Source organism: Ramlibacter sp. AN1015, assembly GCF_037726105.1.
Classification (GTDB): domain Bacteria; phylum Pseudomonadota; class Gammaproteobacteria; order Burkholderiales; family Burkholderiaceae_C; genus Ramlibacter.
This window is the reverse complement of record NZ_JBBJUM010000001.1, coordinates 498721-556391: the sequence shown is the minus strand read 5'-3', so window position 1 is coordinate 556391 and position 57671 is coordinate 498721. Positions and strand designations below refer to the sequence as shown.

Sequence of the window (57671 nt, the reverse complement as noted above, 5' to 3'; positions counted from 1 at the left end):
GAGATCAAGAACCCGCTCACCCCGATCCAGCTGTCTGCCGAGCGGCTCGAGATGAAGCTCTCGGCCAAGCTCGGCGAGCCCGAGCGCGCGATGCTCGCGAAGTCGGTGCGCACCATCGTTGATCAGGTCGATGCCATGAAAAGGCTGGTCGATGAATTCCGCGACTACGCCCGCCTGCCGAGTGCCGAACTCAAGCCGGTGGATCTCAACGGTCTCATCGGCGATGTGCTCCACCTCTACGGGCGCGAGGCCGGCGAGGCCGCCGCCGTCTCGGCGCAGGGGCGGGTGCGCATGGAGCTCGATGCGTCGTGCCCGCCCGTGCTCGGCGACGCCATGCAACTGCGCCAGGTGATCCATAACCTGCTGCAGAACGCCCAGGATGCGGTCGAAGGCCGCCCGCAGCCCGAGGTGACGCTGCGCACGCAGTGGAACGAAGTCTCTCGCCGGGTACGCCTCATCGTGCAGGACACCGGGCCGGGATTCCCGGAGCACATCCTCAAGCGTGCGTTCGAGCCCTACGTGACTACCAAGGCGAAGGGCACAGGCCTCGGGCTGGCGGTGGTCAAGAAGATTGCCGACGAACACGGCGCACGTGTCGATCTGAAGAACCGGTTGCAAGACGGCACGATTACTGGAGCGCAAGTGTCGCTATCATTCGCAGTTGCGGCATAGCCACAACGCCCCTGCAAGCCGCGTGGGGCCTGGGTCCAGAAACACATGGCAAACATCCTGGTGGTCGATGACGAGCTCGGCATACGTGACCTGCTGTCGGAAATTCTCAACGACGAAGGTCACAACGTCGAGTTGGCCGAAAACGCGGCCCAGGCGCGCGCCGCGCGACAGCGACTGCGCCCCGATCTGGTCCTGCTGGACATCTGGATGCCCGACACCGACGGCGTCACGCTGCTCAAGGAGTGGTCCACCACCGGGCTGCTGACCATGCCGGTCATCATGATGAGCGGCCACGCCACCATCGAGACGGCCGTCGAGGCGACCAAGATTGGCGCCCAGTCGTTCCTCGAAAAACCGATCACCCTGCAGAAGCTGCTCAAGGCCGTCGAGGCGGGCCTCACGCGGACCACGCCCGCCGCGGCCGCCGTGGCGCCCGCAGCCGCCGCGTCCGGCCCGCGAACGATGTTCGCCCCACCCGCAGGTGCGGCCCCGATGATGGTCTCTGCACTGGCGGCTGGGGACCTCACGGTCGAAGCCGCCATGACAGGCGGCCAGAGCCTGCCTCCCGCCATGGACATCGGCCCGCAAGCCCGGCAGACATTCGAGCTCGACAAGCCGCTGCGAGACGCGCGCGACGAGTTCGAAAAATGCTATTTCGAGTACCACCTCGCCCGCGAAGGCGGCTCCATGACCCGCGTGGCCGAGAAAACCGGCCTCGAGCGCACACACCTCTATCGCAAGCTCAAGCAACTTGGCGTCGATCTCTCCCGCGGAAAACGCGGGGGGTCATGAGGTATACTCGCAGGCTCTGGCCCGGTAGCTCAGTTGGTAGAGCAGCGGATTGAAAATCCGCGTGTCGGTGGTTCGATTCCGCCCCAGGCCACCAGTCTTCATGCGCCTCAGCGCCCGTTTTGGGTTCTGGGGCGTTTCTACAACCGGCGTGGTGTTTCTACAAAATTGGCAGTGGGCCGCCGAGCTCTTCGAGTGTGTCGATGAGGCGGTGCAGTGGGGTGCTTGGGTTTTTCTCGCCATCCGCTTCCGCATCTCGGAGGGACTGTTCTGCACGCGTGCGCGCTTCGGGAAGTCGATCCAGAAGTAATCGAAAGAGGTCCTTCGTACCTCCCTTCGAGTATTCCGTCATCCCGACCTTCCTACGAAGCTCCTGTATGACGCAATCGGCGGCAGAATTGTTACCCGCCCGCTGAAAGGGGGCACGCGTATAGCCGAAGTGCAAGAGCAGCCAGTACTCAAAACAGGGATAGGAGGCAAGCACGCTTACCTTTGCATGTCCTGCAGCCGCGGCGATTGCCTCATCGAAGTTCGCGTGAGAGTCTCTGTCAATAACGCAGTACACCCGCTCGTAACCGGAACTGCGCCGAACTGCTGACTCGACAATGCCGAGAGGGTCGGTGCGCCCGCAGTGCGCAAACTCAACCGCAGCAGATGAGCGGCTCAACATCGCAGCATCCTCGAGGTAAACCTTTGCCGACTTCGTGTCTTCGCACAGTACTAAGACTCGTGGTTGCGGGCGGAAACGTGCACCGCGCCGCTCGAAAGACGCCGTACTCCGAGCCACGTCACGTGCTCCGCAAAATCGGGAGACCCCTGTAGCGCCCTTCGTAATAGCGTTTCTCGACATCTTCGCTGTCGCGCCCTTGGAACTCGTGAATAGACCTAAGTTGGGTAGATCCATCAGCTGCCCGCTCAGTAATCCAGATCTGATCGCGGCGGAGCAGTTTCGTATCCATCAGGTGGGTGTCGTGGGTCGTGAAAATCAGCTGTGCCCTGGTGTCGCTAACGATGTGACGCCGTACGAGAGCTTCGACGGCTTTCGGATGAAGACTGCTGTCCATCTCATCGACGATCAGGCCACTTCTGCGGACCTTTCCGTCCCCATTAAGTGTTAGCCAAGGCAGTGCGAATCCGATTAGGTTTTTGGTTCCTCCCGACTCTTCGTCGAGCTCAAACGATGCGTCACCGAGAGCCGTACGGTGAACTAGAGTTGTCTTTGCTCTGTTGGCGGAAAACGCCGCTCGTACCTTCTTTTGGTCCATCCCTTCGTCCGAGAAGATCTCCTTAAGGGCAGGGGCATCCGGAGGCAGTTCGACCGAGATCTCTGCAATGGGAATGTCGATGTCCGAGAGCAGAGTGGCCACGTCAGTTCTGAAGCTCGGGAACTCGGCCATTAGGCGCTCAGATACTTCCACCGCGCCTCTGAAGCTCCCCTCAACAATCGACAACTCACTGAGCCATGTGAACGGGATGCGGAGCTGCTTCAGGTCCTCGCTGCTGTTGGCGACTGCCTGGGCAATGAACAACATACGTCCGCCGGTGAGCTTGCTCCATGCATCTCGCAGTTCCGGACTCGCCTCGAAGGTGGCGCCGAACTCATACTTATCGCGGTCTCCCTGGAGCGTGCGCTCATAGAGTAGATCCGGTCTCCCTTTCGTATATTTGATAAGTCGCTCCAAGTGAATTCGCTCTGCCGTGGAGGAGAGTTCAAACGAGTAGCGTGTCTTCTGCGCGATGAAGTGCCATTCGAACTTCGAGGGCTCTTGGTGCAAGTCCGGGTCGAACCTGAAAGGAGCGACCGGAAGCTTCGCGGCGTCAGGAGCGGCCACTCGATGGGTCAGCCGAGTAGCCACCGAGAGCGCTCGTACAAGGGAGCTCTTTCCCGAGGCGTTCGGCCCGTAGATCGCGGCGACCGTCAGTAGACGCGGGAAGTTTTCCCCATCAACTTCTGCGGGCACGGTGTTCGCCCGCCTGTGAAGGCGCGGCGCTGCAACCATCGAGAAAGTCTGTCGCGTCCGAAAAGATCGAAAGTTCTCGACTGAAAATTCAATGAGCATCGGTTTTTCTGCGTCTCGGACCTGGCCAAAGGCCCGACTTTACTCCATCGGTGTTCGAGCTGCAGAAATTTGGCAGTTCACCGGAGTGGCCTGACTCTCTCCCCGACGCGTGTCCGGACGTAGTGCTCCGTCATGTCCCGGTTTTTGTGGGCAAGGAGCTTCTGTGAGTGGGCTAGGTCGCCTGTGTCGGTTGCGGCCTTGGCGCGGAGATCGCGGAACTGGAAGCTGACGCCTGCCGCTCTGCGCGCCTTGTCGAAACCCTTGACGTCGAACCGAGTTGCACACCGCGCCGGTCGGTTCGTCGCAAGCGCCGACCGCCGCCGTGGACAACTCTCTGCTCACTCACCTTCGAAGTAGTCGGCGTCGATTCGCTTCAGTTCGTATGACCCAGCCATAGATACTCCTACGTTGTGATCGACCATCAAAGATGCCAGCTCTCGTCCTCCGAGGAGCACGATCTTTGTGGAGATCACGGCCGCGTATTCCGTTGCTTCCCTGGTGTAAGAGGAAGTCGTGATGAACACGCCTTTGCTCGCGCGGTGACCTTGGAGAGCACCAGCAAACTTCTGGATCTCAGGCCGCCCGACAGGGTTTTCCCAGCGCTTGGCTTGGATGTAGATTACGTCGAGCCCGAGGCGGTCCTCCTTGATTATTCCGTCGATGCCGCCGTCTCCGCTCGCTCCAACGGCGCGCCCGGCATCCTGTCTGCTGCCGCCGTATCCCATCTTTACGAGAAGGTCGACTACCAACCGCTCGAAAAACGCGGGAGTGGAGGCACGCACCTGATCTAAGACTTCGGTCTCGAGCTCCTCTCGCAAGCGCCTGTAGGCAGAAGCCAGCACATCTTCTGGCGTCTGCGTGGGGGTACGGTCAACAGGTGAAGCTGTGTCAGAAGGCTTGGAAACAGTGCCAATGTCCGAACCTAAGGTCTCCCGCCGACGGTTCTTGAACTCCCGGAACTCCTCGAATCGGTCGAGCACTTCCCCATCAATTTTGGACGGGTTCGAAGCGAGCAGCTGCTTTCCCCTGTCGGTGATCGTGAAGACGCCGCGCTTGGGGGATGCGAGAAGCCCCGCCTGCTTAAGGTAAGTTCTGGCCCAGCCAACGCGGTTGTCGAACAAGGGTGCGGTTCCACTGGGGAGGAGCTCATTGCGCTCTTCTGGAGAAATGCCGAAGTGAGCAGCCAGCGCCTCCACAGCATCCCTGAATCTATGCTCTTCGCCGTCGCCAGCAAGCCTCAAGAGCGGCAGCATCGCAGTCTGGTAGTCAGGGATCGGCATCTTCTACAAAAGGTGAAAGAGGGGCGGTTGTCCACAGCTACGAGCCGGCACCTAAAGAGGAAGGCTTTGAAGATGCTGCCGTGGCTAAGTATCTGATTGTCTTCGGCTTTTCCGAAGATTAAAAATCCGCGTGTCGGTGGTTCGATTCCGCCCCAGGCCACCAGATTCCAAGGCCAACGGTTCTCGGTTGGCCTTTTTGATTTTTGGCTTTCCCCGCGCCTCGCGGGATCGCGGCGAATTCTTCGTGTGCCGCCGGCGCGCACGGCAAGCGCGGAACTGCCGCCATGAGCGCTCCCCTTCGATTCCTTGCTGCCCTCTGTTCTCAAAAACCGTGGAGAACTGCGTTGATGTGGCACGCGCAGCACCTATTGCTCTTCAACGTGAGCCTGCGGCTGCCGGTGCTGGAAGAGACCCGGAATCATCCAGCCCGGCGCGTTCGTCGAACATCGGGAGGGAAGCGTGAAGCGCTGCGGGCTTGTGCGCTCGACACAGGTCGATGCCGGGATGCCGGAGGTCTGGCAGACGCGGAGTGCAAGGCCATGCATACCCTTTACCAGCAGTCCCGCCAGTTGACTCCGAATCCGCTGCTGCATCGATCGGGCGTTCAATGGGTCGATGCGCTGTCGATCAGCGTCCGGCCAGTGATTACGTGCTGGTTCATGACGTTGCCCTGCGCGGCCAAGATGGCGCCATTTGCTGCTTGCGCCTGGCTTTGAAACTTCCCGGCGCTGTACAGGCCGGACCGCACGCGCTTCCCGGGTGCAGCTCGCCTAGCCAGGTGCATATGCGCGTGCCCTCAAGATTGGCCGCACGACCGCGTATAGTGCGCCGCGTGAATAGCACCCCCCTCCGTCCTGCTGACAACGCAGCAGCATCGACGCTACCGGCTCAGCTTGAGCTGTCGCAAGGGCGTGGCGACTGGGTGCAGGCGGTCATGGTTACATTGCTGGCGTGGCTAGCCTTGTTGTGCGCCGGGCTCAGCGGCACCCCTGGTGTCGCTTCGCACCAGCTGGCAGGCAAGATCGCCGGCAATGGGCAGCATTTTCAGCGTCAAGCGGGGACCTCTCACGCCGCCCGCGCCGCACGGCGCGATTCCCCGGCGCTGGCGGCGACCCAGCAGTTCGCGCACGCGTGGCACGCTGCGGGCATTGACGATGTTGACGGGCCACTCCCCGGTGGCCACTTCACATTTTCCAATGATGAGTGCCATGCTGATGAGGCGCCGCCTTCGAAGCCTGCGCCGCGCCTGAAGCCACGCTACCGCGCGCACCCGAGCCGCGCACCGCCGCTGTTGGCCTGACGCCCCGCGCGCATCCGCTGCGCGCGACCTTCACCCTCCCGAAGCCAGCGTGCGCACGCCACGGTGCTGTGCGCGCCCGTCAGAGCCGTTCATGAAGAATTCACCCTCCCTGGTGGCCATGTACCTGGCCATCATCCTTGCGGGCCTGCTCTTTGCATTGCCCAACGTCCTGCCAGCCTCCGTCCTGGAGCGCTGGCCCACCTACCTCCCCAACCAGCCTGTCGCGCTCGGCCTGGACCTGCGCGGCGGCTCGCACCTCGTGCTGGAGGTGGACGGCACCGAACTTCGCCAGGAGCGCGTGCGCAACCTGGCTGAAGACTCCCGGCGCATGCTGCGCGACGCGGACATCCATTGGCGCAGCATCTCCGCGAGGGAAGGCAGCGTGTCCATCGTACTGCGCTCGCCAGAGCAGCAGGATCGCGCCCGGGAACTCCTCGCCGCGCTGGCGAACCCGGTCGGCGCGGTCCGGCACGATGTCGAGGTGGGGCAGAACGCCGAGGGCATCACCCTCACCCTGACCCCGGAAGGCCTGCACCAGTCCGTCGGGCGCGCGGTGGAGCAGAGCCTCGAGGTCATCCGCCAACGGGTGGACCAGGTTGGAGTGTCCGAGCCCACCATCCAGCGCATCGGGGCCGACCGCATCCTCGTGCAGCTGCCCGGCCTGCAAGACCCCACGCAATTGCGTGCGCTGCTCGGATCGACTGCGAAGATGAGCTTCCACCTGCTCGGCGATGCGTCCAGCCCGGACGGCATCCGGACGCTGCGCGACGACGGGGGGAATGCGTACCCCGTGCGGAACACGGTCGTGCTGAGCGGGGATCGGCTGTCGGACGCCAGCGCCGGGTTCGACCAGCAGACGGGCGAGCCCACGGTCAACTTCCGGTTTGATCGCGCGGGCGCTCGGGAGTTTGCCGACATCACGCAAATGAACGTCGGGCGCCCCTTTGCGATCGTGCTGGACGACAAGGTGCTCAGTGCGCCCGTGATTCGCGAACCCATCATTGGCGGATCGGGCCAGATCTCGGGCAGCTTCAGCGTCCAGGAGGCGAGCACGCTCTCGGCGCTGCTGCGCGCCGGGGCCCTGCCGGCCAAGCTCACCGTGATCGAAGAGCGCAGCGTCGGCGCCGATCTCGGCAGCGACGTCATCCAGAAGGGCATCTACGCGGGGATCGCCGCGTTCGCGCTGGTGTTCCTCTTCATGTTTGTGCTCTATGGCGGATGGGGGCTGATCGCAAACATCGCCCTGGCGCTGAACGTCGTGCTGACCATCGCGGGCATGAGCGTGCTGGGTGCGACGTTGACCCTGCCCGGCATCGCCGGCATCGTGCTGGGCATCGGGCTGGCCGTGGATGCGAACGTGCTCATCAACGAGCGCATCCGCGAGGAAACGCTGAAGGGCAAAGGCGCCCTGTCGGCGATCGATGCCGGCTTCAAGCGCGCGTACGCAACCATCATGGACAGCAACGTGACCGCCCTGATCGCCACCTTGCTGCTGTTCTGGTTCGGCTCGGGTCCCGTGCGGGGCTTTGCCATCACGATGGCGCTGGGCATCGTGATCTCGATGTTCACCGCGGTGTCGGTGGTCAAGGTGATGATGCTTTCCGTCGCGCGGCGCGGGCGCCTGAAGACCATCCACATCCGGCCGTTGTTCGGGTTCCGGCTCGTGCCCGACGGTACCGGGTTCGACTTCATGAAGCGGCGCTTCGCCGGTCTGGGCCTATCGGCGCTGCTCGTGTTCGCCAGCGTGGTGCTGCTGTTCAAGCCGGGGCTGAACTTCGGCATCGACTTCCGCGGAGGCATCCAGATGGAGGTGGCCGCCAGTGCGACCGAAGACCTGTCGCGCTACCGCGCGCAGCTGGAAGGCCTGGGTCTCGGCGAGGTGTCGCTGCAGACCGTGGGCGACGAACGTCGCCTGCTGGCGCGCGTCGAGCGGCAGCCCGGCGGCGAAGTCCAGCAGACCATCGCCGTCGAGCGGCTGAAGGCGGCCATCCACGCGGTCGATCCGCAGGCCAGCTTCGAACGCACCGAAGTGGTCGGGCCCAAGGTGAGCGGCGAGCTTGCCACCGCCGGCGTGCTGGCCGTCTTCCTCGCGAGCCTGGCCATGCTGGTCTACATCTGGGCGCGCTTCGAGTGGCCCTTTGCGGTCGGCGCCATCGTGACGCTCGTGCTCGACGTCGTGCTGTCCTTGGGGGTGTTCGCAGTGACGGGCCTCGACTTCAGCCTCACGGCGATTGCGGCCTTGTTGACGCTGGTGGGGTACTCGGTCAACGACAAGGTGGTCGTCTACGACCGCATGCGCGAGAACCTGCGCAGCCAGCGCAAGGCGTCGCTGCGGGATGTGATCAACCTGTCCATCAACCAGACCTTGACGCGCAGCCTCTATACGTCGGTCACGGCGTTCCTCGCCGTGCTGCCGCTGGCGGTCTGGGGCGGTCCCGCCGTGGCGAGCTTCGCGATTCCCATGGCGGTCGGCATCGTCATCGCCGCGTGCTCGTCCATCTTCATCGCGGCCCCCATCCTGCTGTTCCTCGGCGACTGGCGCGGGCGGCGTGGTGGGGGCGCGATGTGCGCGGCGGACCCCGGCGACCGCACATCGGTGGCACCGTCGCGGCCGCGCAGCGTTGCGATGCCGGCGGAAGGTGGTGTGCGGGCTTGATGCCGCCTCAGCGGTTCGAACTGGGCGGAGTTCATCGAACCGCTCCTACAGGAGCGCGAACTCGTGCGCGGAAGACTCGGCACCAAAGGAGATCGATATGAAAGTGCTTCTCTGGATCATCGGCATCATCTTCCTCATAGGCCTGCTCGTGGTGTTTGGAATCGGGGGCCTGATCTTCTAGCGCAGGAGACTGTGAAGCGTGCCAATGCTGAGCTTTCTGCCGCGTGTCGCGATCTTCGTCTCGGCCGATGCTCCGTGCCGGACGCAACGCCCCTGTCGCGGCTGCTGGAGACCCTGCTAGATCAGCGCCAGCACATCGCTCTCGTCGTCGGCGAATACGGCGAAACCAAATCAGCGGCGCACGGGAGCGCTTGCCTTCCCGTTGACGGGCCGCTGCCATCATTTACAAGCCGGATTGTTCTGATCCCTGCCGCTTGCTGGAGCCGCGCCGTCATAGCTTCTGTGCTGCCTCGACCGTCGCAGCGGCCTCTTCCAAATCGCCCGGCTGCAACCCTGGTGCCGCCTGCAAGCCCGGTGCCTGAGCAAGGCAAAGCTGCGCAAATATGGGATAGTGGTCTGAACCGAAGTTGGGCAGGCGCTCAAACTCGAGCAGCCCCAGATCCTTTTGGAACAGCACCTGGTCGAGCGGCCACGACTTGATGATGCTGCCTGCTTCGTAGGTCGGGATGAACCCCCGCCCGACGCGAGGGTCGAGCAAGCCTCCGATCCGCATCGCCCGGCGTACCGACCGTTCCCACGGCACCGCATTGAAGTCGCCGGCCAGGATAGTGGGCACGTGGGCCTCCCGGGCCTCCAGTGCAATCTGCATGAGGTGCGCGTCGCGGCTGGTGGTCGGCTGTGACCATGCCTGGGGCGGCCTCGGGTGCATCGCGAACAGCTGGACACGCTTGCCGCTTGGCAGGCGAACGCCAGACGAAAGCGTCGGGGTAGGCTCTCCAAAAAGGAAGCGAAATTCCGGCTCGACGAGCTCGAAGCGCGAGAACACGTGCATGCCATAGTAGGCGTGGTCGTCCGGGATCGACTGCACGACGTCGGAAAAGCGGCCGCGCAACGTTGAGAGGCGGCGGTCCCACCAAGCGTCAGTTTCAAGTACCACAAGCACGTCTGGGCGGTACCGGGCAACGAGCTCCAGAAATGGCTCGGCCAGCTCGTTGTCCCGCTTCACGTTGGCAACGAAAAGCCGCAGGCGCGAGTCTTCCGTGCAGGTGTCGAGCACGACGGCGGACGGTTCAGCGAACGGCAGGTACGGGTGCAGCCGGTACGAGTGGTAGCCCAGCGCCAGTGCGGAAACGACGAGCACCCCAAGCCAAATCGGCCTTGGCGTGCGCCGGGGCCGCGCCACCAAGAGCCACAGTGCCAGCAGCGCCACGATAGCAATGAAGAGCTGTACGCGGATGAAGTCCATGTACCGGACCCACCACGTGTCGGTTTCGACCCAGGGCAGCAGCGAGGCGACGCATGTCGCAGCGAGCAGCAGCAGGATCACGAAGCCGGATGTTCGTCGCAGGTCGGATAAAGCCATCGATCCCTCGAGCTGGTGTGTCCCACTCTACGAGGACCGGTTGGCTGCGTGTGTAGACGGACTCCGCGGCAGGCCGTGCGGAACGGCCGACGCAGCCGCGGACCGGTCTTCCAAGATCAACCGTTCGACTGCCTCCTGCTCCGCCAGCATTCCACCGATGCTCCGCTTTGAGCCGAAGTTCTCGTATCCGATGAAGACGATGAGGAGCGCCAGCGCCGCGATTCGCGCCGTCTCGACGAGTCAGGATGGAGGTGATCGCGTCGCGATCACGCAAGGCCAGCGACCAGCTCTTTGCCGGAGCTGTCATCGGGTGGCGGACTGGGTCAAGGCGGGTTCAGCGGGCGGACGAATAGGGCTTGTTACGCATGAGGCTCACGACCAGGGTCACGATGGTCAGCGGGGCAACGAAACTCAGCATGGCCGAGGAAAAGGCGGGCAGCGCGTCGTGGTGCTGCGAGGCCATGATCAGGTAGGCCACATACGCCACGTAGTAGGCCAGCAAGACGCCGCCTTCCCAGCGCGCGATCTCGCGCCCGCTCAGGAAGACCGGCAGACATGCGAGTAGCGCGGCCAGCATGACCCAGATGTCGAACGCAAGGATGGAGGGCGCCAGGGTCAGGCCGGCGCCCCCGGAGATGAGCCCGCTCAGACCGAGGCAGCCCAGGATGTTGAAGGTATTGCTGCCCACCACGTTGCCCACCGCGATGTCGCGCTCGCCTTTGAAGGCGGCAGCGAGCGAAGTGGCCGCCTCCGGCATCGAGGTGCCGGCCGCCACGATGGTCAGGCCGATGACGACGTCGCTGACACCCAGCGCCTTTGCGAACACCACAGAGGCGGACACTAGCCAATCGGAGCCGACGACGAGCAGAGCCAGCCCGGCCGCGATCAGCGCCACCTGGGCCGGCCACCGGGCGTCCCAGGCGCCGGGAGCGGCAGGCTTCAGTTCGGCGTCGAACTCCGTGGTGTTGCTGGCCGACTCGCGGCGCGACTGCAAGATCAGGAAGACGGTGTAGCCCACCATCAGGGCCATCAGCAAGGCGCCGTCGAACACACTGATGCTGCCGTCGATCCCGAGCACCAGCAGCAGCAGCGCCGCGCCAATCATGATGGGGACCTCCTGCCGGATCAGCTGCAGGTTGACGAGCAAGGGTGCCACCAGGGCGCTGACGCCGAGGATGAACAGCACGTTGAAAATGTTGCTGCCTACCACGTTGCCCACGGCGATATCGGTCTGGCCGTCGAGTACGGCGCCCGCCGAGACGGCCATCTCGGGAGCGCTGGTGCCGAAAGCCACGATGGTGAGCCCCACTACCAGCGGCGAGATGCCGAAGGACAGCGCCAGCTTCGAGGCGCCGCGCACCAAGGCGCTGGCACCGAGGACCAGGGCAACGAGGCCGGCGGCGAAAACGAGAGCTTGGATCAGCATGACTACACCTTGCCTAATGGGACGTGCAGGGGAGCGGCCACTGCAGCGCACGCAGGCTGCGCCAGTTCGAATGCCGTGATCATGCCCGACCTCGCCATACCAGTCCCTGCCCGGCGAGGACGCCGGAGCCTTTCATAGCAGTGCATGGCGCTTGCCGCAGGCTTGCCAAGCCGACAGCACATTGCCTCGAGGGGGGCGGTGGCCATTCTTACCCTGTCGCCGCACACCGCCGTACAAGCAGGCGCACCAACGTTTGCGAGCGATGGATGTCTATACGCTCATCACCGCTCAAGACAAGAGTAGTCATTTCAGAGCCGTTTCGGGTAACAACCAATTCGTACCGCTCTTCTGCGCGTGCGCGTAGCACGACCTGTGCCCCTGTCAGCTCAATTGAGCGGCGTTCCCAGCGCCATAGGCCTGACTTCTCCTCGAGTTGCAGGGTGCATGGCGACAGCAAAGCAAAGCGCCTCTCCGGCTCAGAATCACGGCCAAGCAAGTTGAGTGCCTCGACTTGCTCGGAGGTCGAAAGCGATGGGACATCGAGGTAAGGCTCGTCCTCGGTCGGGTATCCATCCGTGCAGGCGGTCGTCGCTATACCGATCGCGAGTAGCAGGGCGAGGCATGCTGGCCCGCTCGATCGAATTCGCTGAAACGACATGGTCGCCCTGGGATCAATCGGCTTCGATCTCCGCAGGATCAGAAGGTGACGCCTGTCGCGTCGCCAGAACTTTGTCGATCGTCCTGCCGTCCATGTCCACAATCTCGAAGCGCCAGCCCTCCCATTCCGCGTAGTCGGCCAGCTTGGGCAGCCGCCCGGACAGCAGCATGAGCATTCCGCTTAGCGTCTGGTACCGGCCGCGATCCTCCTCGGGTACTTCGGCCAAGCCCAATCGGTCCTTGAGCTCCGGAACCGGGATGTGCCCGTCCAGCAACCACGATCCGTCCTCGCGCTGTACTGCCCAGGAGGTGTCCGGATTTCGCGGCTGGAACTCTCCGGTGATCGCTTCGATGAGATCCTGCAAGGTGACGATGCCCTGCACTTCGCCATACTCATCGATCACGAATGCCATGTGAACGTCTGATTGCTTGAAGTTGTCGAGAAGCTCCATGCCCGTGACCGTCTCGGGAACGTACAGGGGCTGCTGCAGTGGCTGGTCCGTGAGCATGCCTTTGTCACCGCGGACCATGCTGGAGAGCCACTTCCGCGCGTTGACCACGCCCAAGATACTGTCCAAGCCGTGCTTGACCACTGGGAATCGCGCGTGATCGGATTTGTCGATGCGAGCCAGGTGATCTTCAACCGGCTTTTCGATGTCCAGGAAGATGACGTCAGCACGCGGCACCATCAATGATCCGATCTGCCGGTCATCCAGCCGGAACACGTTGCGCACCATTGCATGTTCGTGCGATTCGATGACGCCCGCACTGGTGCCTTCAGCAAGCATGGCGTGGATTTCCTCCTCGGTCACTGGCGTACCACTGGTGTCCCTGGCGCCAAGCATGCGCAGCAGCAGTTTGGTCGACACCGATAGCAGCCGCACGAAGGGCTTGGTTGCGATGGCCAGCCAGTTGATCGGGCGAGCGACGAGGCGCGCGACCGTCTCGGGACTGCCCTGGGCCAGGCGCTTGGGGACAAGTTCGCCGACGACGATCGAGAAGTACGTGATCGTCACGACAACGATGCCCGTGGCGCTGTAGCCGCTGTAAGGCGCGGGAATCCCAAGCAGTTCCATCCACTGCGCCAAGGGTGCGGCCAGGGCGGATTCGCCCACGATGCCGTTCAGTACGCCGATGGAGGTGATGCCGATCTGGATCGTCGAGAGAAACCGCGTCGGGTCCTCTCCAAGTTCCACGGCGGCAGCCGCTGCGCTGTCGCCCTCTTCGACGAGCCGCTGCAGCCTTGCCTTGCGCGCAGTCACCAGGGCGATCTCGGACATGGCAAACGCGCCATTCAGCAGGATGAGACCCGCGAGTATGAATATTTCCATAATGGGTTAGTAGGGCGACAGGCGATCTGCTTGGAGAAGGCCAATGACCAGGCCGCCTAGCAAGACGCGGTAGATCACAAACGGCAGGTAAGTCCGGGTAGTCACCAGGCGCAGGAACGCGATGATCACCACGTAGCCTGTGACAAACGCCACCAGCGTGGCGGCGATGGTCGGACCCGGCGGCACTGCTGCGGCATCGCTCCCGTGGCGTACCAGTTGATAAAGGCCGGAGGCAAGCACCGCGGGCACCGCAAGCAGGAACGAATACCGGGCGGCTGCTTCGCGCGTGTAGCCCATCATCAGGCCTGCCGTGATGGTCCCGCCGGAGCGAGAGACGCCTGGAATCAAGGCCAACGCTTGAGCAAGACCGAAGAGCAGCCCGTGCGCCCACTTCATTTCGCTCAAGGCGAGCGTCTTGCGACCGAACCGGTCGGCGATGCCGAGGAGCAGGCCGAAGGCGATCAGCATGATCGCCGTCAACTGCAGGTGCCGTAGCGTGGTCTCGACGCTGTCCTTGAATAGCAGGCCAAGGCAGGCGATCGGCAAGGTGCCGGCAAGAATGAGCCAGCCCAGGCGTGCATCGGGGTCGCCGCCAGGACTGCGTCGCAGGGCGGAGGACGCCCATGCCGACCCTATGCGAGCCAAGTCCCGACGGAAGTACACCAGCACGGCCAGCTCCGTTCCGATCTGCGTGATGGCCGTGAAGGCCGCCCCCGGATCAACCCCTGATGGAAGCAGTGGACCTATGACGCGCAGGTGCGCGCTGGAGGAAACGGGAAGGAACTCAGTAAGTCCTTGGATCAGGCCAAGGATGATGGCGTCAGACCAGCCCATCGGAATACCCGGCATGAAGAGGCATGCGAAACAAGGAAGATCTCCAGACGATCGCTTTTGAACGGAGGAGCGCGCGGACAAGCGCGAAGCTCACGGAGAGGCGGAAGGCAGGCGACAACCTGGCCGGCAACGCCGGGCGGCCGGCGCCAAAAGCAGGGGCGCTCAGGCCCGTGATCGAAGGGAAATTGGCGGCCGCAACGGGCCTTCAAGGAACACTGTTGCGCAGAACAAGGCGCCGCACGGAGGTGTGGGCGCCAGCATGACCAGTGATTTCGCCCCATTGCGGGCAATCGGCTGGTGATCCGGCAGGTCCAGGCCGCTGTCTACGGTCTGCAGGGGCAGATCGTCCAGGTGATGATCGACGACCGAACCCGGATCAGGCGCCGGCGGGACAAAGGTCGCTGCGATGTCGGAGTGCGCCTCGACGTCCTGCTGCCCATACTCGAGCGAGAACAGACCGACCCAGGCGATGGCAAGTGCGAGAAGACCCGCCAGGAACCGAGTGGACATTTGGCGGCGATTGTACCTGTGGCCCCCGCTCCGAGAGCGCGTGGGCAGGCCGTAGTCCCTCAACAGCCGAAGGCACAGCCAGCTCGTCGTCGTCTGGGTGCCATGAGGCGGCGAAGCTCGGGGCCCCAGTTCTTTTCTGATAGCCGCAATCCGGCGCCCACGCGCAGTCAAACGGGCAACTCAGCAAGGGAGACCGCGACGGCGGTCGGCGCGGGCGGCTCCACCACCTCCGCAGACAGGCAGGAGGGCTTACGGGCGAGCGGATGCCCTCGCTTGCTCAAACGCAGGGCTGCAGGTCAACCGCGCCACGGCTGAAGAACCAAAGGCCCACAGCCGCGAAGGTGGTTACGCCTCCTGAGCGGCGCCGGCCCTGTGCCGACTCCACACTTATACAGTGGACCTGAACGACAAGCTCGCCATCCTCGCCGACGCAGCCAAGTACGACGCGTCCTGCGCCTCCAGCGGCGGCACTCGCCGCGATTCGAGCCAGGGCACGGGGTTGGGATCGAACGAAGGCATGGGCATCTGCCACAGCTACGCGCCCGACGGCCGCTGCATCTCGCTGCTCAAGATCCTGCTGACCAACTACTGCCGCTTCGACTGCCTCTACTGCGTCAACCGCGCCAGCAGCGATGTGCCCCGGGCGCGCTTCAGCATCGATGAGGTGGTGCAGCTCACTCTGGACTTCTACCGCCGCAACTGCATCGAGGGACTGTTCCTGTCGAGCGGCATCATCCGCTCGCCCGACTACACGATGGAGCAGGTGGTCGAGGTGGCGCGGCGCCTGCGCGAAGAGCACGATTTTCGCGGCTACATCCATCTCAAGACCATCCCCGACGCCACCCCCGAACTGCTCCAGCGCGCGGGGCGCTATGCCGATCGCCTCTCCATCAACATCGAGTTGCCGACGGAAGCGGGGCTGAACTCCCTGGCGCCGGAAAAAAGCGTGATGTCGATCAAGCGCTCCATGGCCCGCGTGCGAACGCACATCGAGGACGCGCAGGCACAGCAGCACGAGGCGAGCCGGCAGGCGATGACCTTCTTGCCCCGCGCGCGTCCGGTGCGCGCGCTGCCCGAGCCGTTCGCCGCCGCGGGGCAGAGCACGCAGATGATCGTGGGGGCCGACGGTGCCGACGACGCCACCATCCTGGCGACCAGCGCGCAGTTGTATGGTGCGTATCGGCTCAAGCGGGTGTACTACTCGGCTTTCAGCCCCATCCCCGACGCCGCCTCGGCTCTCCCGCTGCAGGCGCCGCCGCTTCAGCGTGAGCACCGCCTCTACCAGGCCGACTGGCTGATGCGTTTCTACGGTTTTGGCGCCGAAGAGATCGCGTCGCCGCGCGGCGGCGGAATGCTGCGGCTGGACGTGGATCCGAAGCTCGCGTGGGCACTGGCCCACCCCGAGCGCTTCCCGGTGGATGTCAATCGCGCGCCGCGCGACCTGCTGCTGCGCGTGCCGGGCCTGGGCGTGAAGGCGGTCGACCGGCTGCTGCTGGCGCGGCGCGTGAGACGCCTGCGCGCAGAGGACCTGCAGCGCCTGCATGTGCCCCTTCGCAAGGTACTTCCCTTCACCGTTGCAGACGGCCACCGGCCCGCGCGCGTGGTCCCGGAGGCAGTACGAAGCGCGCTGTCGCGGCCTGCGCAGGCGGAGCAAGCGACGCTTTTCTGATCATGCTTGTGCGGCTGGCCAGCGACACCGACATCGACGGCTTCCGGCGCGAGGCGCGGCGGCTCCTGGCCGCAGGTGTGACCCCAGAAGAGGTGCACTGGTCTGCGCGGGACGACGATGGAGATCTGCTCTCTAGCCACGCGGACGGTGATCGCCACGACTTCGCGCGCTTGCAGCACGCGGATCCGACCGGCCCACCGGGAGGAGCCGGCGTTCTCGAGGCAGACGGCGCACCCGCGGCAGGCGAGCAGCCTGTGCGGGCGAACCGTCCGGATTGCCAGTCGCCTGCACCATCCGCACCACGCGGCATCTTCGAGCCCGCGCAAAACACTATTGACGCCGACGCTGCTGCCGTGCGCGTTCCTTCGGCGTTCGTCGCGCTGTGCGAGGCCGTCGTCCTGCATCGCGACCCGCAGCGCTTCGCGCTCCTGTACCGCCTCCTATGGCGGCTTGCGCACGAGCCCGGCCTGCGGCACGACCCCCTCGATCCACAGATGCTGCAGGCCCAGCACATGATGCGGGCGGTGCAGCGGGACATGCACAAGATGCGCGCGTTCGTGCGCTTTCGCCCCGTGGCGCGCGAAGCCGGCCTGCCGCCCTTGCACGTGGCCTGGTTCGAGCCGCAGCACCGCATCGTCGAAGCGAACGGCGCGTGGTTCCGCCGCCGTTTCGCCAGCATGCACTGGGCGCTGCTCACCCCCGACGCCTGCGTCGAGTGGGACGGGCAGCGGCTGCACGTGCGACCCGGCGCGCGGCGCGAGGATGCCCCGCCGGCGGACGCGGGCGAGGCGCTCTGGCTCACCTACTACCGGAGCATCTTCAACCCGGCGCGCCTGAATCTGCCGGTGATGCGCCAGGAGATGCCGCGCCGCTACTGGCGCAATCTGCCCGAGGCCGAGGCCATCGGCGAGCTCGCGTCGGCGGCGCTGCAGCGCACCGGTCGGATGATTGCGCAGGCCGCCTCCGAGGGAAACCGCCGCATACCGCTGTGGCAGGCCCCGGCTTCCGCCCCGGTCGAGGTGGGCAGCCTCGACGAGTTGTCCGCCCGCGTGCAGCAGTGCCGCGACTGCCCCATCGGCGCGCTCGCGACGCAGGCCGTGTCGGGCGAGGGCCCGTCGCGGCCGGCGGTGATGGTGGTGGGCGAGCAACCGGGGGACCAGGAGGACCTGCAGGGGCGGCCGTTCGTCGGCCCGGCCGGGCAGCTGTTCGATCGCGCCCTGCAGCGCCTGGGGGTGCCGCGTGCAACGGTCTTCGTGAGCAACGCCGTGCGGCATTTCAAGTTCGAGCTGCGCGGCAAGCGGCGGCTGCACAAGACCCCTACGCAACAGGAGGCGCTGGCCTGTCGCCACTGGCTCGAGGAGGAAATCGCGCGCGTGCGCCCGGGCGCGCTGGTGGCGCTTGGGGCCACGGCTGCGCGGTCGCTGCTGCAGCGTCCCGTGGCGGTCCTCAGCGAGCGCGGGAAATGGTTCGAACGCGCCGACGGCGTGCGCGTGCTGGTCACCGTGCACCCGTCCTCGCTGCTGCGGCTGCCTCCGGCGCAGCAAGCGGGGGCTTTCGAGCGTTTCGTGAAGGACCTGGGGCGCGCCTGGAGCCGCGCGTCGGATGCGTGAAGCACGGGACGTCTCACTTGGTGCGGCGCAGCTACCCGTTCGAGCGCGTCCGAAGGCGTTCCGATGCAAGCCCCATGGCATGGCATGGCTTGGCGTGGCCTCGCTCGTTCTCCGGCGTCCTCGCCTATCCTGCGCCCATGGACGACGACAACATCGAAGAGCTCCGTCGCGAGGTGCGCCACCTGATCGCGATGAACGCTGCCGCGTACGTGGCCATCACCTCGCTGGTCGCCACCCACCCCCGCCCCGAGCAGTTCCAGCTGCACCTCGACTCGGCGCTGGAGGGCGTGCTGGGCTCCGACCGCGTGGCGAAATGGCCCGAAGACCAGAAGGCCATCGTGCGCCGCGTGATCGAAACCTTCCAGTCCGTGCGGCCCGCGGGACCCATCGATCCGCTGGCGGCCGGCCTTGGCGAGCGCGACCCCCGCAGGACCGGCGGCGCCTGAACCGAGCGCTCGTGGCGCCCACGAAGAAAGGCCCCCGCGACCTTCCCGTCGCGGGGGCGGCAAAGGCCGGGCGGCGCACCTTGGAGTAAACGCCCGGTCGTGGAGTGATCTGCGCCTTCCTGGTTGTGATGCTCGCAATTCGGTGCGGGCTCGGGCGTAGGAGCGCACCCCGGGTGACTGGCTCCTTCGGGCCAGCAAGAAAGCGTGCGCTGCCGCGGTCGGAACCGTTCACCAGCACGTGCCCGAACGTGCGCATCCGTGCGTGCTCGCATCCTCGGAGACACGCGCAGAAGCTGGGCGGCGGCCGCGCTCGGAAGTGCGCGCTGGACCCCGGCTGCAGTGCCTCGTCAAGGCGGGAAGCGTCGATAAGCTCGCCTACGACGCGACCAGGCCCTCCTGCGCGACGGCGTCGGCAGTGGCCTCGAGAGCTGCTTGCAACTCGTGCAGCCGCGCAGGCGGGGCCGGTTCGCCCGCACGAGCGGCCGCTTCGAGGGACTCGGCCAGCTGCGCCACGCGGGCAAAGGCGAGGGTCGCAGCTGTGCCGCGCAGGCGGTGCAGGTGGCGCTCCTGTTCGAGCGGAACGTCGGCGGCTGCGAGCGCGGCCGCAGTGTCCTGCAGGGAGCACACCCCGGCGCGCAGGATCTCGCCCAGTCGCTGCGGCGCCGTGAACTCGCGCAGCTCGTGCAGCCGCCGCGCGTCGATCAGTGGCGGCAGGCCCTGCGCAGCCGCTGCCACCTCGGCACCCTGCGGCTGAGCCGCGGCTGCTTGCGCCGCTTCCGTGGCCGGGCGCTCCGGCGCAGTTGCGTCAGGCGCCGTCGCCGCAGCAAGTGCATCGTGCTCAGGTGGTGGAGCCGCCGGCGACGGCGCGGTGGCTTCGCGGCGCGCCCGCGCATAGCGGGCGATGGCGGCGTTGAGTGCGTGCCAATCGACCGGCTTCATCTGGCACTCGTTCATTCCTGCCGCGAGGTACTGCCGCTGTTCCTGCGCCATCACGTTCGCGGTCAGGCCGATGACGGGCGTGTGCGCGCGCGCCCCGGGCAGCTGCCGTATGCGGCGGGTGGCCTCGACACCGTCCATCACGGGCATCTGCACGTCCATCAGCACCAGGTCGAACAGCTCGGCTTCCACTCGCTGCACCGCCTCTTGACCATCGACCGCGAAGACCACCGTGTGGCCTTGCTTTTCCAGCACGGTACGCAGGATCTCGCGATTGACCTCCACGTCCTCGGCAATGAGGATGCGGCTCGGGGGCGGGGGCTCGTAGGCTTCAGGCAGCGGGGTCTCCAGCGCGGCGCCCTCTGCCACCTCCAGCGGCAGATCGACGCGGAAGGTGCTGCCGCGCCCCGGGACACTCTCCACGGTGATGCTGCCGCCCATTGCATCGATCAGCCGCTTGCAGATCGCCAGCCCAAGGCCCGTACCGCCGAAGCGGCGGGCGGTGCTCTGCTCCACCTGCGAGAAAGGCTGGAACAGCTCGCCCAGTTTGTCCGTCTCGATCCCGATGCCGGTGTCGCGAACGGCAAGGTGCAGGCGGATACCCTTGGACGGCGCCGGTTCGGCGGATGCGCTCAGCACCACCTCGCCTTGCGGCGTGAACTTGACGGCGTTGCCGGCCAAGTTGATCAGCACCTGGCGCAGACGCGTCGGATCGCCCAGCACCGCCGGCGGCAGGTGTGGATCGAGCTCCAGCCGCAGGCTCAGCCCGCGTTCGACGGCCAGCGGGTGCATGAGCGAGCGCACCTGCTCCAGCACCTCCAGGATCGAAAAAGGCAGCACCTCCAGCGGCAGCTTGCCGCTCTCGATGCGCGAGAAATCGAGGATGTCGTTGATGACGCTGAGCAGGTGCTGGCCCGAGGCGCGGATGGCAGACACATACTGCTGCTGCCTCGGCTGCAGCGGCTCGCTGGCCAGCAAGTCGGCCAGCCCGAGCACCCCCGTCATCGGCGTGCGGATCTCGTGGCTCATCGCCGAGAAGAACTGCGAGCGCGCCGCACTGCTGCGCCGCAGTGCATTGAGCAGTTGCCGCTGGTGCGACAGCAGCGCCGCGAACGGCAGGCTGGTCATCACCATGGCCGCCAGATACAGCTGCAGGGCCTGCATCCGCGTCAGGAGATCCATGCCCTGGGAGACCATCTCGACGGTCGCGCCGCGCCCTTCGAGCGTAGACCAGACGCCGGCTGCCGCCATCGTCACCAGCATGGCCGTGGCGCCCATCAGCCCCGAGCGCCAGGTGACCAGCAGGATGACGGGAAAGGTCAACAGCAGCAGCGGTGCATAGAATTCCTGGACCATCAGCGCCGCGGCTGCCAGGCACCAGGGCAGCGTGCCCAGCAGATTGCGCGCCGTGCGTGCGCGCTGCGCGCGGTACTGCTTCACGCTCGGATCGAACCAGCTCAGAAGCACTGGCGCCACCACCAACATGCCCAGTGCCGACGCGCTGTACCACGACCACCATTGCGCCACGAACTCCCGCGCGGAGACCACGGAGCCGACCGCCAGCGCGCCGGCTGCTGCGCTGAGCACCGGCGCACCGAGCCAGGCGGCCAGCAAGCGCGCCGCATGCGCGCGCTGATACCAGGGCGCGGGCAGTCCGCCTCGAAGGTGGATCACGCCTGCGGCGAGCAGCACCTCCATCACGTTGGCCATGCCGGTGAGCAGCGGTGCGGTGGTGCCGGTGACCACGCGGCCAGCCGCACCACCCAGCAGCAGCAGCAGCGCGAGGTGAGGCCATTCGCGCGTCGAGGCGCTCAGGAACACCACCAGCGCCACGGCGTTCGCAAAGCGCAGCGCAGGGTTGTTGCCGAACAAGGCGGTGGCCCAGGCCGTGAGCACGAAGGTGGACGCCAGCAGCAAGGCGGCGCGGACGGTCCAGGAAGGCAGGGACAGGCGAAGGGCAGCAGGCACGGAGGCGTGAAGTAGCTCGTATGGTCGGCGCCGGGGCGGCGCGCCGGCTCGGGAGGAGAACGATCTTAGTTGCGCCGCCGCCGTGAAACGACCGCCTACGCTCAAGGCCGCCCGATGACCAGCGAGCCCATCGCGTTGGCGGGCGCGTGGTAGTGCAGCTGGGCGCCCACGATGGCGCCGACCGTGAAGGTCGTGCTGCTCTTTCCCTTGCTGATCACACCGCTGTGCAGCGCGCAGGAGCCCGTCGCGTCGGTGGTGCACGGCGACACCGCACCGCCGGTGCTGAAGGTGCCCGACACCTGCGCGCCCGCCACCGCGGCACCGGTCGCATCCCGGACGTGCACGTGCACGGTCGCCCGCCAGCCCCGACCCTGCGGCGCGGCCGATCCGGACAGGGCAGCGACCGACACGATGCGCTCGGCTTCGGCTCCCAGCGGCGTGACCGAGACGCGGTCGAACCAGGCGCTGGCCGTGTTGGCCGCCTGGTGGTTCGTGCTCCAGGGCTCGGCGCCGGTGGCGCCCCAGAGGCTCAGCATGATCTTGCCGGGCACCTCGGGAAGCGGGCCGCGGGCGCCGCGCTCCTCGTGCACCAGCCGGCCATCGACGAACCACTGCAGCGACTGCGGCGTCCAGCGGAAGGCGTAGTCGTGAAAGCCTGCGGAAGCGTCGAAGCCCAGGTCCACCACGGTGGGATGCTCGCGGCCGTCGCTCCAGTAGTTCAGGTGCACGCGCGTCGGATCGTCGCCCTTGATTTCGACATCGATCTCGTCGTGGCGCGTGCCCTCGGCCGGGCCGGTGTAGAGAAAGAAGCTGGTGATGGACCCCGGCACGCCCGATGCCTTGAGGCGGCTCGTGAAGGTCCCCCAGCCGTAGGAGTCGCGCGTTCGGTACTCACCCGAGACGCAGCTCAGGCCGGTGAGACCCCGCGTATCGGGCGCAAGCGTGATCTTCAGCTGGCCGCCCTCGAACGCCAGCTGGTCCGGATGCCAGCCATTGAGGAAGTAGCCTCCGTTGTTCCAGTCGGCGGCGATCCAGCGTGCCGTGTCGTTGGTGAGCATGGTGTCTTCGAAAGCCGGCGTCGAGGCCAGCGCGCGTGGCTCGATGAGCTCGGCCTGCCGGGGCTCGCCGCCGCCGCCGCCGCAGCTGGCGAGAAGAACGGCTGCCAGCCCGAGCGCCACGCCCTGCATCCTGATCGCATCCATGAAGCTCCTCCGTTGTTTTCTGCTCCACAATAGCCCGCGGTTTCCGTTCGACACACCTTCGCGAGGGCCTGCATGCCTGCGCTGGTGCGTCCTTGCAACACTCCGCCCACGATGCACGCAGAAGTACCGCCCATCCGAGCCTTGCTGGTCGATGACGATCCGGCGCTTCTCATGTTGCTGAGTGCATTCCTCGAAGCGCGGGGCTATCACGTCGATCAGGCCGAGAACGGCCGCCTGGCCCTGGAAAAGCTCACCAGCCTGCGCCATCGGCTGGTCATCACCGACCGCTCGATGCCCGACATGGACGGCATCGCGCTGTGCCGGACCATCCGCGCGCAGCCGCTGGGCGGCTACACCTACTGCATCATGCTGACCAGTTCGGGCGACGAGCAGACGCTGGTCGAAGCCATGGAGGCGGGGGCCGATGATTTCCTCGCCAAGCCGGTGCGGGTGCCGCAGCTCGGTGCGCGCCTGCGCGCCGCCGAGCGCGTGCTGGCACTCGAAAGCAGCCTGGCCGAACGCAACCGCGAGCTGCACGCCGCCTACGAGCAACTCAGCCGCGAGCTGGAGCTCGCGCGCGCACTGCAGCTGAGCCTGCTGCCGGCGCCCGCGCAGTTCGCCGGCCTGCAGTTCGACTGGCTGTTCCAGGCGTCCAGCTTCGTGGGCGGCGACACCTTCGACTACTTTCCCCTCGGGGAGCAGGTCTGCGGCTTCTACCTGGTCGATGTCGCGGGTCACGGCGTGGCCGCCGCAATGATGGCCTTCAACGCCCACCACCACCTGCGCACGCTGTCGCAGCAGATCGCCGCGCCGATGCTGCGCGAGGGCGGCGACGTCCGCCAGGTCGCCGCAGCCGTGGTGGCCGAGTACAACCGGGCCTTCATCGAGGGCGCCACCGACCCGGGCCACTACCTCACCATGCTGTTCGGTATCGCCGACCGGCGGGCGGGGGTATGCGCGATGGTGCAGGCAGGCCATCCGCCGCCCCTGCTGTCGCGCGCTGGCGAGCACGCGTTCCGCCCCTCGGGCGCCGGCGGTTTGCCGGTGGGCATCCTGCCCGACGCCTCTTTCGATGCCGACCTTTTCGCGCTGGGCCCGGGCGACCGGATCGTGCTGTATTCGGACGGCATCACCGATTGCCGCAACGCTCGCGGCGAGGCCTTCGGCGAAGACCGGCTGGGCCTGCTGCTCGCCCAGCAGCGCGCAGCGCCCCTGGCGCACACCGGCGGTGCGCTGCGCCAGGCGCTGCAATCGTGGCACGGCCCGGCGCCGGACGACGACGTCACCTTGCTGATCTTCGACGTGGCATGAGGCGGGAATGCATCGCTGTGGGCGTCACCGGCCTGCTCGGCCTCGGGGCACCGGCCGGCGCGTACGCGCAAGCGCAGCAGGCGCCCGAGGCGGTGCAGCAGCCCCGCCCGGGCTTTGTCGAGCCGCCCGCCTGGGTCGATCCGGTGTACCTGCCCAAGGGCCCCGACACCTATGCCCGCGCGGACCGCCCGCCGCCGGACGACGCGGCAGCCCGGCTCGGCCTGTCGCTGCGGCTCGCGCTCGACTGGCCGCTGCGCGCCTCCGAGCCTGCACCCGCCACCGGCCTGGGTGCCCAGGGCGCACCGCCGGTCTCCCCCACGCTGCAGGCGAGCGTGCGCTGGGTGCCGCAGCCGAGCAGTGGCTGGTTCGCCCAGGCCACGCTCTACCGCTATCTGCGACCCGAGCGCCAGCAGCCCTGGAACCCCGACTTCAGCTACGCCTTCGGCTGGGACGACTGGCGCCCGGGGACCTTCGGTTTCATCTACGGCAACTACGCCGGCAACCGCCTCAATCCCGACCGCAGCCGCGGCGAACGCCGCTGGAATTTCCTCAACGGCCAGTGGTCGGCGTTCTACAAGTTCAGCCTGCCCGAACCGTTGCGCCCGCTGTTCGTGATCGATGCGGACGACCAGGTCACCTGCACCACGGCGCTGAATCTCACGCCACGCTACACCGATCTCGACAGCGCCGCGACGCGGCGCAACAAGGTGTCCGTCGGGCTGGGCTGCCGCTACGTGATGCCCTCCAACTGGTACGCCAACTTCACGCTGTTCGGATATCCGCGGTCGCACCAGCAGCAGCCGTGGGACCCCGACTTCACCTACGGTTTCGGCTATTTCGACTGGCGCGCCGGCACGGTATCGCTGCAGTACAACAATTATTCAGGCAACCGCTTCCCGTGGCGCGACCGCGGCCCCAACCAGGGCAGCGTGCGCAACGGCAGCATCACGCTGTCGTGGTCCACCCAATGGTGATGCAGAAAGGCAGCACGAGCGCATGGAAAACCTTCAACTCGACCGCCACGACGGGGTCGCCGTCATCGCACCGCGCCGTGCGCGGCTGGATGCGGCCGCCGCGCCGAGCTTTCGCAAGGAAGCCCTGGAACTCATCGAGCAGGGTGAGCGACGGCTGATCGTGGATCTCTCGGCCGTGGAATTCGTCGATTCGAGCGGACTCGGCGCACTGGTCTCGATCCTCAAGGCGCTCGGCGCGCGCGGTGAGATGGCGGTGTACGGCGCGCGCGGCAGCGTCGTCGCCCTGTTCAAACTCACGCGCATGGACCGGGTGTTCGACATCCTGCCCGACCGCCAGGCAGCGCTAGCGCGGCTGAACGGCCCGAGCTGAGCAGCATGGCTGCGCCGCCCTCCGCCCCGTCCCGCGCCACGCCGCCGGCATCGGCTGACAGCGCCGCGCCAGGCATCGCCGGCGGGAACGCCGACACCGATACCACCGCCGACTGGCAGCACAGCGAATTCGCCGCCACGCTCGAGAGCATCTCCGGGGCAACCGCGCGTCTGCGCCGCATCCTGCCTTCGGCGCTGCCCGCGCAAGCGCGGGATGCCGTCGAGCTAGGCGTGGCCGAAGCCCTGAGCAACGTCGTGCGCCATGGCTACGACCCCGATGCCGCGGGACGCATCGCGCTGTCGTGGCGGCTGCGCCGGGACGGCGCGTTCGAGGTGCTGGTGCAGGACTGGGGGCGGCCGGTGCCGCCCGGGTGCCTCGAAGAAGGATGCGGTCCGCCCTTCGCGTTCGATCCTCATCGCATCGCCGCGCTGCCCGAAGGCGGCATGGGCGTGGCCCTCATCCGCCTGAGCTTCGACGAGGTGGAGTACCGCCGCGTCGGCGACCGCAACGACCTGCGCCTGCTGCGCCGCAGCGAACGGTGAACTTGCCTTCTGTTGCGCCTGGCAGCCGCAGCAGCACCAGAGAATATTTTCGAGCCCCGTCTTCCTTGGATTCATGAGCTTCTACTTCGAACGCTTCGAGCATCGACGCCCACCTCCTCCGGTCCCGCATTCGCCCGCCATCGAGCTCACCTGGCAGTTCCTCGTCATCGTGGCGCTCATCCTGGGGGCCAACTACATCTGGTGGCGCTGGACTGCGTCCCTCAACTGGGACGCGCTGTGGTTCGCGATCCCGCTGGTGGTGGCGGAGACACTTGCCTACATCGGCCTGCTGCTGTTCGCCTTCAACCTCTGGCAGACGCGCGACGTGCCGCGCAGGCCGCCTCCTGCCGAGGCCAGCGAGGTGCTCGATGCGGAAGCGGGGCGGCCGGTCTCGGTGGACGTGTTCATCACGACCTACAACGAAGACGAGGAGCTGGTGCGCCTGTCGATCCAGGACGCCCGGAAGCTGCGCTATCCGCACGCGATCGAGCTGCGCGTGCACGTGCTGGACGACGGCCGCAGGCCGAGCATGCGCGCGGTGGCCGAGCAGGAGGGCGTCAACTACATCACGCGCAGCAACAACATCGGCTTCAAGGCCGGCAACCTGCGCAACGCGATGGAGCACACCGGCGGCGACTTCATCGTCATCTGCGACGCCGACACCCGCCTGTTCCCCACGTTCCTGGAGCACACGCTGGGCTACTTCCGCGACCGCGACGTGGCCTGGGTGCAGACGCCGCAGTGGTTCTACGACATCCCCGAAGGAGCGCCGCTGCCCGAATGGCTGCAGGGGCGCTACGGCCGCGCAGGGCGCGGGCTCGGCCGCGTGGTCGAGCGGCTGTTCGGTCGCGTGCGCATCGGCGAGGACCCCTTCATCAACGATCCCAAGCTGTTCTACGACGTGATCCTGCGGCGGCGCAACTGGTGCAATGCTTCCTTCTGCTGCGGCGCCGCCTCGGTGCACCGGCGCGAAGCGATCATGCAGGTGGCCCTGCGCAACTGGTCGCGGGCCATCGATGCCGAGGTGCGCCGCCACACGCGCAGCGTCGCCGACCCGCAGATCCGCGCCGACCTCGACGACGCCGTGCGCCGGCAGGTCGCGATGGACGCCGAGCTCACGCCCTACCGCTTCCATGTCTCGGAGGACATCTACACCTCCATCGTGCTGCACAACGACACGCAGCGGCGCTGGCGCTCGGTGCTGCACCCCGGGGTCGAGTCGAAGATGCTGTCGCCCCAGGACCTGCTCACCTGGATGATCCAGCGCTTCAAGTACGCGGGCGGCACGCTCGACATCGCGCTGCGCGACAACCCGCTCTGGCGCGGCGGCATGTCGCCGGCCCAGCGGCTGATGTATCTCACCACCTTCTGGTCGTACCTCGGCTGCCTGTGGAACGTCGTGTTCCTGGCCGCGCCGATCATCTATCTCTTCACCGGCATCGCGCCGCTGTCGTCCTATTCGCTCGCGTTCTACCTGCACGCGCTGCCCTTCATCATCGTGACCGAGCTGGCTTTCATGTTCGGCACCTGGGGCATCCGCAGCTGGGAGGGCAAGGCGTCGTACCTGTCCTTTTTCTCGCTGAACTTCCGCGCGCTCTGGACGGTATTGCGCGGCGAGAAGATCAAGTTCCATGTCACCCCCAAGGAGCGGCAGGAAGGCAACTTCATCCATCTGGTCGTGCCGCAGCTCACCGTCATCGTGCTCACGCTCGCCGGCCTGCTGTATGCATCGTGGCGGGTGTTCGTCGATGGCCAGCGCGACGAACTGCCCAACCTGGTGGTGAACGTCGCCTGGGGGTTGAACAACGTGTTCGCGATGCTGCCGCTGGTGCGTGCCGCACTCTGGCGTCCGCCGGAGGACGAGGCGCAGGTGCGCAGTTCCGGTGCCGCATCGGCCGAAGCAAGCGCAGGTTAGAAGAGACAAGAAGGGCAGAGCCGATGGACCATCACGAACCCAGCAATTTCGTCAAGGCGCGCAGCTCCGTCGTCTGGATCCTGGCGATCCTGGTGGCCTTCTCGCTCGTGTGGTGGATCGAGTCCACCAGCCGGGCCAACCTGATCGATGCGGGCTCCGGCAGCGGCGGCGCGCGCGCAGGGCGAGCCGAGATCGCCACCAGCGCCGACCTGCCGCCGCTGCCGTCGCCGCGCGCCCTCACGCCGCAGGAGCTGGAATGGGCACGCACCGCGTGGGCGTACTTCGAGGCCGAGGCCGATCCCGCCACGGGGCTGGTGGGGTCGGTGCAGGGGCACGGCGGGGCCACGCTCTGGGACATCGGCTCGCAGGTGCTGGCCACCGTCGCCGCGCGCGAGCTGGGCCTGGTGCCGCAGCGCGAATTCGACGCGCGCGTGCAGCGCATGCTGTATGCCCTGCAGCGCCTGCCGCTGCACGCCGGTGCGCTGCCGAACAAGTCGTACGACGTGCGCAGCCTTGCCATGACCGACTACGCCAACCGGCCGGTGCCCGAGGGGGTCGGCTGGTCGGCGCTGGACGTCGGACGCGGGGTGATCGCGCTCGTCACGCTGGCCTGGCGCGCGCCGGAGCACGCCGGCGCGGTACGCGAGGTGCTGGCACGCTGGGACCTGTCGCAGCTGGTGCGCGAGGGCGACCTGATCGGTCGAGCCGCGGGCGATAACGGCCATGCGGCCCAGCTCGTGCAGGAGGGGCGGCTCGGCTACGAGCAGTACGCCGCCCGCGGCGCCGCCCTGGTGGCACTCACCCCGGACCGCGCGCTCGACTGGCAGCGCAACCTGCGCCTGGTCGAGGTGCAGGGGGTGCAGTTGCCCGTCGATGTGCGGGACCCGGCGCAGTTCGGCGCGCAGAACTTCATCGTGAGCGACCCCTTCGTCATGGCGGGCCTGGAGCTGGGCTGGGACCGGCTGGGCCGTGAATTCGCCTGGCGCGTGCTGCGCGCCCAGGAGGCGCGCTTCCGGCAGACCAGCGTGCCCACCGCGGTGACCGAGGACCACATCGACCGGGCTCCCTGGTTTCTCTACAACAGCGTCTTCAGCGGCGGGCAGCCCTGGGCCACGGTGACCGAGGACGGCACCGCGCATCCCGAGCTGCGCACGCTGTCCGTCAAGGCCGCCTTCGGCTGGCATGCGCTCTTTCGCACGGCGTACACGCAGCGCCTGGTGGAGGAGGTCGCCGCACTGCACGAACCCGGCAAGGGCTGGTACGCGGGCCGCTACGAGCAGGACCAGGTGCCCAACCGCGCCATCACCACCAACACCAACGCCGTCGTGCTGGAGTCGCTGGCCTACATCGCAGCCGGGCCGCTGCTGCGCTTCGACACGCCGGCGCGCATGAAAGGATCCCGATGAACGCACCGGATCGCCGCGACTTCTGCCGAGCGCTTGCCGCCCTGCCGGCGCTCGCCCTCGTACCTGCCGCGCGCGGCCAGTCGCGAGCCGATCCACTGATGGGCTCGCTGATGGGATGCCCGCCGGGCCCGCTGCCGGCGAGCAGCATGGAGCGCAGGCGCGGTCCGCTGGACGCGCGCGAGCAGGCCATGGCCCGGGTGTGCTGGAAGTATTTCGAGAACAACACCCAGCCCAGCGGCCTCGCCAACGCGGTCGACAACTACCCCTCGACGACGCTGTGGGACACGGCCTCGTACATGGCCGCGTTGCTGTCGGTGCGCGAGTTCGCCATCGTCACGCCGCAGGAGGTCGATCGCCGGATGGCGGCCGTGCTCGCGGCGCTGGAGCGGCTGGAGCTGTTTCGGGGCGAACTGCCGAACAAGGTCTACCACGCGCAGACGCTGGCCAAGGTGGACTACACGAACAAGCCCGGGGAAGTCGGCTTCTCGGCCATCGACATCGGGCGCATGCTGATCTGGCTGCGCATCGTCAAGGAGCGGCTGCCGCAGTTTGCGGACGCCGTCGATCGTGTCGTGCTGCGCTGGAACTTCGATCGCGTGATCGACCGCAGCGGAATGATGTTCGGCGCCCTGATCGACAAGGACGGCAAGACGCAGTATGTGCAGGAGGGCCGCCTGGGCTACGAGGAGTACGCAGCGCGCGGCTTCGAGCTCTGGGGCTTCGTCACCGAGCTGGCGGCGCGCGCAGAGCCCTACGCCACCGCGCCGATCTATTGCGTGCAGGTGCCCTACGACGCGCGCGATCCGCGCAAGTACCAGCAGCACAACTATGTCGTCACCGAGAGCTATGCACTCGACGGCATCGAGTTCGGCTGGGACCGCACCTTCGAGCGCGGGCCGCAGCGCGGGCGCGCGACGCATCCCTGGATGAAGGAATTCGCCGACCGCGTCTACCAGGCGCAGGAGAACCGCTTCGCGGCCACCGGCATCCTCACCGCGCGCTCGGAGCACCAGCTCGACGTCGAGCCCTACTTCGTCTATGACACGGTGTTCAGCGACGGCTACGCCTGGAACACCATCACCGACACCGGGCGGCACGTGCCGCAGTTCGCGGCCATCGCACTCAAGGCTGCGTTGGGCATGTGGGCGCTCTGGAAGAGCCCTTACACCGAGCTGCTATTCGACACCATCGCACAGCGCTTCGAGCCCGATCGCGGCTACTACGAGGGCATCCTCGAGAACGGCAAGGGGCCGATCAAGGCGTTCACTGCCAACAACAACGGGATCATGCTGGAGACGCTGCTGTTCAAGCAGCAGGGCCCCCTGCTGCAGTGGGGTCCCGAGCGGCAGGGGCTGTGGGAGCGGCGCACCCAACCCTATGGACCCGACGCACGCACCCGGCCCAACGCGTCGCCGGGCCAGCCGCGATGAGCCCCGCGCACACCCCGGCGGGCATCGCACGACGGCTGCTGTGGCTGCTGCTGGTGCTGTCGCTGGCCTGGGCCCTGGCCGCATGCGGTGTCGCCGCACGCCAGTTCGAGCGCGCTGCCGATGCGGCCACGCACGTCGGCGACTTCGGGCGCAGCGGGCGGCTCACGCCAGAGGAGCGCCTCTGGGCACGCACCGCCTGGCGCTACGTCGAGAACAACACCGATGCGACGACCGGTCTGGCGAACGGCAGCGACCGGCGTCCGGTGGCCACCATGTGGAACGTCGCGGACCAGCTGGCCGCGCTCGTCGCCGCGCGTGAGCTGGGCATCCTGGAGGCACGCGAGTTCGACCTGCGCATGTCGCGCCTGCTCGGCACGCTGGCGTCCATGGACCTGTCCGGCGGCGCGCTGCCGAACAAGGCGTACAACACCGCGACCGGCAAGATGGTGAACTTCGAGAACCGGCCCGCCGACATCGGCTGGTCGGCGCTGGACGTCGGACGGCTCATGACCTGGCTGCGCATCGTCGGTCAGCGCCACCCGGTGTTCCAGGAGTACGTGGACAAGATCGTGCTGCGCTGGAATTTCTGCCGCGCGATCAGCGACTGCGGCGCGCTGCAGGGCGCGTCGCGCGAGAAGGACGGCGCGCTGCGCACCTATCCCGAAGGGCGTTTCGGCTACGAGCAGCTCGCTGCAGCGGGCTACGCCGCCTGGGGTTTCGACAGCAGCGCCTCGGCGCAGCTGCCGCCGCTGGAGTGGTTCAACGTGCAGGGGCTGCCGGTGCCCTTCGATGCGCGCGACCCGCGGACCACCGGGGTGCCGGCGCCGGTGCTCACCATGCCGCACGTCTACCTGGGCATGGAGTTCGGTTGGGACCCGCCGGGGCCCGTGCCGTCGCAGCAGCGGCTGCGCGCCATCGCGCAGCGCATCTTCGAGGTGCAGAAGCTGCGCTGGGAACGCGAGCAGGCCTTCACCGCGCGCACCGACTACCAGACCAGCGAGGCGCCCTACGTGGTGCTCGACGCCGTCTATGCCGCGGGCTACCCCTGGAACACGGTCGGCATCGACAACAAGGAGGTCCCCAAGCAGGCGCTGGTTGCCACCCGCGCCGCCTTCGGGCTGTGGGCGCTCTGGCCCGGCAACTACACCGACCAGCTGCTGGCAGCGGTCAAGCACCTGCACGATCCGAACCGCGGCTGGTACGAGGGCCGCTTCGAGGCCACGGGCGCGCCGCACGCCCACGTGACGCTGGCGACCAACGCCGACGTGCTGCGCAGCCTGCTGTTCAAGGTCAAGGGCCGGCTGTTCGAGCCGGACCAGCCCCGCGGGTATTTCCAGCGGCAGACCGCCAGCCCATTCCAGCGCACCGATCGGTGCCTGCCTCGTGAACGCCCGGCGTGCCGGGCCCGCGACTGACACGCCAGGCATGGACGCGCCGTTCGTACCCCGTGCGAACGCTTCGGTCTGGACCTATCCCGACACCGGCTCCGCCCGCGACCTGCGCATCGACTTCATGCGCGGTTTCGTGTTCGTGCTGCTGTTCACGGCGCACTTCGATTTCTATTCGTGGATGTCGCTGTTGGCCTGGGAGCGCGTAGGCGTCGTGTCGTCCGCGGAGACCTTCATCATCCTGGCCGGGGTGGTCACCGGCTCGGTCTACGGCAAACGGCTGCATGCGCAGGGCCTGTCGGCAACGACCACCAAGCTGTTCGAGCGCGCCTGGACCCTCTACAAGCTGGCGTTCTTCGTGGCCGCGTCGGTGTCCTTGCTGCGTCTCGTGCCGGGCCTGGATCTCGCGGCGCTCACCAGCTTTCGCGACCCGGTGACCAACACCGTGTACCCCCTCTACCCGCCGGTGGGCGACGGGTTCATGAGCAACCTGCTGCATGTTCTGCTGCTGCAGTCCGCGCCCCACCAGTTCCAAGTGGTGGGCCTGTATGTGGTGCTGTTCCTGCTCACGCCGGCGATCTTCTGGGCGCTGGCTCAGGGCCGCACGCCGCAGTTGCTGCTGGTGAGCTGGGCCGCGTGGGCGCTCAATTATTTTGCAGTGGAGGCAGTCCCGGGGACGGCCGAGCTTCGTGTGACCGGCGCTCAGTTCGAGTACGCCTTTCCGCTGCTCGCGTGGCAGCTGCTCTTCGTGCACGGCGTCGTGGCCGGCTTCCATCGGCGCCGCATCCTGCGTTTCTTCGGCACGCAGTTCGGCAACTTCATCGCCACTGCCTGTGTGTTCGCCGCGGTGGGCTTGGCACTGTTCTCCTGGAACCACCCGCTGGACGAACTGCCCGCCTGGGCCCGGCTGGAATGGATTGCACCGGACACCTTCCGCGCCTGGTACGCGCGCTGGTTCCTCAAGTACAAGCTCGGTCCCGGGCGGCTGTTGAACAACGCGGTGCTGCTGGTGGCGGTCTACGTGGTCCTCACGCTGGCCTGGCGGCCGATCCACCGGGCATTCGGATGGCTGTTCCTGCCGCTCGGGCAGGAGTCGATGTACGTCTTCTTCGTGCACATCTATCTCATCCTTGTGCTGAGCCAGTGCACGTTTCCCGTGGGGGAGCATGTATGGCTCGCGACCGCCGTGCACATCGGTGCGCTCCTGGCAGCATGGTGGCTGGTGAAAAAGCGCATTCTGTTCCGGTGGATTCCGCACTAGCGCGCGACGCGCGTCACGCTGCTGCCCGCGCTTGGGCGGGCGGTGCCTGCGGCGGCGCCACGTCGCGCGACGACGCACCGGACAGTGACGCCGCGTCGTCCTGCACCAGGTGGATCGTGCGCGTCGGGAAGGCGAATTCGATGCCGCGCGCGGCAAGCTCGCGCATCAGTCCGAGGTTCAGGCGCTGCTGCGCGTCCATGTACAGGTTGTAGGCCGGGCTCAACACGAAATAGACGACCTCGAAATCGAGCGAGCTGTCGCCGAACTTGAGGAAATGCGCGCGGTCGAAGCGCAGGCCCGCGTCGGCTTCGACCAGACGCTTGACGATGTCCGGAATGGCCGCGGCGTCGTCCGGCGAGGTGCCGTAGGTCACGCCGAAGTTGAACACGATGCGCCGCTCCTGCATGCGCCGGAAGTTCTTGACCGGCTGCTTGAGCAGATCGGTGTTGCTCACCACGATCTGCTCGCCGCTCAGGGCACGGATGCGCGTGGTCTTGAGGCCGACGTATTCGACCGTGCCCACGCCGGCGTTGCTGCTGATGAAGTCGCCGACCTCGAAGGGCTTATCGACCACGATGGCGAGCGAGGCGAAGAGGTCGCCCAGGATGTTCTGCACCGCCAGCGCCACCGCGATGCCACCGACGCCCAGGCTGGCGACGAAGGCCGTGATGTTCACGCCGAGGTTCGACAGCACGGCCAGCAGCACGACGGCCCACAGCACCGTGCGCAGGAACCAGGTGAGCAGGGTGCCGGAGGCGCTCAGCTGGGTGGTGTTGCCGTGGTGGCGCAGCTCGTAGTTGCGCACGCCGACCTTGATGCCGCGCGTGATCCACAGCCCGAGCTGCAGGGCGATCGCGACGAACCAGAACTGGCCCAGGCGCGAGGTCCAGAGGGGCCCCAGCTCGGCCACTTCGATACCGATCAGGATCGCGGTGACCAGCAGCAACCAGCGGTTGGTGCTGTCCAGGACGTTGACCAGCACGTCGTCCATCGGGGTGGTGGTGCGGCTCGCAATGTGGCGCAGCCGCCCCGTGACGAAGCGCAGGCCGACCACCATGGCCGTGTAGGTGGCGGTGGCCACGACCAGCGCGAGACCGATATGGAACAGGGTGATGCCGACGAGGTGTCTGGCGGAGAGCCAAGCGAAGAGTTCTTGCATGGGCCGTACCGTACCAGAGCGCGGCCGCAGGCCCGGACCTCGCCGGCCTCCGGCGGGCGGTGGCGCAGCAGGTCAGGTCGTGCCAGATTCCAGAGCGTTTTGGTTGCAATAGCTCCATCGGGCCCTTCCTCGGCTGGGCTGTGCGGCCCACGGAAAGCTCGGCGGCACTCACAATAGGAAACATGGTCCGCGTGCAGTGCGCCGCGGCAGATCCAGCCAGCAACCGATCGCAGAGCACCGCATGAGCGCCCCGCACTCTTCGTCCAGACGCCCGCCGATTCCGATCCTGTCCTATCACCAGACGGACATGGTGCCCCCGCGCGGCACGCCACACCGTGAACTGGTGCTGCCGCCGGCACGCTTTGCGCGGCAGATGCGCGCGCTCGCGCGTATCGGCTGGCGCGGGCTGTCGATGCGCGACCTCGAGCCCTACCTGCGCGGCGAGAAGGTCGGCAAGGTAGTGGGCATCACCCTGGACGACGGCTTCCTCAACAACTACCACCATGCCCTGCCGGTGCTGCGTGAGCTGGGCTTCACGGCGACCTCCTTCGTGGTCAGCCAGCAGATCGGCGGCCACAACGAGTGGGACCGCCCCGCGGGCGTCGAGGTCAAGCCGCTGATGGATCTGCAGCACCTGCGCGAGTGGATGGATGCGGGGATGGAGATCGGCGCCCACACGCGCAACCATGCCGACCTGCTCACCTGCAGCGAGGCGCAGGCGGTCGATGAGATCGCCGGCAGCCGGCACGAACTCGAGGCGCTGCTGCAGGTGCAGGTGCGCAGCTTCTGTTTTCCCTACGGCCGGCTGCGCGACGAGCACGTCGAGATCGCCCGCGCGGCCGGCTATGCCACCGCGGCCACGTCCGACAACTGGCGTGTCGGGGCCGACGCCGACCTGCTGCGGCTGCCGCGCATCTCGGTGTGGCTCTCGACGCCGCTGCCGCTGCTGCTGGCGAAGGTTGCGACCGGCTATGAGGAGTGGCGGCACAACCCCATCCTGCGGGCCATGCTGGGCCGCAAGCCGGTCAAGACCGCAGCGCTCGCACACCCGCCCGTGCGCGAGCCGATCAGCTGAGGCCGGTGGCCCCGCGGGCTGCAACGGACCCACGGGCTCCGGCGCGGGCGGCAGGTTTCAGGCCACGCGCACGCGCGGCGCCGCCGCAGCCACCTTTTCAAGCACCGCGCGCGAACGCCCACGCGGACCCGCTCAGCCGGTCGCCCGCATTCCGCCACGCCGCAGGCTACGCACCACCGGCCGCAGCGCTTGCAGCAGGGGTGAGCTGCGCAGCCATTGCCTGGCCGAGGCATGCGCGCCGACCAGCGCGGTAGTCAGTGCCGGCCGCGTGACCCAGCCTTCGACCAGCGGCATCGCGCAGTCGGCGAAGCTGGGTTTGTAGGCATCGTCCCCCTTGCCCAGGTCGAGCAGGGTGCAGCCCTCGTCCGCCGCCGCCTGGGCCACGCGCAGCAGCAGCTGCGCGCCCGGCGAGTGCCGCGCCTGCGCAGGTTCGTAGACCGGAAACCACCAGTGCCAGCACTGCCGTGAGCGCATGCCCAGGTGGGCAGCCACCAGCGTGTCGCCGGCCCAGAGCGCCGAGAGGCGCCCGGCGAAATGCGGAAGTTCCGTCTGCCAGATGCGCTCGACCAAAGCCCTCGTCCAGGGTTGCGAGAAGAAGTCGCTGACGCCGGTGCGCCGGCACTGTTCGGATTTCAGGCGCAGTACGGCGTCGAACACCGCGCGGTCGCGCACCTGTGCCTCGAAGCGCAGCGGCCCGACCTCGCGCGCCATCTTGCGGGCCTTGCGGTCGAGCTCGGCGATGCGCCGTCCGCCGCCATCCAGGCGCCGTTGCCGCCAGGCCGAAAAGCCCGCGGACAAATCGAGGCCGGGAGAGCAGGCGTGAGCAAGCTTGTGCCCGGCGGGAGCCTGGCCCTTCGGCAAGTGGTCGAAGCGCCAGAAGGCGAGCTCGCAGCTGTGCAGCAGCTGCGACCAGTCGATGGACGTGCCGGGCGCGCAGACCACGCCATGGTGGTCGGACAGGCGGCCGCCGACCGGGCTGCCCATGCTGCGCCGGCGCTGGTGCGGAAAGAACCCGCGCACACCGCGACCGTCTTCGAGCACGGCAATGCGCACGTCGTCGCGAACGGCGGAGACGGCCTGGGTGAACTCCGGCGTGAAGTAAGGACTGCTGAGCTGGGGGCTGGACTGCTGCAGTTGGAGCCAGGCGTGGTGGGTGCCGGCATCGATCTCCTCGGCGGAGATCACGGAGATCCTCATCGATAAGCCTCCCTGTCGTTCGAAGCACGACCATAAGCGCTCTCGACGAGCTTGTGTGCTCTGCCGCAAAAGTTTTCGTCGGCGAGCAAATCAAGGGCCGGCGCGCGGCAGGCGCTCGCGCCACCACTTGCGCCGCTCGTTCAGGCGCTCGAACGGGAACAGGCTGCCGAGCGCACCGCCGATGGAGGAGAAGTTGTTCATCGAGCGCAGGGCCTCCAGCGCGAACTGCTGGATCACCAGGCGCTCGCTGACCTCCGGTCCCTCGTTGATACGCGACAGCGCGTGCATCACGTACAGGCCCAGCAGCGCGGAAAGCGCGAACAGGAACTCCCAGTGCGCGAAGGTGACGATCGCCACTTCGCCCGCACCGCCCGGGGTGGCCCAGCGCACCACCGTCGAGAACGCGCTCGCCTTGAGGGTCTGGGCCAGCGCGCCGGCGGCAATGGGCGCCAGGCCGCCGGCAACTGCCGTGACCAGGCCGATCGCAGCGAGATAGGCCGTCCCCTGTCCCTGCGGCGCCAGCTTCAGCCCCAGGTTGCCCGTGGCGAGGCCGATGCCTCCGGTGGCAACGCCCATGACGAGGTGGATGGCGGTGAGCAGGGCGAGCTGCCAGGCAGCGCTGCCCACCGCGTCGGCGAAGACCAGGGCGATCAGGCTGGCGAAATACACCGGCAGCACGACGGCCAGCACGCTCTTGTTCGACAGCCGGTCCGACAGGCGGCCCCAGAGGTACAGCGTGAGGGCATTGGCGAGCTGGCTCACCACCCACAGCTGCGTCACCGTGACGACCGGATAGCCGCGCTGGCGGATCAGGTAGACGGTGAGGAACGGCGCCGCCACGTTGGCCGCTACGGCCCATGCCCCCATGAAGATCAGCAAGCGCCGGAAATTGCGGTCGCGAAATGGCGCGGCGAGCCGGCTCATCAACTCATTGGCGGGACCGGCGGGGTGCATCACCGGCTCGGGCGCGCGCGCGAGCCACCACGAGCTGACGAAGCCGGCCAGGCCGGCCAGCCCGAACGCGAGGCCGTACGCGTGCAGCGGTTGCGAGAAGGGTGCGCGGTCCACCAGCATGCCGGCCGCCAGGGTGCCGATGCAGGCTACCAGCGTGCCGAAGAACAGCCTGCGGGCGAAGAAACTGCCCAGCTCGCGCGGCGGAATGAGCTGGTGCAGCCACGAGTTCACGGCGCAACCGCCGACGGCTTGCAGCGCGGCGATCAGCACCTGTGCACCGATCAGCAGGCCCAGCGCCAGCGGCATGGACGCGAGGAAGGGCAGGACGGCGGTGAGCGTGATCACCACCCGCGCGCACGAGATCGCAAGCACGCCGATGAGCCGTCGCCGGCGCACCCGCTCGATCAGCAGGGTGGCGGGCAGCTGCGCAGCCTGCGCCAGGAAGGGGATGGCCGAAAGCAACCCGATCTGAAGCGGCGTCGCACCGAGCGCGAGTGCGAACGCCATCAGGATCACGCCGCCGGCGAAGGCGCCGGTCAGGCTGGCCCAGGCGAGGTCCTGTACCAGCGCCCGCTGGCCGGCGCGCAGATCGGCGGCGGAGATGTCGGGTACGGGCCCGAGCCAGTCGCGCATCGGGTGCCCGTGCTCAGAGGCCGCGCGGCTGCAGATGCTCCCAGGCGCCTGTTGCGCGCACGCTGCGCGCAGCGCCTACGAACCCGTGGAAAACGAACCAGCTTCCGGACATGCGCAAGGAATCTCCCCTCCCCCGGGCCGCGCGACGGTGGCAACCCCTTCGGGGAAACCTACCAGAAGGCCCCGCGCGCAGGTGTAAGGCGGCGCCGCTCCCGCGCCGCTGCAGATTGCCGCGGGCCGCGCCAGCCGCACGCGACAAAGGCCCTGGACGCCCTAGACGCCCTGCACGCGCAAGGCGGCCGCCGCCAGCGCCGTCATGTTCACGATGCGCCGCACCGTCGCCGACGGCGTGAGCACGTGCACCGGCGCCTTCGCGCCCAGCAGCATCGGGCCGACCGTGATGCCGTGGCCGCCCGTCATCTTCAGGACGTTGAACAGGATGTTCGCCGCGTCCAGCGTGGGGCAGATCAGCAGGTTGGCCTCGCCGGAGAGGGTGCTTTCCATGAGGCTGGACGCGCGCACCTCCTCGGACAGTGCGGCGTCGCCCTGCAGTTCGCCGTCGCACTCGATGTCGGGTGCGCGCTGCACGAAGAGGTCGCGCGCACGCCGCATCTTGGCGGCCGAGCCGCGCGTGGACGAGCCATAGTTGCTGTGCGAGAGGAAGGCGACCTTCGGCGGGATGCCGAAGCGCTGGACCTGCGCGGCCGCCATCAGGGCGATGCGCGCGAGCAGATCGGCGTCGGGGTCCTCGTTGACGTAGGTGTCGGCGATGAAAAGCGTGCGGTCGGGCAGCATCAGGCCGTTGAGCGTGGCGAAGGCCGGCTGCTCGTCGGCGGCGCCGATGACCTGGCGCACGTGCTCCAGGTGGTGGTCGAAGCGTCCCACCATGCCGCACAGCATCGCGTCGGCATCCCCGAGGTGCACGCCGAGGGCGCCGATCAGGGTGTTCGAGCGTCGCACCGCCGACTTCGCCGCTTCAGGCGTGATGCCGTTGCGGCCCATCAGCCGGTGGTAGGCCTCCCAGTACTGGCGAAAACGCGCATCGCTCTCCGGGTTCACGCATTCGACGTCCTCGCCGAGGCGCAGCCGCAGGCCGGCCTTGAGGATGCGCGCTTCGATCACCGCCGGGCGGCCGATCAGGATGGGATGGGCCAGCCGCTCGTCGATGGCGAGCTGGGCCGCGCGCAGCACGCGCTCGTCCTCGCCCTCGGCGAAGGCGACGCGCTTGCGCTCGGACATGCGGGCGGCCATGAAGACCGGCCGCATGATCATGCCGGTCTGGTAGACGAAGCGGGTGAGGCCCTGGGTGTAGGCCTCGTAGTCGGTGATCGGCCGCGTGGCGACGCCGGACGCCTCGGCCGCGCGTGCCACGGCCGGTGCGATGCGCAGGATCAGCCGCGAATCGAAGGGCGTGGGGATGATGTAGTCGGGCCCGAAGGACAGTTCCTTGCCGGCATAGGCGTTGGCCACTTCCTCGCTGATGTCGGCCTTGGCGAGCGCCGCGATCTCGCGCACGCAGGCGAGCTTCATCTCCTCGGTGATCTTGGTCGCGCCGCAGTCCAGCGCGCCACGGAAGATGTACGGAAAGCACAGGACGTTGTTGACCTGGTTCGGATAGTCCGATCGGCCGGTGGCGATGATGCAGTCGGGCCGCGCGGCGCGCGCCAGCTCGGGCCGGATTTCCGGCTCGGGGTTGGCCAGCGCCAGGATGATCGGCCGGTCCGCCATGGTGACCACCATCTCGGGCGTGAGCACCCCGGCGGTGGAGCAGCCCAGGAACACGTCGGCGTCGCGCACCACGTCGGCCAGCGTGCGTGCGGAGGTGTCCTGGGCGTAGGCAGCCTTGGATTCGTCGTAGCCGCCGGGGCGGCCCTGATAGATCACGCCCTTGGAATCGACCACGAAGATGTTCTTGTGGGCCACGCCGAGTCCGACCATCAGGTCGAGGCAGGCGATGGCGGCGGCGCCTGCGCCCGAGCACACCAGCTTCACCTCGCCGATGCGCTTGCCCACCAGCTCGAGCCCGTTGAGCAGCGCGGCGCCGGAGATGATCGCGGTGCCGTGCTGGTCGTCGTGGAACACCGGGATATTCAGGCGCTCGCGCAGCTTGCGCTCGATGGTGAAGCACTCGGGCGCCTTGATGTCCTCGAGGTTCACGCCGCCCAGCGTCGGTTCGAGCGCGGCCACGATCTCGACCAGCTTGTCGGGGTCGCGCTCGGCGAGCTCGATGTCGAACACGTCGATGCCGGCGAACTTCTTGAACAGGCACCCCTTGCCTTCCATCACCGGCTTGGCGGCGAGCGGGCCGATGTTCCCGAGCCCGAGCACGGCCGTGCCGTTGGTGATCACGCCGACCAGGTTGCCGCGCGCCGTGTAGTCCGCCGCGAGCGAAGGATCGGCTTCGATGTCGAGGCACGGATAGGCCACACCGGGCGAGTACGCCAGCGACAGGTCACGCTGGTTGGACAGCGGCTTGGTCGGGTTCACGGCGATCTTGCCCCGGCCGGGGTTGCGGTGGTAGTCGCGCGCTGCATCGCGCAGTGCCAGTTCGGCCTGGGACGTGGGTTCTTTCATGAGGTTCCTTTCTGCGCCGCCGGCACGGGCGGCCGTGTCTCCAGGGGACAGCATATCCGGGCGCGGGACCCTGCCAAGCTCGGCTTCGGGCGACCTGGTTCGCGCCGGCACCGGTGTGCGCTGCCGTGCGCTGCGCCGCGCTTGTGGTTGCGCGCGCAACCAATGCGTCTAGAATCCGGCCGATTCGCCTGCCACCGTCGTCGTGCACCGCAGCCTGCCTTCCCCCCGTCGCGCCCAGACACCCGCCGCACCGGCCGGCGAGGCCGCGCCGCGGCTGGACCACACGCTCACCTGGCGCATGCACACGCTGCACAAGCTCACCGACCAGGAGAGCCTGCGCCGATACCCCGCCGAAGCGGGCCTGTCGCTCAGCGACGGGCGTTGCCTGGGTGCCGTCGGGTCCTTTGGACCGCTGTCGGTGAACGAGCTCGCCCAGAAGGCCAACCTCAACAAGGGGCAGGCGAGCCGTGCCGCGCAGTCGCTGGTCGAGCAGGGCCTGGTGCGCAAGGCCGATGCGCCGCACGATGGCCGGGGAGTGCTGCTGAGCCTCACGCCCGCGGGCCGCAAGGCCTTCCGCCGCACCATGGGCCTGATCGCGCGGCGCAATCGCGAGATCTTCGATTGCCTCAGCAGCCGTGAGCAGCAGTTGCTGGCCGATCTGCTGGACCGCCTCATCGAGCATGCGCAGCACAGCGCGCAGCCGCCGGCGGCAGCCGATCCGGGCTGACCACCTGCACGCCCCGCCTCGCCCCGCTCCGCCACTCCGCGCCATGCACCAGCCCAGCACCGAACCGCGTCCCTCCCTCTACTACCGGTACCGGGTCCACGCACCGTGGCTGCCCTCGGCCGACGCGCGCGCGCAGCGCTGCACGGTGGCGATCGTCGGCTCCGGCCCGGCCGGGCTGGTGTGCGCCCTTCAGCTCGCGCAGCTGGGCGTCGCCAGCACGGTGCTGACCTCCGAGCTGCAGGTCTCGCAGGGCAGCCGCGCCATCGTGTTCACGCGCCGCACACTGGAGATCCTGCAGCAGGTGGGCGTGGCCCAGCGGGTCGCGCAGGAGGGCCTGTCGTGGCGCTTCGGCAACTCGTACTACCGCGGCCAGCGCGTCTTTCGCATGGAGGCGCCGCACGACGAAGACGAGCGCTGGGCCCCCATGACCAATCTGCAGCAGCAGATCCTGGAGGAGTTCCTGCTCGACGCATGCGCGCAGCAGCCGCTCATCGAGCTGCGCTGGGGCAACCGCGTCTGCGGCATCGAGCCGCAGCCGGACGGCGCAGTGCTGCAGGTGGACACGCCCGAGGGCGAGTACGCGCTGCAGGCGGACTGGGTGGTGGCCGCCGACGGCGGCCGCTCGGGCTTGCGCTCGGCCCTGGGCCTGCAGATGGAGGGGGCGTCGTACGAGGGACTTTTCGTCATCGCCGACATCCGCATCGACCTGCCGTTCCCGACCGAGCGCCGCGCCTACTTCGATCCCGACTGGAACCCCGGCAACACCATCCTCATGCACCGCGAGCCCAAGGGCATCTGGCGGGTGGACTACCAGCTGTCCGCCGGCGAAACGCCCGAGGAGGCCCTGCAGCCCGCGTCGATGCGCCAGCGCATCGACGCGCAGCTCGCCATGGTCGGCCACGCGGGCGCGCCCTGGGAGATGGACTGGTGCTCGGTCTATTCGGCGCGCACGCTGACGCTGCCGCGGTATGTGCACGGGCGTGTGCTGTTCGCCGGAGATGCCGCGCACCTGCTGCCGATCTTCGGCGTGCGCGGCGCCAACACCGCATTCCAGGATGCGCAGGCGCTGGGCTGGCAGCTGGCGCTGGTGGCGCGCGGCATCGCCGGGCCGGCGCTGCTGGACAGCTACAGCGCCGAGCGCGTGGGTGCCGCGCGCGAAATCATCGACGAAGCGGGCAAGAGCACGCGCTTCATGGCGCCGCCCAGCCGCGGCTTCCGGCTGTTGCGCAACGCGGTGCTCTCGCTCTCGCTCACGCAGGAGTTCGTGCGGCCGCTCTACCACTGGCGCACCTCGCGTCCGCACGCCTACACCGACTCCGCGCTCAACGCGCCCGGCGACGACGACCACCTGTTCACCGCCGGTCCTGGGCACGGGGCGCCGCCGCGCAACGTGCGGCTCGGGGCCGACGCCTACCTGCTGGACATTCTCGGGCCGTGCTTCACGCTGCTGGTGGCCGTGTCCCGCGTCGCGGACTCGGCGCTTGCGGGATCGGTGCAGGAGGTGGTGGCTCGGTGGCGCGCACGCGGACTGCCGCTGCAGGTGGTGGCCGTCGGAGCGGAAGCCGCACCCGCAGATGCCGAGCTCGCGCTGCCCGACGAAGACGGCCGCCTGCGCGCGTGCTGGGGCATGGAGGGCGAGCGCGCCGCCTACCTGCTGCGGCCGGACCAGCACATCTGCGCGCGCTGGCTGGCGCTGGACGCCTCGCGCCTGGACGCCGCCTTGCGCGCCGCCGTGCCGCAATGAGGAAAACCGCATGACGACACCCCCGGAACGCACCCTTTCGATTTCCGAGCTGGAGCAGGTCTACGATCGCCTGGCCAGTGCCATCGACGAAGCAGGCGCCGAGCGCAGCGAGCTGTTCCTGGTGAAGCTGGCCCTGCTCAATGCCCAGGCGCTCGGCGATGCCGAGCGCTTCGAATCCCACGTGAAGGCCGCACTCGCGGACCTTTGACCCGCCGCATTTCCTGGAGAGACCCGCATGACCGCATTGAACGAAACCCACGACCCGAAGCTGCGCAGCTGGGTGGCCAGCGCGCAGGCGCCGGGCTGCGACTTCCCGCTGCAGAACCTGCCTTTCGCCGTGTTCCGCCGCAAGGGCGGCGTCGATGGCTTCCGTGCCGGCGTGGCCATCGGCGACCAGATCGTCGATCTGGCGGCCGTGGCCCGCGCCGGCCTGTTCACCGGCGCGGCCGGCGAGGCGGCGCAGGCCGGCGCGCAGGACAAGCTCAACGCGCTGATGGCGCTGGGGCAGGCGGCCGCCAGCGCGCTGCGCCTGGCGCTGTCGCGGGCGCTGCGCGAAGGCTCGCAGCAGCAGCAGGCGCTGCAGGCCTGCCTGCTGCCCCAGGCCGAGGCCGAGTACGACGTGCCCGCACGCATCGGCGACTACACCGACTTCTACACCTCCATCCACCACGCCAGCAACATCGGGCGCCAGTTCCGCCCGGACAACCCCCTGCTGCCCAACTACCAGTGGGTGCCCATCGGCTACCACGGCCGCGCCTCCAGCATCCGTGTGTCGGGGCAGTCCTTCGTGCGCCCCTGCGGCCAGCTCAAGCCGCCGGGCGCCGAGCAGCCCCAGCTGGGCGCCAGCAAGCGCCTGGACATCGAGCTCGAGCTGGGCATCTTCGTGGGCGCCGGCAACCCGCTCGGAGAGCCGATCCCCATGGCCGAGGCCGAGGACCACGTGTTCGGCATCTGCCTGCTCAACGACTGGTCGGCCCGCGACATCCAGGCCTGGGAATACCAGCCGCTGGGTCCGTTCCTGGCCAAGAACTTCGCCACCACCGTGTCGCCTTGGGTGGTGACCCTTGAGGCGCTCGCGCCCTACCGTGTCGCCTTCGAGCGGCCCGCGAGCGACCCGCAGCCGCTGCCCTACCTCGACTCGCCCGACAACCGCGCGGCAGGCGCCTTCGACATCCAGCTGCAGGTGGAACTGCAGACGCCGCGCATGCGCGAGGCGAGCCAGCCGGGCGCATCGATCTGCCGCACCAGCTACCGGCACGCCTACTGGACGGTGGCGCAGATGGTGGCCCACCACACGGTCAACGGCTGCAACCTGCAGCCCGGCGACCTGTTCGGCAGCGGCACGCTTTCGGGCCCGACCATGGACCAGGCGGGCGCGCTGATCGAGCTGACCGAAGGCGGCAAGAAGCCGCTGCAGCTGCCCGGCGGCGAGCAGCGCACCTTCCTGGAGGACGGCGACACCGTCGTGCTGCGCGGCTGGTGCGAGCGCGAGGGGGCGGCGCGCATCGGCTTCGGCGAGTGCGCCGGCACGGTGCTGCCCGCCCGCGCCATGTCCTGAGCCATATCCCGAGCCGCACGATCGCCTACCATCACGAGTTCCGCAGTCCGATCCCGAGTGAGACGCCGATGACCTATCCCAACACCCAACTCTTCATCAATGGCCAGTGGCAGGACGCTGCCGAAGGCCGCACCCTGGCGGTGTTCAACCCCGCCTCCGGCCAGGAGATCGGCCGCGTGGCCCATGCCAGCCGCGTCGATCTCGACAAGGCGCTCGAAGCTGCCCAGAAGGGCTTCGAGACCTGGCGCGACATGACCGTTGCCGAGCGCGCCAAGATCATGCGCAAGGCCGCCGGCCTGATGCGCGAGCGCGCCGAGGCGATCGGCCGCCTGATCACCCAGGAGCAAGGCAAGCCGCTGTCCGAGGCCAAGGGCGAAGCGCTGGCCGCCGGCGACATCATCGAGTGGTTCGCCGACGAGGGCTTCCGCGTCTACGGCCGCCTGGTGCCGTCGCGCCACAACATCGCCATCCGCCAGATGGTGCTCAAGGACCCGGTCGGACCGGTGGCGGCCTTCACCCCCTGGAACTTCCCCATCAACCAGGTCGTGCGCAAGGTGGCGGCGGCGCTGTCCGCCGGCTGCTCGATGCTGGTCAAGGCGCCCGAGGAAACCCCGGCCGGCCCCGCCGCGCTGATCCAGGCCTTTGCCGATGCCGGCATCCCGCCCGGCGTGCTGGGCCTGGTCTACGGCAACCCGGCCGAGATCTCCAGCTACCTCATCCCGCATCCGACCATCCGCAAGATCACCTTCACCGGCTCCACCCCGGTGGGCAAGCAGCTGGCGGCCATGGCCGGCCAGCACATGAAGCGCGTCACGATGGAGCTGGGCGGGCATGCTCCGGTGATCGTCTGCGAAGACGCCGACATCGCACTGGCGGTCAAGGCCACGGCCGCCGCCAAGTTCCGCAACGCCGGGCAGGTGTGCATCTCGCCCACGCGCTTCCTGGTGCACGAGAGCATCCGCGACGAGTTCGCCCAGGCGCTGGCCAAGCACGCCAAGGGCCTGAAGGTCGGCGACGGCCTGGCCGAGGGCACGCAGATGGGCCCGCTGGCCAATCCGCGCCGCCTGAGCGCGATGGCCGACATCACCCAGGACGCGGTGCAGCGCGGCGCCAAGGTCCTCACGGGCGGCGAGCGCATCGGCGACGCCGGCAACTTCTGGCAGCCCACCATCCTCTCGGACGTGCCCCTGGACGCCAAGGTGTTCAACGACGAGCCCTTCGGCCCCGTCGCCGCGATCCGCAGCTTCAGCCGCCTGGAAGACGCCATCGCCGAATCCAACCGCCTGCCCTTCGGCCTGGCCGGCTATGCCTTCACCCGCTCGCTGAAGAACGCCGACCTGCTGGCGCGGCGTGTCGAAGTCGGCATGCTGTGGGTCAACATGCCGGCCATGCCGACGGCCGAAATGCCGTTCGGCGGGGTCAAGGATTCGGGCTACGGCTCCGAAGGCGGTCCGGAAGCCGTGGAGGCCTACCTCAACGTGCGTGCCGTCTCGGTGATGAACGCCTGATCGCGCCGAGCGCCCGGCTCGGTCCGGGCGCCTTCGTCGTCTCGACACCTCCCCGTGCCGGGGACCCGCTCCGGGTCGCTGCACGGGGTTCTTCTTTTGGGGGGCAGCCGGCAAGGGCGCACCGCACCCTGGCACCCCCACACTCGCGCAACCCCGCACCCGCAACGCCGCACCGGCAGTACCTGGTCATGCCGGAGTCGGATGCGATCACCCCAGCACCTGACGCCCTCGGCGACCCGGCAGCGGATCAGCCCAGCACCGTGCGCGCCGCCCAGGCATACAGCGGAATGCCCAGCATCAGGTTGAGTGGAAAGGTGACCCCCAGCGACAGGCCGAAGTACAGCGACGGATTGGCTTCGGGGATCGCGTGCCGCAACACCGCCGGCACGACGATGTACGAGGCACTGGCCGACAGCACCATCAGCAGCGCGGTGTCGGCGGCCGCCATGCCCAGCAGCCATCCCAGCGCCAGCGCGATCGCGGCGTGCACCAGCGGCGCGCCGACGGCATAGCCCAGGAGCACCGGCGAGCTGGTGCGCGCCGCGCTGAAATTGCGGGCGACCAGCAGGCCCATGTCGAGCAGGAAGAAGGCCAGCATGCCCTTGAACAGGTCGCCCGAGAACGGCTGCATCACCGCCTTGCCGGTGTCCCCGCTCAGGAAGCCGATGGCCATCGCGCCCAGCAGCAGCAGCTGCGCGCCGTCGGTGAAGGACTCGTGCAGGATCTTGCCGAGCGGCGTGCCCGTGCCGGGCCCGCCGCCGAAGCGCGCGAGCGCCGCGCCGCCTCCGGGCGACGCGACGACCGAGGCCGGTGCGCAGGCCCGCTGGCGCAGCATGTTGGCCAGCAGCACCGCCATGATGATCGCGGGAGATTCCATCAGCACCATCGCGGCCGCCATGTGGCCGCCGGGCGGCGTGCCCTGCGTCTCCAGGAACTGCATCGCGGTCACGAAGGTGACGGCGCTCACCGAGCCGTAGGACGCGGCCACCGCGGCGGCGTCGAAACCCGAGATGTGCCGGCGCAGGAAGGCATAGCCGATCGCGGGCACCAGGAAGGCCATCGCGATGGCGGCGAGCAGGCTCACGGCGACGGTGGCATCGAGGCCCGAGGCGTGCAACGCGAAGCCGCCCTTCAGGCCGAGCGCCATCAGCAGGTAGAGCGACAGGAATTTGGCGATCGCCGGGGGAATCTCGAGGTTGGAGCGCAGCGCGCCGGCGAGCACGCCGACGACGAAGAACAGGATGGCCGGATCGAGCAGGTTCTGCATGGCCGCGATCCTAGGCGGCATGCTGCACTGCGTAAAATCGATTCTTCGCCTTTGATCCATAGGGATATGCCTATGACCATGAATGTCACCTTCCGCCAGCTGCGCCTGTTCCTGGCACTGGCCGAGACCGGCAGCGTGAGCGGCGCCGCGCGGGCGCTGCACGTGACCCAGCCCACGGCCTCGATGCAGCTGCGCGAGGTGGCGCAGGCGGTGGGGCTGCCGCTGTACGAGGTGATCGCGCGGCGCGTGCACCTGACGGAGGCCGGCCGCGAACTGGCCCGCACCGCGCGCGCCATCGCCAACGAGTGGGATGCCTTCGGCCAGCACGTGGACGGCCTGCAGGGGCTCACGCGCGGGCGGCTGCGCGTGGCGCTGGTGAGCACGGCCAAGTACTTCGTGCCGCGCCTGCTCGGCGCGTTCTGCGCCCGGTATCCGGATATCGACATCTCGCTGGAGGTGCTCAACCGTGATGGCGTCGTCGCCCGCCTGCGCGACAACCTCGACGACCTGTACGTCATGTCGCAGCCGCCGGCGGACATCGATCTTGACGACGAGGTGTTCATGCCCAACCCGCTGGTGCTGATCGCCCGCGCCGGGCATCCGATGGCCGGCGCGCGCGCCCTCGCGCTGCGCGAGCTGTCTGCCGAGCGCTTCCTGCTGCGCGAGAGCGGCTCCGGCACGCGGATGGCCGTGGAAGCCAGCTTCCGCGCCCAGCGCTTCGCGCCCGCGCGGCGCCTCGAGCTCGGCAGCAACGAGGCCATCCGTGAGGCGGTCGCCGGCGGGCTGGGCGTGGCCGTCCTGTCCTGGCATGCCCTGCAGGACGGCGGCGGTGCGCAGGGGGTCACGGTGCTGCCGGTCCGGGGTTTTCCGATCGCTTCGCAGTGGCACGTTGTCAGCCCGCGCGGCAAGCACCTGTCCCCCATTGCACAGGTGTTCCTCGCCCAGCTGCGCGCGGCCGGTGCGGAGCGCGCCGCTGCGGCTGAGTTACCCCCAGTGCCTGTGCCCTAGCTTGTGGATAGTTGCCTGCATAACCCGCGGGAGCCCATGCGCCAGCGGGGCTCCCGAGCCTTGCTGAATTTTTAAGCGCCCGCACAGGTGGCGTGCAAGAGCGTGACGCTTCGCACGCGGGCGGCCTGTCGGTGCGCGCTGACAGGCCGGCGCGGTGCGGGCCGAGCGGAGCACCGCAGCGGCCGGGCCACCATGGGCCATCCATGCGATACAGGAGCGCCCCATGTCGAACGACACCACCCCCGATCCGCGCACCATGACCCGTGCGCCGGACGAGCCGGAGTTCGTGCAACCCGGCTCGGACATCCATGGCACGCAGGCGCACCAGCGCGTGCCGGAGGCGGTACGTCCCGGCGCACGCGAGATCCGCGAGCGGCCCGAACTGCCGGCAAATCCCGAGCGCACGGCCGCCGACATCGAGGACGAGGAGACCGACCCGGTGGGCAGCGGCACGCCGGCCGATCCCCATCGGTTCAGGTCGGATTCGGAGTTGCAGCGTGGCTGAGCGGCTTGCGTACCGCGCCGGCGGCGGGGTGCCCGCGCCGCAGCCCGTGCCGCCTGCAACCGACCAGCCGATCGAGCCGAATCAGACGCCATCGCCCCCTCCGCCGCCGCAGGTTCCGCCGACCGAAGGCGACACACCGCCGCCGCCACCGGTACAGCTGCCGGGCCAGCCGCACGCTCCGGAGCGGGTGCGCGAGGAGTGAAGCTAAGGCTGCGGAGCGGGTGCGCGAGGAGTGAAGCTAAGGCTGCGGGGCGCTCTGCATGAGCGCCGTTGGCACAAGGAAGCGCGGGCGCTGGCGCAGCCACCAGAGCTGCAACCCACCAGCAGCAGCGGGGGTCAGTCGCGCGTCACGCGCAGCAGTTCTTCCCGGGAGGTGATGCCCTCGGACACCAGCCGCTCGCCGTCGTCGCGCATGAGGCGCATGCCTCCGGCGAGCGCCGCGTCGCGTAACTCGGACTCGGCGGCCCGGTTGTGGATGAGGCCGCGGATGGTCTCGTCGGCGACCATCAGCTCGAAGACGCCGGTGCGCCCCTGGTAGCCGGTCTGGCCGCAGGCGGCGCAGCCCGGGCCATGGCAGTGCACGCAGAGCTTGCGCACCAGCCGTTGCGCCAGCACGCCGAGCAGCGACGAGCTGAGCAGGAAGGGCTCGACCCCCATGTCGGTGAGGCGCGTGACGGCGCTGGATGCGTCGTTGGTGTGCAGCGTAGCGAGCACCAGGTGGCCGGTGAGCGAGGCCTGGATGGCGATCTGCGCGGTCTCGTAGTCGCGGATCTCGCCGATCATGATCACGTCGGGGTCCTGGCGCAGGATGGCGCGCAGCGCCTTGGCGAAATCGAGGTCGATCTTGGCGTTGACCTGGGTCTGGCCGACGCCGGGCAACTCGTATTCGATCGGGTCTTCCACCGTCATGATGTTGCTGCTGTCGGCGTCCAGCCGCGTCAGCGCCGCATAGAGGGTGGTGGTCTTGCCCGAACCCGTGGGGCCGGTCACCAGGATGATGCCGTGCGGCTGCGCGACCAGCGTCAGGAAGCGCCGCAGCGTGTCGCCCGTCATGCCGACCGACTCCAGGCTGAGCTTGCTTTCGCTCTTGTCCAGCAGGCGCAGCACCGCGCGTTCGCCGTGCGCGCTGGGCAGGGTGGAGACCCGCACGTCCACCGCGCGCGTCCCGATGCGCAGGCTGATGCGCCCGTCCTGCGGCAGGCGCTTTTCGGCGATGTCGAGCTCGGCCATGATCTTCAGGCGCGAGATGAGTGCGGCATGGAGCGCGCGGTTGGGCTGCACCACTTCGCGCAGCGTGCCATCGACGCGGAATCGCACCGACGAATGGCGCTCGTAGGGCTCGATGTGGATGTCGCTCGCGCCGTCGCGCGCGGCCTGCGTCAGCAGCGCGTTGAGCATGCGGATGATGGGCGCGTCGTCGCTGTTCTCCAGCAGGTCCTCGACCGCAGGCAGCTCCTGCATCATGCGCGAGAGGTCAGCGTCGTTCTCGACCTCGCTCACCACCAGCGCGGCATTGGATTCGCCTTGCGCATAGGCGGCGCTGATGCGCTGGGCCAGCGCCGGCGGATCGATCTGCTGGAGGGCGCGCACGCGAAACTTGCGCATCACCTCGCTCCAGGCGCTGCCGGAGGGCGCGCCGGCATGCCACAGGGTCAGGGTGTCGCCGTCGTCCTCGAGCAGCAACTGGCTGCCACGGGCGAAGGCATAGGGCAGGGGATAACGGGGCATGGTGTCTTCAGGGCGCGATAGGCGCCCAGGGGGTGGACTGCGCCGGCAGGCCGTTCGACGGGGCGAGCGGGGTCACGACCGGAGCCGTGGTGACCGCGCGCTGCGCCGCTGAAGGACTGCCGCCGGGGACGGGAGTTCCCGCAGGCGTGATCATCGCGGGCGCCGGCACCACCACCGCCGCGCCCGGCACCACCGTGGCCGTCGGCGCGCTCGCGGGCGCCTGCGGCACGCCGGACTGCGGCGGCAGGGCTGCCGGCGCGGTGGGTTGCGGCGGGATGCCCGGTGCCGGCACCGACGGTGCCGAAGGCGTCGCGGGAATGAAGGGCGCCTTGGGCGCGCCCTCGGGCACGAGGACAGCCGGAGGCATCACAGGGGAGGCGTTGACCGGCATCACCGAGCTGGGCTGCGGCTGGGCCGCCTGCTGGTTCATGCGCATCAGCTCGTAGCGGTCGAGGGAGACGCTCACCGTGCTGCTGGCGTCGCGCAGCACCACGGGGCGCAGGAACACCATCAGGTTGGTCTTGCGCCGGCTGCGCGCCTCGCTCTTGAACAGGCGCCCGAGCACCGGCACGTCGCCGACGCCCGGCACCTTCTGCTCGTTGCCGGAGTACTCGTCCTGCAGCAGGCCGCCCAGCACCACGATGCCGCCGTCTTCGACCACCACGTTCGACTCGATCGAGCGCTTGTTGGTGATCAGGCCCGTGGGCGAGTTGATGGAGCCGGCCTGCACGCTGGACACCTCCTGGTAGATCTGCATGCGCACGGTGCCGTTCTCGCTGATCTGCGGCCGCACGCGCAGGGTAAGGCCCACGTCCTTGCGCTCGATGGTCTGGAAGGGGTTGACGGCGCCGCCGGTGCCGGTGTTGGCGTTGGTGAACTGGCCGGTGACGAAGGGCACGTTCTGGCCGATGACGATGCGCGCCTCTTCGTTGTCCAGCGTCAGCAGGTTGGGTGTGGACAGCACGTTGCCCTCGGCATTGGTCTCCAGGAAGCGCGCCAGCGCCGCCAGCACGAAGCGGCCGTCGATGTTGCGCACGAGCCCGAGGTTGATGCCCGCCGAGGGCAGCGTGGCACCGGAGGCGATGCCGGTCTGCAGGCCGATGATGTTGGCGCCGCCCACGCTGAAGTTGGTGCCCGCGACGCCGAACACGTTGTTGTTGGCGTTGCCCAGGATGTTCTGCCACTGGATGCCGAACTCGGCGGCCTTGTCGGCGTTCACCTCGGCGATCAGGCTCTCCACATACACCTGCGCGCGGCGCTGGTCGAGCTGGTCGATGACCCCGCGCAGCTGGCGGTAGATCGGTTCGGGCGCGGTGATCACCAGCGCATTGCTGGCCGGGTCGGCCTGGATCTGGCCGCCGGTGGCGGGCTGAGCGCTCGGTTGCAGGGCCGTCAGGGCGGGCGCCGCACCACCGACGCCGGCGAGCGTCGGACCTCCGGTGCCGGCCGCCGAGGTGGCCGGCGAGCCCTGGGCGCCGGCACTCAGGCCCACCGCGCCGGTGTTGGCGCTGGCGCTCGGCATCCCGGCGAGCGCCGCCCGCAGGATCACGGCCAGCCGCACGGCTTCGGCGTTGCGCAGGTACACCACGTGGATGTTGCCGCTGGACTGGTCGGACACGCGCTGATCGAGGCGTTCGATGATGTTGCGCACCAGGTTCATGCGCGCCGGGTTGGCCGCGCGCACGATCAGCGAGTTGCTGCGCGGCTCGGGGATGACCACGGTGGGAAACCCGCCGCCGGCGCCCACCGCGACCGCGCCGGGCGCGCCCGGGCTGCCCGGCACGCCGCCACCGCCGCCCGCCCCGGCGTCCAGCAGGCGCTGTACCACGGGTGCGATGTCGCTGGGCAGCGCGTGCTGCAGCGGGATCACCTCGACGTCGGTGGCGCTGGGAACGTCCAGCGCCGCGACGATGCGGGCGATGCGCTGCAGGTTGTCGGCGTAGTCGGTGATCACCAGCGAGTTGGTGCCCGGGTTGACGTTGATGGTGTTGTTGGGGCTGATCAGCGGCCGCAGGACCGGCACCAGGCTGTTCGGGTTCTCGTGCGTGAGGCGGAAGATCTGCGTGACGATCTGGTTGCCCGCCGGCGGCTGGCCCACCGACACCGGCGCGGCCTGCAGCTTGGCCTCGGCTTCGGGAACGACCTTGAGCAGGCCGGCGGATTCGACCACCGTGAAACCCGACAGGCGCAGCGACGCGAGGAACTGGTTCCAGGCCACCTGAGGACTCACGGGCTGTTCCGTGGAGAGCGACATGGTGCCGCGCACGCGGGGGTCCACCACGATGTTGCGTCCGAGGATCGCGGCCATCGTGCGGGCAACAGCTTCGATTTCCGCGTTCGTGAAGTTCAGCGTCACGGGCTCGGCGGAGGCCTGGCGCCGCGTCTGGCCCTGCCCTTGGGCCTGGGCCGGTGGCGGGCCGAGGACGGCGGCCAGCACGCCAGCGGCGACGAGGGTGAGGGCGGCGGTGCGGAGTGTGGACATGGCTTCAGCCTACGGTGATGATCGATCGCGCGCCATTGCGCCGGCCGATGATGTTGAGAAGGTTGGACAGCGCTGCTTCACGTTGCGGCGCGGCGCTCGCCTCGCCGACGAAGCGCAGGCGCGAGCCGACCCACTGACCCTGGCCCGCGAGTTGCAGGCTGCTGTCCGCAAGAGTGCTCAGCTGCAAGGTGGGTGTGGGTCCGCCCTCCAGGCTGAGGCGGTAGCTGCCCATCGGCCGCAGCGTGGTCAGGCGAGAAGCGAGGCCCATTGCCGAGAGTTCGGCCCGGCCGTCCACGAGCAGCCGTCCATCGTTCCAGCGCAGGGACAGGTCCTGCGTGCTCAGCTGCAGCTCGCCTTCGAGCTGCAGCGTGTTCCATGGGGTGCCCAGGCCGACCAGCAAGCCGGCGGGCCAGCGCGAGGGTGGTCCGTTGCGCACGTTCACGCGGGCACCGCCCCAGCGTGGCGCGACGCCCAGCAGGATCGGCTGCGGCGTGCAGCAGTCGGCGCCCAGGCGCAGCGTGAAGCCGCCCGGTGCCGGGCGCACCTGCCAGGCCAGTCGCGACGGCAAGGAGGCCCGGTCGCGGCTGCCGGCGCCGCCGGTCAGCACCACGTGGGCGGTTCCATTCCAGACGGTGCCGCGCGCGTTCTCGAGCAGCAGCTGGCCCCCGGTGGCCCGTTCCACCGCCGAGGCCACCCAACGCGCCGGTGCGAAAAGGACGAGGGCCAGCGCCAGTCCGGCAGCGGCGCCCAGCGCCGCCCAGCCCCAGGGGGCGCGTGCGGTGGGGACGGCGGCGGAGAGCGTGCGGGCCATGCGAGCTTGTGATGCCGGTGCGGGTTGCGGTGCGGGTCAGCGCGGGGGCAAGGTCACGACCACGGTGCCTTCCCACAGGCCGTTGGCGTTGCGGGCCAGGCGTGCCTGCGCCGGCAGGGCGCGGGCATTGATGCGTGACTGCGCCATCCAGCGCGCAAGGGAGTCGGCCGCCACCCCGGTGAGGGTGAGCGAGGCGCGGTCGCCCGAGACGAGCAGCCGCGCGGCATCGGCGAACTGTTCGCGGGTGACCGCTTCGAGCGCGCGCACGGCGGCGTCATGGTTTTGGCGTGGCTGGCTTTTCATCGCCTCGGCCTGCGCCTGAAGGGTGCGCATCTGCAGCAGCTGCGCGTCGAGCGCCTGGTGCCGGCTTGCAGCGGTGCCCAGCGTGACCAGCGCGGGGCCGACGAGAAGCCACCAGACCAGCGCTGCGAGCAATACCGCCGCCGCAATCGCGATGAGGCTGCGCTCGCGTGCAGGCAGGGCGGACCAGCGAGCGCGGGCGCCGGCCAGGCGTACGCTGCTTGGAGTGCGGGTGCGTGCGTTCATCGGGCAGCCTCCTGCGCAAGTACCACCACGTCGCCGTCGAGGCGTGCCGAAAGGCCACGGCGGCGCAATGCCGGCTGTGCGGCCTCGAGCTCGCCGGCGCTCCAGCCGAGGCCGCGTGCGCGCAGCTCGCTGCCCTCGTACTCGAAGCCGCTGATGCTGCGCTCGCCCGCGGCTTCCGCCAGCGCCGACAGCATGCTTTCGAGGTCGCGCCCGGAGCTGGCGCCTGTCGCCTGGCGCAGCGCGGCGACTTCGCGCTCCATTTGCACCGGCGCATCGACCACGAGGCGCACCTGCGGGAACGTCTCGGTGAGGGTGCTGCGCACGGCGGCCTGCTTGGCCTCCAGGCCGCGGCGCTCCTTCAGGGCCCAGGCGTTCACACCGACGAGGTGCGCCACCACCAGCAGTGCGGCGCCCCAGCGCAGCGCACGCCACTGGTCGGCGTGCAGCAGGTCCCCCAGCAGGGTTCCCACCTTTTTCAGCGCGCGCGTGCGGCCGGAGCTGGCGAATTCGAACTGAGCCAGGTCCCAGCGCGATTGCGCGGCCTGCAGCCAGCGCTGCGGCGGCGACTGCAGTACCACGGGTCGCTGCAGCAGCTGTTCGGCCGCGGCGGCGAGGGCGGGCTCGACGAAAACCGGTGTGTCCTCGCTGGGCTGCGCCAGCGCCAGGGCCCCGGATGACAGCGGCAGTATCAGCACGCCTTGGGGCCCGCTGGCCAGGACGTGCGGAGCTTCGGGGTCGCCGCAGACGTGCAGGCTCGCGGTGGACTCGGGCGCCACCTCGGGCACCACCCGGCTGACCGGCCGCCCGGCTGCCTCCAGGGCATGCAGGGCATCACGCAGCCACGCCCGCTGGCATACGGCCACCCAGGCCGATGCGCCGGCGGAGGCGTCGGGTTCGAGGGCGAAATGCAGGGCTTCGGGTTCGTCCAGGAGCTGATCTTCCAGCAGGCCCTCCAGCACCGAGCGCAGGCGCGCCGCCTTGGGTCCGACACCGCGGGGCAGCTGTACCTGGTGCCAGGACAGCGCGCCTGCCGGAACCACCGCCACGACCTCGGCACCCGCGCCACTGGGAGCGGGCAGCATGCTCGCCGGCCCGCTCGCGTGCGAGCCGACGGTGCGGCCGTCGGGCGAGAGCAGGTAGGGAAATTCGCTGCCGGCAGAAATCGGTTCGGTCGGGAGCAGGACGTAGAGGGCACTCATGGGAGAAAGCCATTGTAGGGAGCGGCTGCGCGCTGCTGGGGCAGCGGCGAAACGATTGTCGGGAGGGAGCAGCTCAGCGGCTCAGCTCCTGCGCGGCCATAGGCGTGGCGTCCAGGACCGCGCGTTCGCGCTGAAGGGTGCGCACGTTCAGGCCGTCGCGCCGCACCAGGGAGCGTTCCTCGATGACGGTCTGGTCCAGGCGCAGACGGCCGCGGATCTCGAAAAATCGGCTGGCCACGCCGGCGAGTCCCGTCCCCAGGCCTTGCTCGCGTGCTTCGAGCACCTTGGCCGCGTCGGCCAGCGTGCGAAACGGCGAGGCGTCGCGCGCGGCGACCAGCTGTTGTGCCTCGGCCAGCGTGATGCCCGGGACGGCGGCGTAGATCACCTGCGCGCTGGCGGTGTTCAGGTTGACCGGGGTGCGCGCGGGCAGCACCGTCACGTGCGGCTGCAGCGCGGCGACCGTCTCGGGTGACAAGCCGATCCAGCCCAGCTGGCGCGTGGTCTGCGGCATCAGGGGCGCCTGCTGCGAGGTGGCGGTGTCCGTGGCGAGGTCGGCCGCCTGGCGCAGGTTCTCGACCATGGTCTCCAGCTCGTTGCCGGGAAGCCCGAGCAGCTCGAACAGGCGCTGGAACGCCTGCGCTCCGGGGGCGGAGATGCGCCCGCCCTCGACGAGGTTGTTGATGTTCAGACGCGACTGCAGATCGACGATGTCCCCGGACAGGAACACGTTCTCGGCATCCGTGCCGGCGGTGCCCGCATCCCGGTCGGCGGCCAGGAACGTGGACAGGCGCGCCTCTTCCAGCGGCACGGCCCAGGGTTCGGCCAGGTGGTCGGCGCCGCCCGAGCGGGCGTCTTCGCGCAGGATCAGGCGGGCCCAGTCGAGCGCGCCGGTGAGGATCCAGCTGGCCTGGGCACGGGCACGCTCCGCCGCCTCCACCTCGACGCTGCGCCATTGCTGCCACAAGCCCGCCGTGGCGAGCGTGGCGACCAGCGCCACGGTGAGCATGGCCGCCAGCAGCGCCGCGCCCCGCTGTCGGTTTCTGCGGAGCGTCTTCATGGCGTGCGGCCCCCGGTGACGCCGGTGCCGACCCAGTCGATGCTGAGCTGCCCCGCCAACGGATGCCCGGGCGCGACCTGAAGCACCAGCCGCACGCCGTCGGGCAGCGCAGCGGGTTGGCGAGGCCGCGCCGCGCCGCGCGCCGTCGGCGCCGGCGCTGCGGCCGCGGCCGGCGTGGCGGGCGTGGCGGGCGGGTCCGGCGCAAGAGCGGGGTTGGCGTCATTGGTGGTGGCGTTGGACTGCGGGTTGGTCCAGGTGCCGCCCCGGTGGAAGAAAAGCTGCCAGTCGGCGAGGGGCAGCAAGGCGACTTCGCCCGCGCGTTCGGCGTCGCCCGGGTTCTCGGACCAGGCGTCGGCGCGTCGCCAGGCTTCGTCTACCTCGCCGCGGGTGCGCAGCGGCGGCGATTGCCAGCGCAGCCACATCGGCTGGCCGCCGTCCAGGCGGCGCGTCCAG

49 protein-coding genes and 1 tRNA gene (2 of these 50 only partly in view) are annotated in these 57671 nt (G+C 68.5%); 28 read left to right on the top strand and 22 right to left on the bottom strand.

The genetic code is table 11. The features are described 5' to 3' along the window. The 3 genes from WG922_RS02680 to WG922_RS02670 form a co-directional block, all read left to right on the top strand. Positions 1–672, top strand: partial view of a sensor histidine kinase gene (locus WG922_RS02680; protein WP_340280440.1) — the final stretch only. Its footprint begins 1695 nt before the window's first position; 672 of the gene's 2367 nt are visible here — the last part of the coding sequence; its start codon lies beyond the left edge, outside the window; its stop codon occupies positions 670–672. A 45-nt stretch (positions 673–717) separates the two neighbouring features. Further along, a complete protein-coding gene (locus WG922_RS02675; RefSeq protein WP_340280439.1) occupies positions 718–1464 on the top strand; it encodes a response regulator in 747 nt (248 codons plus the stop codon). 18 nt (positions 1465–1482) lie between these two features. Beyond that, positions 1483–1558: transfer RNA gene (locus WG922_RS02670), tRNA-Phe, on the top strand. Positions 1559–1621: 63 nt separating this feature from the next. Here WG922_RS02670 and WG922_RS02665 read toward each other — a convergent pair. The 3 genes from WG922_RS02665 to WG922_RS02655 all read right to left on the bottom strand — a co-directional run bounded on the left by WG922_RS02665 (position 1622) and on the right by WG922_RS02655 (position 4774). Beyond that, the gene (locus tag WG922_RS02665; protein ID WP_340280438.1) at positions 1622–2131 is read right to left on the bottom strand and encodes an RloB family protein; all 510 of its coding nucleotides are present in this window, start codon (positions 2129–2131) and stop codon (positions 1622–1624) included. Positions 2132–2249: 118 nt separating this feature from the next. Further along, on the bottom strand, positions 2250–3521 hold the full coding sequence (locus WG922_RS02660) for an AAA family ATPase (protein WP_340280437.1): 1272 nt from the start codon (positions 3519–3521) through the stop codon (positions 2250–2252). 338 nt (positions 3522–3859) lie between these two features. After that, positions 3860–4774: a restriction endonuclease gene (locus tag WG922_RS02655; RefSeq protein WP_340280436.1), complete on the bottom strand. Its 915-nt coding sequence runs from the start codon at positions 4772–4774 to the stop codon at positions 3860–3862. A 311-nt stretch (positions 4775–5085) separates the two neighbouring features. Between WG922_RS02655 and WG922_RS02650 the strand changes: the two genes are divergently transcribed. From WG922_RS02650 to WG922_RS21950, 4 genes are all read left to right on the top strand, one after another. Then, positions 5086–5517 (top strand): hypothetical protein, encoded by a 432-nt coding sequence (locus tag WG922_RS02650; protein ID WP_445322779.1) that lies wholly within the window; start codon positions 5086–5088, stop codon positions 5515–5517. Positions 5518–5633: 116 nt separating this feature from the next. After that, a complete protein-coding gene (locus tag WG922_RS02645) occupies positions 5634–6101 on the top strand; it encodes a hypothetical protein (RefSeq protein ID WP_340280435.1) in 468 nt (155 codons plus the stop codon). A gap of 91 nt (positions 6102–6192) precedes the next feature. Next, positions 6193–8757, top strand: a complete 2565-nt coding sequence (gene secD / locus WG922_RS02640) for a protein translocase subunit SecD (protein ID WP_340280434.1) — start codon at positions 6193–6195, stop codon at positions 8755–8757. A gap of 97 nt (positions 8758–8854) precedes the next feature. Then, entirely contained in the window at positions 8855–8938 is an 84-nt protein-coding gene (locus WG922_RS21950; protein ID WP_445322785.1) for a hypothetical protein, read from the top strand. Between the two features lie 270 nt (positions 8939–9208). On the opposite strand, the gene WG922_RS02635 is transcribed toward WG922_RS21950, so the two are convergent. The 5 genes from WG922_RS02635 to WG922_RS02615 form a co-directional block, all read right to left on the bottom strand. Further along, complete coding sequence (locus WG922_RS02635) at positions 9209–10300, bottom strand: endonuclease/exonuclease/phosphatase family protein (RefSeq protein ID WP_340280433.1); 1092 nt, start codon at positions 10298–10300, stop codon at positions 9209–9211. 334 nt (positions 10301–10634) lie between these two features. Continuing rightward, positions 10635–11726, bottom strand: coding sequence for a calcium/sodium antiporter (locus WG922_RS02630; protein ID WP_340280431.1), 1092 nt, complete (start codon positions 11724–11726; stop codon positions 10635–10637). 671 nt (positions 11727–12397) lie between these two features. Beyond that, positions 12398–13714, bottom strand: coding sequence for a hemolysin family protein (locus WG922_RS02625; protein WP_340280430.1), 1317 nt, complete (start codon positions 13712–13714; stop codon positions 12398–12400). Between the two features lie 6 nt (positions 13715–13720). Further along, positions 13721–14548 (bottom strand): undecaprenyl-diphosphatase UppP, encoded by an 828-nt coding sequence (gene uppP, locus WG922_RS02620; protein ID WP_340280428.1) that lies wholly within the window; start codon positions 14546–14548, stop codon positions 13721–13723. Between the two features lie 162 nt (positions 14549–14710). Further along, the gene (locus tag WG922_RS02615) at positions 14711–15058 is read right to left on the bottom strand and encodes a hypothetical protein (protein ID WP_340280426.1); all 348 of its coding nucleotides are present in this window, start codon (positions 15056–15058) and stop codon (positions 14711–14713) included. Between the two features lie 394 nt (positions 15059–15452). Here WG922_RS02615 and WG922_RS02610 point away from each other — a divergent pair, with 394 nt between their 5' ends. The 3 genes from WG922_RS02610 (at position 15453) to WG922_RS02600 (ending at position 18783) form a co-directional block, all read left to right on the top strand. Continuing rightward, a complete protein-coding gene (locus tag WG922_RS02610) occupies positions 15453–16727 on the top strand; it encodes a putative DNA modification/repair radical SAM protein (RefSeq protein ID WP_340280424.1) in 1275 nt (424 codons plus the stop codon). Positions 16728–17080: 353 nt separating this feature from the next. Beyond that, a complete protein-coding gene (locus WG922_RS02605; protein WP_340280423.1) occupies positions 17081–18337 on the top strand; it encodes a UdgX family uracil-DNA binding protein in 1257 nt (418 codons plus the stop codon). Between the two features lie 137 nt (positions 18338–18474). Beyond that, positions 18475–18783: a hypothetical protein gene (locus WG922_RS02600; RefSeq protein ID WP_340280421.1), complete on the top strand. Its 309-nt coding sequence runs from the start codon at positions 18475–18477 to the stop codon at positions 18781–18783. Between the two features lie 375 nt (positions 18784–19158). On the opposite strand, the gene WG922_RS02595 is transcribed toward WG922_RS02600, so the two are convergent. Next, positions 19159–21687: an ATP-binding protein gene (locus tag WG922_RS02595; protein WP_340280420.1), complete on the bottom strand. Its 2529-nt coding sequence runs from the start codon at positions 21685–21687 to the stop codon at positions 19159–19161. 101 nt (positions 21688–21788) lie between these two features. Then, positions 21789–22889, bottom strand: coding sequence for a family 16 glycosylhydrolase (locus WG922_RS02590; protein WP_340280419.1), 1101 nt, complete (start codon positions 22887–22889; stop codon positions 21789–21791). A 111-nt stretch (positions 22890–23000) separates the two neighbouring features. Here WG922_RS02590 and WG922_RS02585 point away from each other — a divergent pair, with 111 nt between their 5' ends. The 9 genes from WG922_RS02585 (at position 23001) to opgC (ending at position 33486) form a co-directional block, all read left to right on the top strand. Further along, on the top strand, positions 23001–24200 hold the full coding sequence (locus WG922_RS02585) for a PP2C family protein-serine/threonine phosphatase (protein WP_340280417.1): 1200 nt from the start codon (positions 23001–23003) through the stop codon (positions 24198–24200). Beyond that, positions 24197–25174 carry a hypothetical protein gene (locus WG922_RS02580; RefSeq protein WP_340280416.1) on the top strand — a complete coding sequence of 326 codons (978 nt, stop codon included), beginning with the start codon at positions 24197–24199 and terminating at the stop codon, positions 25172–25174. Before WG922_RS02585 ends, WG922_RS02580 begins: the two co-directional genes overlap by 4 nt. A 22-nt stretch (positions 25175–25196) precedes the next feature. Then, positions 25197–25544 (top strand): STAS domain-containing protein, encoded by a 348-nt coding sequence (locus WG922_RS02575; protein WP_340280415.1) that lies wholly within the window; start codon positions 25197–25199, stop codon positions 25542–25544. A 5-nt stretch (positions 25545–25549) separates the two neighbouring features. Then, complete coding sequence (locus WG922_RS02570) at positions 25550–26086, top strand: ATP-binding protein (protein ID WP_340280414.1); 537 nt, start codon at positions 25550–25552, stop codon at positions 26084–26086. A 73-nt stretch (positions 26087–26159) separates the two neighbouring features. Continuing rightward, positions 26160–28001, top strand: coding sequence for a glycosyltransferase family 2 protein (locus tag WG922_RS02565; RefSeq protein ID WP_340280413.1), 1842 nt, complete (start codon positions 26160–26162; stop codon positions 27999–28001). 23 nt (positions 28002–28024) lie between these two features. Beyond that, on the top strand, positions 28025–29407 hold the full coding sequence (locus WG922_RS02560; RefSeq protein WP_340280412.1) for a DUF3131 domain-containing protein: 1383 nt from the start codon (positions 28025–28027) through the stop codon (positions 29405–29407). Beyond that, on the top strand, positions 29404–30837 hold the full coding sequence (locus WG922_RS02555; RefSeq protein ID WP_340280411.1) for a DUF3131 domain-containing protein: 1434 nt from the start codon (positions 29404–29406) through the stop codon (positions 30835–30837). Before WG922_RS02560 ends, WG922_RS02555 begins: the two co-directional genes overlap by 4 nt. Next, positions 30834–32252 carry a DUF3131 domain-containing protein gene (locus tag WG922_RS02550; RefSeq protein ID WP_340280410.1) on the top strand — a complete coding sequence of 473 codons (1419 nt, stop codon included), beginning with the start codon at positions 30834–30836 and terminating at the stop codon, positions 32250–32252. The genes WG922_RS02555 and WG922_RS02550 overlap by 4 nt, the downstream gene beginning before the upstream one ends. A gap of 10 nt (positions 32253–32262) precedes the next feature. Then, positions 32263–33486: an OpgC domain-containing protein gene (gene opgC / locus WG922_RS02545; RefSeq protein WP_340280408.1), complete on the top strand. Its 1224-nt coding sequence runs from the start codon at positions 32263–32265 to the stop codon at positions 33484–33486. A gap of 13 nt (positions 33487–33499) precedes the next feature. Here opgC and WG922_RS02540 read toward each other — a convergent pair whose 3' ends face one another. Next, positions 33500–34645, bottom strand: a complete 1146-nt coding sequence (locus WG922_RS02540) for a mechanosensitive ion channel family protein (RefSeq protein WP_340280407.1) — start codon at positions 34643–34645, stop codon at positions 33500–33502. A 241-nt stretch (positions 34646–34886) separates the two neighbouring features. Between WG922_RS02540 and WG922_RS02535 the strand changes: the two genes are divergently transcribed. Next, a complete protein-coding gene (locus WG922_RS02535; protein WP_340280406.1) occupies positions 34887–35720 on the top strand; it encodes a polysaccharide deacetylase family protein in 834 nt (277 codons plus the stop codon). Between the two features lie 132 nt (positions 35721–35852). Here the strand turns inward: WG922_RS02535 and WG922_RS02530 are convergent, their stop codons facing one another. From WG922_RS02530 to WG922_RS02520, 3 genes are all read right to left on the bottom strand, one after another. Beyond that, positions 35853–36917, bottom strand: coding sequence for a GNAT family N-acetyltransferase (locus WG922_RS02530; protein ID WP_340280405.1), 1065 nt, complete (start codon positions 36915–36917; stop codon positions 35853–35855). Positions 36918–37007: 90 nt separating this feature from the next. Next, positions 37008–38504 (bottom strand): MFS transporter, encoded by a 1497-nt coding sequence (locus WG922_RS02525; RefSeq protein WP_340280404.1) that lies wholly within the window; start codon positions 38502–38504, stop codon positions 37008–37010. Positions 38505–38777: 273 nt separating this feature from the next. Continuing rightward, positions 38778–41078, bottom strand: a complete 2301-nt coding sequence (locus WG922_RS02520) for an NADP-dependent malic enzyme (protein WP_340280402.1) — start codon at positions 41076–41078, stop codon at positions 38778–38780. 298 nt (positions 41079–41376) lie between these two features. Here WG922_RS02520 and WG922_RS02515 point away from each other — a divergent pair, with 298 nt between their 5' ends. The 5 genes from WG922_RS02515 to WG922_RS02495 all read left to right on the top strand — a co-directional run bounded on the left by WG922_RS02515 (position 41377) and on the right by WG922_RS02495 (position 46615). Continuing rightward, on the top strand, positions 41377–41805 hold the full coding sequence (locus WG922_RS02515) for a MarR family winged helix-turn-helix transcriptional regulator (RefSeq protein WP_340280500.1): 429 nt from the start codon (positions 41377–41379) through the stop codon (positions 41803–41805). A 43-nt stretch (positions 41806–41848) separates the two neighbouring features. Further along, the gene (locus WG922_RS02510) at positions 41849–43549 is read left to right on the top strand and encodes an FAD-dependent monooxygenase (RefSeq protein WP_340280401.1); all 1701 of its coding nucleotides are present in this window, start codon (positions 41849–41851) and stop codon (positions 43547–43549) included. Positions 43550–43559: 10 nt separating this feature from the next. Then, entirely contained in the window at positions 43560–43757 is a 198-nt protein-coding gene (locus WG922_RS02505) for a DUF2783 domain-containing protein (protein WP_340280400.1), read from the top strand. 27 nt (positions 43758–43784) lie between these two features. Continuing rightward, complete coding sequence (gene fahA / locus WG922_RS02500; protein WP_340280399.1) at positions 43785–45107, top strand: fumarylacetoacetase; 1323 nt, start codon at positions 43785–43787, stop codon at positions 45105–45107. Between the two features lie 68 nt (positions 45108–45175). Continuing rightward, positions 45176–46615: an NAD-dependent succinate-semialdehyde dehydrogenase gene (locus WG922_RS02495; protein ID WP_340280398.1), complete on the top strand. Its 1440-nt coding sequence runs from the start codon at positions 45176–45178 to the stop codon at positions 46613–46615. Between the two features lie 247 nt (positions 46616–46862). Here the strand turns inward: WG922_RS02495 and WG922_RS02490 are convergent, their stop codons facing one another. Continuing rightward, complete coding sequence (locus WG922_RS02490; RefSeq protein ID WP_340280397.1) at positions 46863–47882, bottom strand: sodium-dependent bicarbonate transport family permease; 1020 nt, start codon at positions 47880–47882, stop codon at positions 46863–46865. Positions 47883–47960: 78 nt separating this feature from the next. Between WG922_RS02490 and WG922_RS02485 the strand changes: the two genes are divergently transcribed. The 3 genes from WG922_RS02485 (at position 47961) to WG922_RS02475 (ending at position 49597) form a co-directional block, all read left to right on the top strand. Beyond that, positions 47961–48890, top strand: coding sequence for a LysR family transcriptional regulator (locus WG922_RS02485; protein WP_340280498.1), 930 nt, complete (start codon positions 47961–47963; stop codon positions 48888–48890). 223 nt (positions 48891–49113) lie between these two features. Next, complete coding sequence (locus WG922_RS02480; protein ID WP_340280395.1) at positions 49114–49395, top strand: hypothetical protein; 282 nt, start codon at positions 49114–49116, stop codon at positions 49393–49395. Next, positions 49388–49597, top strand: a complete 210-nt coding sequence (locus tag WG922_RS02475; RefSeq protein ID WP_340280394.1) for a hypothetical protein — start codon at positions 49388–49390, stop codon at positions 49595–49597. The genes WG922_RS02480 and WG922_RS02475 overlap by 8 nt, the downstream gene beginning before the upstream one ends. Before the next feature lie 134 nt (positions 49598–49731). Here the strand turns inward: WG922_RS02475 and WG922_RS02470 are convergent, their stop codons facing one another. The 7 genes from WG922_RS02470 to WG922_RS02440 form a co-directional block, all read right to left on the bottom strand. Beyond that, positions 49732–51123, bottom strand: a complete 1392-nt coding sequence (locus WG922_RS02470; protein WP_340280392.1) for a GspE/PulE family protein — start codon at positions 51121–51123, stop codon at positions 49732–49734. A 7-nt stretch (positions 51124–51130) separates the two neighbouring features. Next, complete coding sequence (gene gspD, locus WG922_RS02465) at positions 51131–53605, bottom strand: type II secretion system secretin GspD (RefSeq protein ID WP_340280391.1); 2475 nt, start codon at positions 53603–53605, stop codon at positions 51131–51133. Positions 53606–53609: 4 nt separating this feature from the next. Continuing rightward, a complete protein-coding gene (gene gspN, locus WG922_RS02460) occupies positions 53610–54416 on the bottom strand; it encodes a type II secretion system protein N (RefSeq protein WP_340280390.1) in 807 nt (268 codons plus the stop codon). Positions 54417–54452: 36 nt separating this feature from the next. Next, positions 54453–54962, bottom strand: coding sequence for a type II secretion system protein GspM (gene gspM, locus WG922_RS02455; protein WP_340280389.1), 510 nt, complete (start codon positions 54960–54962; stop codon positions 54453–54455). Then, a complete protein-coding gene (gene gspL, locus WG922_RS02450; protein ID WP_340280388.1) occupies positions 54959–56161 on the bottom strand; it encodes a type II secretion system protein GspL in 1203 nt (400 codons plus the stop codon). The genes gspM and gspL overlap by 4 nt, the downstream gene beginning before the upstream one ends. Before the next feature lie 73 nt (positions 56162–56234). Continuing rightward, positions 56235–57218, bottom strand: coding sequence for a type II secretion system minor pseudopilin GspK (gene gspK / locus WG922_RS02445; RefSeq protein ID WP_340280387.1), 984 nt, complete (start codon positions 57216–57218; stop codon positions 56235–56237). Further along, on the bottom strand, positions 57215–57671 hold the 3' portion of the coding sequence (locus WG922_RS02440; RefSeq protein WP_340280386.1) for a PulJ/GspJ family protein. Its footprint extends 329 nt past the window's final position; the window shows 457 of its 786 coding nt (coding positions 330–786); the start codon falls outside the window, past its right edge; the stop codon is at positions 57215–57217. The genes gspK and WG922_RS02440 overlap by 4 nt, the downstream gene beginning before the upstream one ends.

Bases quoted from the DNA above. Each gene is read 5' to 3' on its own strand.
- WG922_RS02675 (WP_340280439.1), top strand. From the start codon at position 718: ATGGCAAACATCCTGGTGGTCGATGACGAGCTCGGCATACGTGACCTG.
- WG922_RS02665 (WP_340280438.1), bottom strand. From the start codon at position 2,131: ATGTTGAGCCGCTCATCTGCTGCGGTTGAGTTTGCGCACTGCGGGCGC.
- WG922_RS02660 (WP_340280437.1), bottom strand. From the start codon at position 3,521: ATGCTCATTGAATTTTCAGTCGAGAACTTTCGATCTTTTCGGACGCGA.
- WG922_RS02655 (WP_340280436.1), bottom strand. From the start codon at position 4,774: ATGCTGCCGCTCTTGAGGCTTGCTGGCGACGGCGAAGAGCATAGATTC.
- WG922_RS02650 (WP_445322779.1), top strand. From the start codon at position 5,086: ATGAGCGCTCCCCTTCGATTCCTTGCTGCCCTCTGTTCTCAAAAACCG.
- secD (WP_340280434.1), top strand. From the start codon at position 6,193: ATGAAGAATTCACCCTCCCTGGTGGCCATGTACCTGGCCATCATCCTT.
- WG922_RS21950 (WP_445322785.1), top strand. From the start codon at position 8,855: ATGAAAGTGCTTCTCTGGATCATCGGCATCATCTTCCTCATAGGCCTG.
- WG922_RS02635 (WP_340280433.1), bottom strand. From the start codon at position 10,300: ATGGCTTTATCCGACCTGCGACGAACATCCGGCTTCGTGATCCTGCTG.
- WG922_RS02630 (WP_340280431.1), bottom strand. From the start codon at position 11,726: ATGCTGATCCAAGCTCTCGTTTTCGCCGCCGGCCTCGTTGCCCTGGTC.
- WG922_RS02625 (WP_340280430.1), bottom strand. From the start codon at position 13,714: ATGGAAATATTCATACTCGCGGGTCTCATCCTGCTGAATGGCGCGTTT.
- uppP (WP_340280428.1), bottom strand. From the start codon at position 14,548: ATGGGCTGGTCTGACGCCATCATCCTTGGCCTGATCCAAGGACTTACT.
- WG922_RS02615 (WP_340280426.1), bottom strand. From the start codon at position 15,058: ATGTCCACTCGGTTCCTGGCGGGTCTTCTCGCACTTGCCATCGCCTGG.
- WG922_RS02600 (WP_340280421.1), top strand. From the start codon at position 18,475: ATGGACGACGACAACATCGAAGAGCTCCGTCGCGAGGTGCGCCACCTG.
- WG922_RS02590 (WP_340280419.1), bottom strand. From the start codon at position 22,889: ATGGATGCGATCAGGATGCAGGGCGTGGCGCTCGGGCTGGCAGCCGTT.
- WG922_RS02585 (WP_340280417.1), top strand. From the start codon at position 23,001: ATGCACGCAGAAGTACCGCCCATCCGAGCCTTGCTGGTCGATGACGAT.
- WG922_RS02580 (WP_340280416.1), top strand. From the start codon at position 24,197: ATGAGGCGGGAATGCATCGCTGTGGGCGTCACCGGCCTGCTCGGCCTC.
- WG922_RS02575 (WP_340280415.1), top strand. From the start codon at position 25,197: ATGGAAAACCTTCAACTCGACCGCCACGACGGGGTCGCCGTCATCGCA.
- WG922_RS02570 (WP_340280414.1), top strand. From the start codon at position 25,550: ATGGCTGCGCCGCCCTCCGCCCCGTCCCGCGCCACGCCGCCGGCATCG.
- WG922_RS02565 (WP_340280413.1), top strand. From the start codon at position 26,160: ATGAGCTTCTACTTCGAACGCTTCGAGCATCGACGCCCACCTCCTCCG.
- WG922_RS02560 (WP_340280412.1), top strand. From the start codon at position 28,025: ATGGACCATCACGAACCCAGCAATTTCGTCAAGGCGCGCAGCTCCGTC.
- WG922_RS02555 (WP_340280411.1), top strand. From the start codon at position 29,404: ATGAACGCACCGGATCGCCGCGACTTCTGCCGAGCGCTTGCCGCCCTG.
- WG922_RS02550 (WP_340280410.1), top strand. From the start codon at position 30,834: ATGAGCCCCGCGCACACCCCGGCGGGCATCGCACGACGGCTGCTGTGG.
- opgC (WP_340280408.1), top strand. From the start codon at position 32,263: ATGGACGCGCCGTTCGTACCCCGTGCGAACGCTTCGGTCTGGACCTAT.
- WG922_RS02540 (WP_340280407.1), bottom strand. From the start codon at position 34,645: ATGCAAGAACTCTTCGCTTGGCTCTCCGCCAGACACCTCGTCGGCATC.
- WG922_RS02535 (WP_340280406.1), top strand. From the start codon at position 34,887: ATGAGCGCCCCGCACTCTTCGTCCAGACGCCCGCCGATTCCGATCCTG.
- WG922_RS02530 (WP_340280405.1), bottom strand. From the start codon at position 36,917: ATGAGGATCTCCGTGATCTCCGCCGAGGAGATCGATGCCGGCACCCAC.
- WG922_RS02525 (WP_340280404.1), bottom strand. From the start codon at position 38,504: ATGCGCGACTGGCTCGGGCCCGTACCCGACATCTCCGCCGCCGATCTG.
- WG922_RS02520 (WP_340280402.1), bottom strand. From the start codon at position 41,078: ATGAAAGAACCCACGTCCCAGGCCGAACTGGCACTGCGCGATGCAGCG.
- WG922_RS02515 (WP_340280500.1), top strand. From the start codon at position 41,377: ATGCACACGCTGCACAAGCTCACCGACCAGGAGAGCCTGCGCCGATAC.
- WG922_RS02510 (WP_340280401.1), top strand. From the start codon at position 41,849: ATGCACCAGCCCAGCACCGAACCGCGTCCCTCCCTCTACTACCGGTAC.
- WG922_RS02505 (WP_340280400.1), top strand. From the start codon at position 43,560: ATGACGACACCCCCGGAACGCACCCTTTCGATTTCCGAGCTGGAGCAG.
- fahA (WP_340280399.1), top strand. From the start codon at position 43,785: ATGACCGCATTGAACGAAACCCACGACCCGAAGCTGCGCAGCTGGGTG.
- WG922_RS02495 (WP_340280398.1), top strand. From the start codon at position 45,176: ATGACCTATCCCAACACCCAACTCTTCATCAATGGCCAGTGGCAGGAC.
- WG922_RS02490 (WP_340280397.1), bottom strand. From the start codon at position 47,882: ATGCAGAACCTGCTCGATCCGGCCATCCTGTTCTTCGTCGTCGGCGTG.
- WG922_RS02485 (WP_340280498.1), top strand. From the start codon at position 47,961: ATGAATGTCACCTTCCGCCAGCTGCGCCTGTTCCTGGCACTGGCCGAG.
- WG922_RS02480 (WP_340280395.1), top strand. From the start codon at position 49,114: ATGTCGAACGACACCACCCCCGATCCGCGCACCATGACCCGTGCGCCG.
- WG922_RS02470 (WP_340280392.1), bottom strand. From the start codon at position 51,123: ATGCCCCGTTATCCCCTGCCCTATGCCTTCGCCCGTGGCAGCCAGTTG.
- gspD (WP_340280391.1), bottom strand. From the start codon at position 53,605: ATGTCCACACTCCGCACCGCCGCCCTCACCCTCGTCGCCGCTGGCGTG.
- gspN (WP_340280390.1), bottom strand. From the start codon at position 54,416: ATGGCCCGCACGCTCTCCGCCGCCGTCCCCACCGCACGCGCCCCCTGG.
- gspM (WP_340280389.1), bottom strand. From the start codon at position 54,962: ATGAACGCACGCACCCGCACTCCAAGCAGCGTACGCCTGGCCGGCGCC.
- gspL (WP_340280388.1), bottom strand. From the start codon at position 56,161: ATGAGTGCCCTCTACGTCCTGCTCCCGACCGAACCGATTTCTGCCGGC.
- gspK (WP_340280387.1), bottom strand. From the start codon at position 57,218: ATGAAGACGCTCCGCAGAAACCGACAGCGGGGCGCGGCGCTGCTGGCG.